Here is a 57,671-nt window from a genome sequence, read left to right as displayed (position 1 = left end):
AGAACGTTCCGAGCACCATGCCGGGCCGCGGCCTCAGCCTGGACAAGCTGCACTTCATGACGGCGCTGCCCCGAGTCGACGGCTCCTCGGAGACGAAGGACCTGTCGGAGGCGACGACGATCCTGGTCCGCGGTGTCAACGACAACTGGCAGGGCGGCCACGCCCCCTCCGTTCGGCTGCTGCCCACCCTCCTGCCGGCGGACCGGCTGCCCCAAGGATTCCAGCACCCGGAGCGCGGGGTCGCCATCGGCATCGACGAGTCGGCCCTCGCGCCGGTCTTCGTGGACTTCGAGACCGACCCGCACTTCATCGTGTTCGGTGAGAGCGAGTCCGGGAAGTCCGCGATGCTCAGGCTGCTCATCAAGCAGATCACCGAGCGCTACAGCCCGGACCGGGCGAAGATCGTCATGGGTGACTACCGGCGCGCCCACCTGGAGGGTGTGCCGGAGTCGCACCTCTCGCGCTACTGCGCGTCGGCGCCCGCCCTGACGGAGACACTGGAGGGCCTGGCCGGCTCCATGCACCGTCGTATGCCAGGCCCGGACGTCACACCCGAGCAGCTGCGCAACCGCAGCTGGTACAGCAGCCCCGACGCGTTCGTCATCGTCGACGACTACGACCTGGTGGCGACGGGCATGAACCCGCTGGCCCCGCTGCTCGAGTACCTTCCCTTCGCGCGGGACATCGGCCTGCGCGTCATCATCGCGCGTTCCTCGGGCGGCGCCAGCCGGTCGCTGTACGAGCCGGTGATGCAGCGCCTGCGTGAGCTGGGCGCCCAGGGCATCGTGCTCTCCGGCGACCGGACGGAGGGCGCGCTGCTCGGCAACATCACACCGTCGCAGCTGCCGCCCGGACGCGGGTACTTCCACACGCGCCGGCGTGGGGGGCAGCTGATCCAGACCGGGTGGCTTCCGGCTCGTTACTGACGTTCTGTCACACTACGTACGGCGACCCGTTCGGAGGGGCGGCACCTGCCGGTGCCGCCCCTCCGGCGTGTGTGGGGTTGGAGGGGATGAGGAGCGGGGGTGGGTCCGACCCCGGTGCGCCCGCTAGGGTTACCCGTCGAGCAAGTGTCGATTTACGGGGGCAGTTGTGAGTAACGACGGGTTGCGCGCCGATCCCGCGGTCCTCAAGGCCGAGGGCTTCAACATGTTCACGGTGGGCCAGAACTTCGGCAAGGCGGTGGAGCGCCTGCAGAAAGGCCTCGGCGCGCTCGAAGGCGGCAGTGGGGCCACCCCGCCGTGGGGCGACGACGACATCGGCGAGAAGTTCGGGGTCGCCTACGAGGGCCTGCGCGACGGCATGTACCAGTCGATGGGAAGCCTGGCGGAACGGCTCGCGGGGATGGGGCTGGCCTTCACCGAGATGGGCGTGCGGCACGAGCGGAACGAGGGCGACGAGGACGCCGCCTGGCAGAAGATCACCACTCAGTACGACGGCCAGGTGGAGATGCCGACGGGGCCGCACCACATACGTCGTCGCCAGGAGGCCTGATCCCTGATCGGTCGCCGTCACCGTCAAGAGACCTGATCCGTCGTCGCACAAGCGGCTTTGTCCGTCCGTCGTCGCACAAGCGGCTTGGTCCGTCCGTCCTCGCCAAGCGGCTTGGTCCATCCACTTCAAGCCGCTTGGCCTGCAACAGATTTGTGACAGCAATCCACTGAAGTTGCCTGCGGGTGAGTACGTAAGCTGTGCGTACGGCTGTTCCATGCGCGATCTCCCTTGATGAGTGAGGGAGTTGGACGCCGGTTGGCGACGGGGGTGTGTGTGCTGTGTCGATGATGCTGCCGGACGAACTCGAATGGGTTCTCGAGATGCTCGGCTACCGCTGGCCGACGGCAGACGAGGACAAGCTCAGAGACTCCGCTGCCCTCTGGCGGAAGTTCGGCGACGACGTCAACGAGCTGCACACCTCGGCGAACGCCAGCGCCAGGACGGTGGTGGCCCACAACGCCGGCGAGTCGATCGACAAGTTCACCAAGACCTACGCCAAGTTCGACGGCGGCAACGGCTCGGACGGCTACCTCGCGAATGCGGCACAGGCCGCCTACACCATCGCAAACGTGATGGAAGCCTGCGCCTACCTCGTCGTATTCGCCAAATGGGCGGTGATCGCCCAGCTGATCGCCCTGGCCTTCGAGATCGCCGCCGCCCAGGCCGCCGCGCCCTTCACCTTCGGCCTGTCCGAAGTCGGCGCGCTCGGCGCCACCCAGGTCACTCGCCTGATCGTGCGCCGCCTTCTCGACGAGCTCAAAGAGGCGCTCATCGAAGCGATCGTCGAGGCGATGAAGGAACCCGCCATCTCGGCCATCGAGGCGATCATCACCGACCTCATCCGGCAGACGGTGAACGTCGGCTTCGGCGCCCAGCAGGGCTACGACCTCGGCCAGACCGTCAAGGCCGGTAAGGACGCCGGCTGGGATGCCATCAAGCAGACCCCGCAGACCCTGGCCGAGGGCGTGCGCGACAGCCTGGGCCAAAAGGCCGGCCACCGCTTCCACCACGCCATCGACAGCCGCATCGACGGCTACCACGGGTCGGGTACGGGGGACGGTGACGGTGGGGACGGCGGACACGAGGGGTCCGACTCCTCGTCGAGGTCGTCGTCGGACTCGGACTCGGATTCGGGGTCCTCGTCCGGCTCCTCGTCGTCGACGTCGTCCGACGACTCCGGCTCGTCGGGATCGGACTCGTCGTCGAGGCACTCGGACACGAATTCGGATTCGGGTTCGGGTTCGCGTTCGGACTCGGACTCGGGCCCAGGGAGGAACATAGGCAGCGGGATATCCGCCGACACCGGGGGCGTCGGCGTTCACACGCCGGATGTGGGCGTGGGCCCGGACTCCCACCCCGGCACCGACTCGGGATCAGATTCCGGGTCCGGCTCCGGGCCGGGGCAGAATCCTTCCTCCTCGGATCTCCCGACCTCGAGGCATACGACGTCGCTGGCGGACTTCGACGACCCCTCACCCGCCGGGGCCTCGCACAACGGCTCGAACACCGACACCTCCTCCGGTGCTCCGAGCACGTCCGGCCCCACCGGCGCCGGCCACTCCTCGGTGTCCGGTATCTCCTCACCGACCCCGCACGCCACACCCACCCACGCGTCGTCCGGCGGCGCGGCGTCCCCGCCGGGTGGCGGCAGAGGCGGCGGGATCGGCACGTCGATCGACAGCCTGGCCGCCAGTGCCCCCACCCAGTCCCATGCCACCCCCGCGCCCACCGCGACCGATCACTCCCCCAGCGGAACCGGCGGGCGTCCGGACGGCAACTCGGGCATGCCGACCTCGCCCACGCCTCCTTCGACGACGAGCGGCGGGCCGGCCCCGCGCGCCGCCGCGAGCACGCCCGGCAGCACCTCCTCCACGCCGGGCCCCACCAGCCCGACCTCCAGCCCGGGTCCGACGAGGAATCCGTCCTCCACCACACCCAGCACCCCCTCGCCGACGGGAACCGGTCCCGCGTCCACCCCCAGCCCCACGTCCTCGACGACGCCCCGGACACCCCAGGCCGCGACGCCGGACGGCCGTACATCCGGCGCGGGGGACGGCCGAATACCCGGCACCAGCGACCGGCGGACCCCCGGCACGCCGGACGGCCGCATCCCGACGCAGCGCACGCCGGGCACCGCCCCGGACGGCCGGACGGCGCCCCGCGGCACGCCTGGCACCACACCGGGCGACCGGACTCCGCCCCGCACCACCCCCGACGACCGCACGGCACCGCGGAACACCCCGGATGACCGCACGGCGCCCCGCGACCGGACCACGCCTCGCACGGACGACCGGACGACACCCCGGGCGGACGACCGGACGACCCCCCGCAACGTCACGGACGACCGCACCGCCCCCCGCAACACCCCCAGCACCACACCCGGCGACCGCACCGCCCCCCGTAACACTCCTGACGCAACCGACACCCGGACAACACCCACCCGAGGCCAGAACCCGAACGCGAACTCGGACCCGAGTTCCAACTCGAACTCGAACCCGAACTCGGGGACGAGCCGCACCCCGAACCCCAGCTCGAACCCCAACTCGAACCCGGCCCAGAACCGAGCCACGAACCAGAGCCCGAGTCAGAGCACCCCGCCCCCCACCTCGTCCAGCACCGGGCCGGAGCGGACCTCGAACCCGAGCAACCAGGCCGCCAATGGATCCGGCACTCCCGGCACGCAGAACCCGCCGGGCACCCGCCCCACCCCCAACAGGTCACCGAACCAGCCGGCGGGCACGGCACCCGGCGCCCCTCCGCACCCGAACGCCCCGCAGCAGCCGGCCTCCCAGCACAACACGTCACAGACGCCGGAATCCGGGACGGACAAAACACACGACCCCCAGCACCACCAGGTGACGCCGGTCCCGATCCACACCGTCGTCCCCGGCGCGACACCGCCGCCACACGCGACAAGTGCCACACCGCAGCCACCGGGCGCGCCCCACGCCGACCCCGGCCCGTCCACTCAGCACCACCCGCACCAGGACAGCCTGGACGACATCCGCAACGACCTGGACCACTACCCCGGTGGCCTGACCGAACCACACCCCGACGACCAGCACGCGCTGGTCAACGCGGTGCCGCACAATCCCGACGGCACCCCGCAGCGCTTCCCGGACCCCTTTGCCCAGTGGTCCCAACTCCAGAACGACGGCGGCAACCAGGTCCCCGGCCGAAGCAACAACTGCGCCGACTGCTCCCGCTCCTTCCTCGAGACCTGGTACGGAAACCCCCAGGTCTCAGCCCCTCGTACCCTCGACCTGGACGAACACGGCAACCCCGACCTCTGGTCACCCGAGAACAACGCCAACGCGAACCAGATCCGGTGGTCGGGCGCGGAACACACATACGCCGGCACCGGCAGCGACCCCGACACCCCCGCCCGCATCGCCTGGGACCTCCACCAGGCCGGCCACGGCGCCGCGGCCATCGTCCAGGTCGACTGGCCGGGCGGAGGCGGCCACGCCTTCAACGCCGTCAACTACCACGGCAACATCATCTGGATCGACACCCAGAGCGGAGAGGTCAGCCACCAGCCCCTCCACATCCCCAACGCGGACCGCGTCTGGCACATCCCCCTCGACGCCAACCGCAACCCGATCCACCCCACCCCGACGGACACCACCACCTCCCACAACGAGTCGGACAACCCCCAAGAGGGAACCGGCACTCACCACCAGGAGTCCGACAACTCCTTCGAGCAGAACGAGAACCACAAGGCCCCCGAACCGCACTCGTCAGACGAGACCTCGAAGCAGACCCCCGACGAGACCGACACCAACCCGGAAGCCACGACCACCCCGAACGAAAACTCCTCTGACGACACCAACAGGCACACTGAGGACAGCTCACCAAAGGCCGAGCAGGGGCCGACTCACGCGGACACACCGAAGCCCGATGGGCCTTCAACACGCCATCCGTCCGAGCCCACACACGAGTCGGGCCCCAGGCCCACGCGCACCACCGCTGAGAGCGGCAACGGATACGAAGGCGACCACGCAACGCCCCCCACACGGCGCGACGAACGGGCGCCGGAAAACGCCACCCGAACCGACGCGGCCGACACGCGCACCACCCCTGGCACCGCCGATCCGACCCGTGAGCATCAGGCGCCTTCGCCGACCGACCGCTCCACCAACACCGACACGCGCCCCGTCACGAACGACACGACACCTCCCGGGCCCCATGCGGCACCGACCGAGCCGACCACCGATCGCGGCCTTCCTCGGCAGTCTCCTGCCCCGGACCTGCGCACAAACGAGACAGCGCCCCACCGGCCGCCCAGTGGAAGCGCAAACAGCCCAGGTCCAGGTGCCACACCCTCAGCAGGTCATCACGCCACACCCAGCCAGCCATCGGCCGCACCCGCCGGCCCGCATCACGGAGCACCGCAAGAACCTGCGGGCGAGGGCTCCTCTAGATTCCATGCAGAAGAAGTGCGCGGGTCAGCCGAGTTCGGCGAGCGCCAAACAGCTACTCACACGCACTTCGATATGCCCCTAGAAGAGTCACAACGAATACTTCGGGAAACTCACCATGTATCACAAACAGACCTCGGGCCAGTCATCGACAACGTCCACCGATGGGCAAGAGACGGCTCACTGGCCCGCGTTGTGGAAGAAGCGCGCAGCAATGGACGCCTAAGCCAGTCGCAACTCAACAAGATTCTTGGCGAGAAGTTCAGGAAACTCAACCCTGAGCAGAAGATGGCCGTTGTCGCGGGTATCGCTCGCATCAGTAACACATTCCATGAAGCTCACGCTGCAGGCAACAGCCCCATAGCCGGCGACCCAGAACGACGCCGACCCAAAGGGGTCAAGAACGAAATAAACCCCCTCCCGGGTGTATCCATGCACGAAAATCACGACGTACGGCGCATGAAGGAGGGCGACAGCAAATCCCCAGCCGACGCGCGAGCTCGCGATTACGCCGTAACTCACGAGGCGGATAGTGCAGACCCTGCAGACAAGGAAAAGAAGGAGAACGAGTTCGAAAAACTCTGGAAACAAAACAAAGACGGCAACATGCGACCAGACATGTCAGGCAAGAACTATGCCGTACTCGAGGTTCACGAACAGGTCGGCGACAGAGTCGAAGTCAACTACGTAATCGACTCTTCGATCCCAGGGAGTGATCGCTACCACCACGATCACTCGGAGCCACATCTGGGAGAATGGATGAGGAGCGTGGAAGCCAGTCACCCTGGCCGGTTCAAGACTGTGGCCTTGTTTACCGAATTCGAGCCGTGCGGTGACAGGACGGGAACCGGCGGGGCCAACTGCTCGGACTATCTCAGCCATGACATGGAGCGCGATCCTGGAGCCCCCCGCGCACGCACAAAGACAGCACGCGAGAACCGCCCCGAAGAAGTGCGAATGAATCCCCCTAAGAGTGATCTACGCATATCGTACGGGATCGGTTATCGAAAAGGGGCTATGGGGCACGAAGCAGCTGCCCAACAGGGCGAGTACGCGAGCCCTGCCGAGAAGCGGGAAGCGGTGAGGCAGGGCAAGGCCCTCGACAACGCCGAGCGTGAGCATGTGAAGGCACTCACCGACGAGCAAATGGTGAAGTATCGCGGCGAGTGGCTGAGGGCCTGGATGAACGCAGTAGGGCCAGTCCAGGGGAGCAGCTGATCTCCTGAAGCCATGAGTTACGTTAGGTAGTTACGAGGGCGCGGCAGGCGGAAGCGAGGACTGAGGGCCAAGTGCATCTGACACCTGAGCGAGCGGTTGAGCGGGTCGAGACCTGGCTGGCCGAGCCGCATCGCTTGTACGAAACCCTTGCAATCCGAGGAGAGGCGGGGGCCGGAAAAACTGGACTCCTGCAAGAGCTGTCCGGCCGTATGCCCGATGCCGTCTATGTGGACTGTCATGGGCTGACCGCAGAAGATGTGGCACGCCGTCTGCTGGTGGCATGGGGCGTCAATGCCGCTCCAACGTCCCTCGTCTCAGGCGCTCAGAGGATCACGAGCGGTGGGGTCGCCCTCCTTGCGAATGTTCAGTGGGCGGACGGGTTCGTCACCTCCAACGAAGCCAGCAGGATCAGTCAGCTCGTGACCCGCACTCTCAAACGGTTCTCGCGGCCACCTGTACAGTTCATCGTAGAACGGTCCTCAGACAGGCCGTGGGTCCTCGCTCCCGGCCGAAATGACATTGTCCTCAGCCCGCCACCCAGCGATGAGGATCGATGCGCCGACCTGGCGAGGCTGCTTGAACTGCATCCTCCGCTCTGGGTACTGGCCGCAGCCGAACTTCGCGCCGTCTCGCTCCCTGTCTGGGCAGAGCTGTGCCGGTGCCTCGGCGTGCAGGCATCAGCTGGCCAACTGGAAGAGCTGACGGAAACACGCACGGAACTCCTGGCCACCTCGGAGGTTGCGGGAGCCGTAAGGGAGGTCGGTTTTCGGGCGGAGTCCGATCGCTACCGACTCAGGCGGCTCCATACCGTCGACCACGGATCGCTGCTCGCATCGCTCTTGCGACGGCTGCATACGCAGGGAGCATCGTCCAACAACGCAGCTGATCCCCTCGCCCGGTATGCAGCCCAAGCAGTGGGCCTCCATGCCGCTCAGGCCGGACTGCTCGAGGATGTCTTGGCGGACGGGTCCGTGCTGGCGAACCTCGAGGCAGCTGGTCTTCTGCAAGGCATAGCCGCAACCTGGCCGAGTGGCGTCCCACAGATGAGCATCGCCACCGACATCCACTACCTGGAGCAGTTGGGGCTCGCCGCCGCACCCCACGAGGAGTGGGTCGCCTGGCTGCATCATTGCGCTCTCAATCGAGACGACGAAAGGCTGGCTCGTGCGATAGCAACTGAGTCAGGGGTCGCGCTCCCATGGAGGACTGTCTGGACCAACTGCCGGCCCTTCGGGACCTTCGGCCGGTTCCGGGAGCCAACGGCAGAGCGGTCCGATGCACCATCGGACCAGAGATTTGGAGCGCAAGAGCTGGTCAGTCTGCTGGCAGAGAGTCATTCCTGGCCTCTTCTCGAGACTGGGCCGCGCGTCCGGCACATCTTCGATGGACGCGAGGACGCCTTCCGTCCCTTCAGAAGCAAGAGGTTGGCAGAGTCAGAATGGTTCGTTGTCGGGCCGTCCGGCCCCTTCGTGGTAAATGTGAACTCCGCCGCCAGTCAACAACCACACCTCACAGCGCTCCCGGCCCCCTTTGTGGGCCCTATCACCCAGGCGGGCCTCTGGAACTGTCCTCCGCAGGCACTGGCCGAGGGCGCTCCTGACCGAGCTTGGCTCGAATCCACTTTTGGGATGGGCACATGCCGCCCGCTGTCACAGGAAGACTTGCCGCCCGGCCTCAGCGACTCAGACAGCCGGAACTTCCTCACCAGCGTCGGTCTGCCCGCATTGTCAGAGCAACTCCCCTTCTTCCGCACTGCTGACCTGGGCAAGACAGGTCTGGTTCAGGTTCAGTGGCCTGCTGACGCAGATCTACCCAATAGCGAAGGTCCCTTCTACTACCTGGGAGAATGGACCGGCGGCCGGGTACTTCTCGACGGATCCACAGGTGCTGTCGTCCAGGACTACAGCACCGGCTATTCGTCTGTGGCCGTTGCGACGGGTCTACGGCAGTTCTGCATCCTCCTCCGTCTGTACCATGAGTTCCTGATCAGTGATTTCAGCACGCCCGACGAACGAAGGGACGCGCGTCACAGTCTGCGGCAGTGGGCGGAGGAGATCGACCCGGTGGTCATAGACGCCGATCATTGGGAACAGGTCTTGGATGGGGACTTGGACAACTGGGGTACCGAGTAGTACCCCGTCGTGTGGCCGACGAAGAATTGCTCGCCAAGTCGGCCGCCGGTGGCGTCCTGTAGTTTGATGGACCCACCGGCCGCATACTGTGCGCCTGCTGATCAGCCCGGACTGCGTCACCATCCCACGGTCGCCGACATGGATACGCGGGGCAGGGGCACTATTCACCTACTTGAGCACCTGTCGGACAGCTCGCTCATTCCTCCCGGCCTGACAGACGAAACCGCACTCCAAGTGCTTGCCGACATCGGCCTCCCCGCCATGAGAGAGAAGGGAACCGAATTTCAGTCAGGCGATGAGCGATTCCTGGAGGAGCTGCCATGGCCCAGCGAGGTCGAGCCACCCGAGGAGACCGGGCCTTTCTTCCGTATCGCTCTGTGGATGGGTGGCGTGGTCGTCATCGACGGCCCCAGCGGGCACGTACTGCGCATCCCTCACGACGCCGAAGAAAGCGGCCTCGACGGCGCCCTTCTCGCCAACGACTTGGACCGCTTTCTGAGAATGCTCACTCACTGGATCACGGGTGCCCGAATCCTGGAGCACTTGGACAACGAGGATGAGGCCCACCTACTGCGCCAGCACATCGACGATGCGCTCTGGGACATCGACGACGAAGGCGCCGACGCCGGCGCCTGGAAGTACGCGCTGTACAACGAATGACGATCGTCCAGGCACGTGGAGGACAGGAGCTCAGAATTCGATTCCGCCAAACCGATATCGTCACGCGGGGCGAGGCGGGGTTCCGCACCGCCCCGGGTGAGCACCTAACGCCGGATAGCCGACACGGCCAACGTCGCCCTATGTGGCACTAGAAGCCATCCACGCCCAGTTCGGTGATGCCCGCGTAGAGCCAGCTCCACAGGATGCCGCCGGGTGTCTGCTGGTCGAGCAGGCCCGGGGCCAGCTCGTCTACCTCGTCCAGGAACACCTGTGCCACTGCCTCCTGGTCCTGCTCCACCGGATAGGGGTGCCAGCAGGCGTTGCTGTAGCGGTAGACGGCCTCAAGGACGCGAGTGAACACATCGAGGTCCGGTGCGAGCGGCACCAGCGTGCGGTTGGTCGGGCCGTCCAGTCGGCTCCAGATGTACACGGAACCGTCGTGGCGGTGCAGATACAGCTCGCCATAGTCGCACGTGCCGAAGGCGATCAGGTCCGCGGCGGCCACACCACCGAGCACGCCGTCCTCGGACAGGGTGCCCTCGGCCGGAGGGCGCATGGCATCGGCCGAATGGGCCGTGAACTCGGCCCCGTGGCACGCCCACCACGCAGGCAGGCCGATGTCCCGCAAGTGCCGTCGGCTCCCGGGGTGTTCGAGCCCGTCGGGCAGAGCGGCCTCGGGCAGGCGAACCACGTGCCGTTCTCCAAAGGCGTCGTCGACCCGGGCCGCGCTGAGCGGACCCGCCGGCCGCCGCCGCGCCGGTTCGGGACCGGGCGGTGAGTCTTCGGACGACGTGGGATCGATCCCCTCACCGCACGGCCAGTCCCGCAGCACCTCCGCGTCGGTCTCAAGCACCGCTATGCCGTGCGCGCTCTCGACGAGATGACGGGTCCTGCCGCCCTCGACGGCGAACGCGACGGCGCCTGCCCAGCTCTCCGGGGCGGTCAGGTCCCAGTTGTGCAGTTCAGGCGCGTCGAGCGCCTTCGGCAACGCGGGCGCTTCCGCCAGCGCTCCTTCGTTCTGGACCTTCACCCTCCGGCCCGTCTCCGCATCGAGCCAGAGCGGCCCGCGCTGATCGACCACTTCGATGAGCTCCCGACCCTCGTACAGGCGGCGGTGGACCTGGTAATAGTCGCCGTTCAGGCTCGGGTGGGCCATGAACCAGTTGGCCGGCCGCCACCACGCCCACACCGTTCGCCAGGGCATCCCCGGCTCGACCGCCGCCGTCCGCTCGGCGTACTCCTCGTGGCCGGTCGCCTTCGCCGCGAAGTGCAGCCATGAGGCGAACTCGGCGGTCGAGACCTCCGAGACGCCGAAGATCGCTTCGGCCTGGAGGAAGACCTCGCGCCCCACGCTCTGGGCGCCATCCGCAGCGACGATGTGGTCGCGCACCGCCGCCCGGTCGGCGGTCAACAGCCGTGCGGGATCTGCCAGTACGTCGTCTAGTTCCTTGCACATGCGGCCATCCTGTCACCCACCGCCGACACCCCACCGGTGGCGGACGGCCTCCGGGTGGATGTGCACTCATCGGCCGGCGACGTCCGCGCTCACGCTGTTGACCGGGTCAGCGGGTAGGAGGAGGCCACTGGGCGTCGGGAATGCATGCTGCTTCCTGGGCGGCCATGACCTCGTCACCGTGCTCGAAGGCCCATGCGCCGACGGCGTCGATGGGCGCCAGCAAGGTCCGGCCCAGAGCGGTGAGCTGGTACTCGACACGTGATGGTGCGTCGGGGTGTGCCTGCCGGTCGACCAGTCCGTTGAACTGCAGTCGCCGCAGAGTCTCGGTGAGGACCTTGGAGCTGATGCCTCCGATGCGCTGCCGTAGATCGACCGGGCGCCTGGGGCCGTCGCGCAGCGCCCAGAGCACCACGGCGTTCCAGGTGTTGGAGAGCAGGTCGAAGGCGAGGCGGGCACGGCAGTCGGCGAGGAAGGCGTCGGTCGTCACGTACCAAATGGTGCCCGAACCGCCTTCTAGCGTCGGTGTGAACCGTCGAAGCAGGCACGGAGAGGGAACGCGTGATGAGAATCGGTGTACTGGGAACGGGCAACTTGGCCGACGCGCTCGCCACCCACTGGGTGCGGGCCGGGCACGAGGTGATCATCGGAGGACGGGACGCACACAAGGCGGCGCGGCTCGCGAAGCGCATCGGAGGCAGCGCGAAGCCTGCCAGTCTGCGCGCGGCGGCCGAGTCCGGTCGGGAGGTGGTGCTGGCCGCGCTGCCGTTCGGGGCGGGAGCAGACGTGGCACGGGACCTGCACGCGGCCCTGGAGGGCAAGGTACTGCTCGACTGCTCCAACCCGCTCGGGCCGGGCTTCCGGCTGCTGACGGAAGGAGGCCCCTCAGCCGCGCAGCAACTCGCCGCGGCGGCACCGGGAGCCCACGTGGTCAAGGCCTTCAACCTCTGCCACGAGGACGTGTGGCGCATGCGGCCGCCCGTCTTCGGCGGGCGACCACTGGCCGTGCCCATCTGCGGGGACGAGGAGACGGCCCTCGTGCGTGTACGCGAGTTGGTGCAGGACGTGGGCTGCGAACCCGTGGCCGGCGGCGGTCTCGAACGTGCGGGACTCCTGGAAGCGACCGCCGCGCTGTTCATCGCCCTGTGGGTCGGCGAGGGAGTGGATGCGCAGGCAATCGCACCTCCGCTGGCATACGCGGCCGGTCCGAGCCACCAGGAAACGGAAGACCCCGCCCACGGCCTCGGCGTGCCGCTCGGCGTCGAGTCGGGATACCGTCCCAAGGACATGCCGCAGGACAGCCGTGCCCAACTACCGTGACGAGGAGAGCAACTCCATGACTCCGGACCACCCGGCTCCCCCGACCACCCCCGAGGAAGCCCTGGCCATCGTCCGCAGCCGCTATGCGCAGCCGAAGCTGGCCGACGGGAGCCCGGCTCCCCTGCACGTCCACGAGTTCGACATCGGTTACCTGGTGTACGCGACGTTCCCGCCCACCACTGACGCCGAAGGCCGGCCGCGGCCCGCGGCGCCGGGCGGCAGCAAGATCGTGGTGGCCAAGGACACCGGTGAGACCGTCACCGTTCCCAACTTCCCGACCGAGTCCGCGATCGCCCTGTACCGCCGGCAGCGCGAGGCGCGTCGACCCGACGCATAGCCGATGAAGGGTCGGACCAGCCGACAGGTGATCCTGTGACAGGTGATCCTGGGGCCCGGGACCCTGGTGCCCGTGACCTTGGTGCCCGTGATCCTGGTCCCCGGCGGACGTTTCTCACAGCGCAGTCGAGCGACAGGGAGGTACCCCCTGATGCCCGGCCGCACGCCGCCGGCCCCTGCGATCGGCACCTAAGATCGATGTCGTACGCACATGCGACCGCAATGGCGGAGGACGGGGAACGGGGACCCATGACCGGCTCGACCGAGGACTACGCACCGCACCCCCACATAGGCGGCCGGACCGCAGCGTTGCGTGCGCTCGCCGCATGGCGCGCGGCCGCGCCCGGTGCACCGCGCGTGGTCGTGCTCACCGGCGGCTCCGGCAGCGGGCGTTCGCGACTGCTCACCGGCTTTCTGATGCTGTGCGAGCCGGAGTTCCGCAAGCGGCTGCCGCTGGATGCGATGGATCCGTCGACCGTGCCACCGGAACTGCCCGCCCCGGCAGTGCCGACCCCCGATGGACTGACCGCCGCGCAGGTGCTGTGGCTGCTCGCCGACCACTACGAACTGGACGCGACCAGCACGAAGGACGTGTTCGCCGAGATGGCCGCGCTCGACGAGCCGGTGACCGTCGTCGTGCCGGATGTCGACCGGGCCGGTCCGGTACGGGCCGCGGATGAGCCCGCCCGGCTCGTACGGGAGGTGCTCGCTCCCCTCGCCGCCACCGCGACGGTCCGGCTCCTGGCCGAGGTGCCGCGTCCGCTGGCCGCCGGGCTGGCCGCCGGTCTGCCGCCCGGCACCGTGCAGGTCATCGACCTCGACGCACCGGAATGGGCCGACCCCGAGGGCCTGGTGCTGCACGCCCAGGCCGCGCTCGACCCGGAGTTCGGTGCGCCTGAGCTGCCGTTCACTGTCGACCCCGCCGCCCGCCTGGCCCTGGCCGCGGCCATCGGCCGGCGAGCGGGAACGAGTCCGCTGGTCGTCCAACTCGCCGTGCAGGGCATCCTGATGGCGCCCGAAGGCTTCGACCCCGCGGATGAGAACCGGCTGCCGACCTCCGTCGGCGAGGCTCTCGATCTGCATGCCGGACGGCTCGGCGCCGACCCGCAGACGCTACGGCTGCTGCTGGCGCCGCTCGCCCTGGCCGAGGCCGACGGCATACCCGTCCACCTGTGGGGGCGGCTGGCGAGTGCGGTCGCCGGGCGGGATATGAGCGGGGCGATTGCGGGCGGGATGCTGCTCGCGGGACCTTTCGTGCAGCCTGTGGAGCAGCGGGAAGGGCGGGACGCGGAGCGTGGTACGGGCACGGGCGGGCGGGAGAACGGTCGGCCTACGCTGCTCCGGCTGCTGCACCCGGCTCTCGGTGACGAGATCCGCGCCGGTCTGCCGAACATCCGCGCCGCTCAGACGCAGATCGCGATGGCGCTGCTGGAGGCCGTGCCGGAGCAGGACTGGAGCAAGGCCGATCCCTACGTGCGCGACCACATCGCGGGTCACACCCTGGAGGCCGGTCTGCTGCCCCAACTCCTCACGGACCCGGGCCTGTTCGTGCACGCCGACCCGGTATCACTGCGCGCCGCCATCGAAGCCGTACCGGTGGAGACGCTCGGCGCACCAGCCCGTACGTATCTGCGTACGGCCCCCCTGCTGACCCGTACCCAGGCGTCCGCCCCGCTGCGCGCCGCCCTGCTGGAGACCGCGTTCGTCGAGGACGGCCTGCCCGAGTACGCCGATGCCCTGCACCGGCTCGCCTTCGAGCTGCCCTGGCGGACGCTGTGGAGTCTGCCCGTCGCCGGCGTGAGCGCCGTGACCGTCGGCAGTCTTCCCAGCCCGGAAGGTCCGGCCACTCCGGTCGCCGTCCTCGCCGTACCCGCCGACACACCCGGCGCTCGCCCGCTCGGAGAGACGGGGGAAACGGGGGAAGCGGATGCGACCGGGGAGGCTGGGGAAACGGCCGCGGAGACGGAACAAACCGGCGAGCCCGGGGACACACGCGGCTCCGCAGTACTGATCCACGGTCTCCTCCGGCCCGCTCCCGATTCCCTCGGCGACGCAGATCCCGCCCAGGTCCTGCGCCCGTCCGAGGACGAGCGGGCGGCCGCCCCGCTGGGGCTCAGCCGGGGCGCCGACTATCTGCGCGTCTGGGACCGGGCGAGCGGGGATGTCGTGGCCGCGCTGATCTCCGACACGCCGTTCACCGCCGCCGATCTCTCCCCCGACGGTGTCCTCCTTGTCGCCACCGAGCACGGGGCGAAGGCCCTCCTCATCCGTGCGGCGGCCTCGGCGATAGCCTCGAAAGCCTCATAGACACACGACGGACGTCCCCTCCCCCCTCCTCACTCCTCCCTCCCCCCTCCTGTCCTCCCCCTCGACCGACCTCGAAGGAGCCACCCCGTGACCAGCCAGGAGCAGGCGCTCGCCATCGCCGACCGTTGGCTCAACCCGGAAGGCTCGGCGGCGCCGCGCCGTGAGGTCGGGATGCAGGAGTTCGACCTGGGCTGGGTCGTGTGGCCCGCGCCCGCGGCCCCCGAGCAGGACCCGGTGACCGGGGAGCGCCGGCCGCCCGCCGAGGTCGGCGACGCGTGCGGGGTCGTCGACCGTCGTACCGGCGAGCTGACGGTCTGGCCGTCGGCGCCCGTCGAGGAGGTCGTACGGATGTACCAGCAGAAGCAGGGCGGCGGCACGCAGGGCGGGGCCCGGAGCGGCGCCCCGGCGGGGGGTGCCCGTCCGGTCACGGGCCCGGGCAACACCGCCGTCTTCACCTACACCGACCCGGCCAACGGGGAGGAGACCACCCTCTTCCGCACCTCGGGGCCGGGCCTGCCTCCCGCCGAGTACCAGGCGTGGGCCGAGCTGCGGCGCATGAACGTCCCCGAGAGCAGTGTCCTCGCGATCCACACCGACCTGCGGCCCAGCCTGCTCCCCGGCGGCTACACCGCCGAACTTCTCAACCAGTTCCGCAACGCACAGATGTCATGCACGCAGAACTACGGAACTCATGCCGAGGATCGCGCGGAGGGCATCGCCGCCCTGGTCGAGCAGGTCGAGGCCATGCACCGGATGGCCGGCCAGCAGCCGCCGCCCCGCCCGCACCGCCTTCCCGTTCCCGCGCAGGTGAGGCTCGCGGAGCCGATGCGTGACGTGGCCCTTGGTCGCCATCTCGTGGAGGTCTTCGGCGAGGAGGGCGTACGTCGCCACGACGCCGACGACGTCGCCGACAGTCCGCTGCCCGAAACCGCCAAGTCGACGCTCACCTGGGCAGGGCTCCCCGCCGACCTTCCGCTCTTCTTCACCGCCGACCGGCCCGACGCCCCTCCGGCCGGCGGCCTGTTCACCGATGTCGCCACCAATCTGCGCGAGCGGCGCAGCCCGGCCGCCGAGGAGAGGATCGGCGCCCTGGCCCACCTGGTGCGGATCGGGTTCGACGGGGTCGCGGTGGTCGCGGTGCAGTGCCTGCCCGGTACGACGGAACCGGACGGACTCGGCGCGGTGTGGGCCGTGGACCCGGTCACCGCCGCCGCCCGCTACATCAACGTGTCGGCGGCCGCCTTCGCCCGCTGCCTGGCGCTGCTCGCCACCACGCGGCAGCGGATGCGTGGCCTGGACCCGGTCGCGGCGGGAGCGGCGGTGGCGGCGTTGCAGGAGCAGCTCGCCGCCATCGATCCCTCCGCGCTGGGAAATCCCGACACATGGTGGTCGCTGATCGTCGAGCAGATGTGGCACGGGCTGTTCTGACCGTGGAGGCGCCGGGTGGGCCACCGCCCGCGCCACCGGTCGCCCTGCTTGCTCAGTACAGCGAGAACCCGCCGCTGTGCCGCCCCTGGCTCTTCTTCCTGGACTGCGCGGCCTCGTCTTCCGAGCTCCTCGGCTCGAAGGCCCCGGACGAGGAGTCACCGCTCGCCGGCGCCTCCCCGTGCCTGATCTGCTCGCGCTCCTCCTCGGAGAGCGTCTCCCACTGCCCACGCAGGGAGGCCATGCCCTCGCCCATGGCGCGTGCCACCGCGGGGTCGTCCAGGGCCTCGCGCAGGGCGAGGCGGCCGGAGAGCAGCCTCTTCGCCGCGTCCTGCATGTCCTTGCCGGCACCCTCGGTCTCGGACAGCCTGCGCAGGGCGGAGTTCAGAGAACGTATCTGCTCCGGTTCGAGCGCCTCGTCCAGTACACCGCGGTCCTGCGAAGAGCCGTGCGGGGTGGGTGAGTTCTCGGGTCGCCTGGTCATGTCGCTTCTCCTCGCTGCCCTCGTCTCTCGGACACCCGAAGTATCTCCCGTCGTGTACGGATGCCATGCTGAGCCCCCACCGGCCGAAGAGGAGAGAAGGACCTCATCGTCATGGCTCAGACGCAGGGCACAGGAAAAGGCGAAGGTGTCGACCGTTCCCTTGCCGGTCTCGTCGGCAGAGCCTTCGGCCGCCTCGGGCGGGCGGGGGGCCTGGTCTTCCTCCTCGCGGGCCTCGCTCTGAGCGGATGGGGCGCGTACGAGGGGGCGTACCTGGCGGGTTGGGCGGGCACGCACGGCACCCTGACCGTGAAGCAGTGCGAGGTGAGCTATCCGAACAACGCCTCCCGCAGCAGCCGCAAGAACCGGCGCCCCATCCGCTGTGAGGGCATCTTCGTGTCCGACGACGGCAAGGGCAAGGACGCGGGCGCCGCGGTGCAGGTCAGGCAGCGGTACACGCCGGGCACCGAACTGTCGGTGCAGCAGACCGACGCGCCCACGGCGGACTCCTCCGCGGACGGCGCCTACGTCCAGAGCGGTATGGACCGAGCCTGGCGCTTCTTCGCCGCCTTCTTCGGCGGCTGGGTCCTCACGGCCCTCGGAGCCTTCTGCCTCGCCACCGGATACGCACCGTTCGGCCAGAGCCGCATCTCGTTCGACGCGGCATGGGAGACGGCAGGGCGGGGAGTGACGCGTCCGATAGTGATCGGGATGCTGGGTGTGGGGCTCGTCGGGGCCGGGGTGTCGTTCCTGGTGGGCTACTTCGTCTGACCTGCCCCGTTGGCGACCCGACCGACGTCGAACGGATAGCCTGCACTGGTCAATTTCCAGTTGACCTCGGTCCGTTCAGTCAGCACGCAGTCAACCACGGGGTTTTTCAGGCATGTCGACGCCGCCACCGCAGCATCCGAATCAACCGCCGTACGGGCAGCCTCAGCAGCCGTACGGATACCAGCAGCATGCTCCGTACGGGAATCCACAGCAGCCGCAACAGCCGCATCCGCAGCCTCAGCGCGCTCCTCAGCGCCCGCTGCCGGGAGGCCGGTTGCGGGTCGTGAAGTCCATCGCCGTCGTCGTAGCGATCTGCGGTGGTCTGGCCTACTACGTCTGGGACTACAACACCAGCCCCACCGGTGGCAAGGCGAAGGCGGAGGCGTCGGCGTCCGCGTACGCCGAGGCTCACGACCCGGAAATCGGCGACTGCGTCAAGATCAAGGACCCCAAGGGCGAGCCGCTTCCGACGGTCGTCGACTGTGACTCTCGCGAGGCCGAGTACAAGTTGGGGGAGATGGTCCCCGGCAAGAACATGGAATGCGGGTCGAAGTACGACTACGGCATTCAGTACCACAACGGGCAGAAGTTCAACTACACGTTGTGCTTCACCAAGGTCTGAGCTTCGGGTCGTCTCTTCTTCCGGCCGCCACTCGCAAGAGCGGGCGGCGGCCGACTCCCGGCCGCCAGCTCACCTGTAGAGCGTTCCGCGCGAGTGCTCGGCGACCGAATCACCGACGACCGCGCTCACGCATACGTGACGCCTCAGACACCGGCCGCGTCACCTCCGGCAAGGGGCACGACTGTGCTGGCGCCCGGCTGAGCCGGCGCCCGGCTGAGCCGGCGCCCGGCCTGCTGGGGCGTCACGACGTTTCCTAGACTTCACCGCATGTCGTTCTCCGGCGAACTCTCCCCCTCCCCCACCGCCACCGTCGTACCCACCGGTCAGCGAGCCGCGCGGCGGATGATCCCCCTCGGCATCGTCCTGACGGTGATCAGTGTCCTCCTCCTGTTCGGCGGCATAGCGGTGACCGCCGGGCTAGGGGATGGTGAGCCGAACCCCAAGGGGATCGGGGGAATCGTCATCGGGCTGTTCATGGGCTTCATCAGCGTCACCAGCCTGATGACCACCTGGGTGGCTCGGCGGTCCAGCGTGAGCGTGGACCGGAGGGGGTTGTGGGTCAGCAACGGCAAGGCTCAGAACGTCATCCCTTGGCAGAGTCTCGCCGGGGTCGGGGTGTACTGGAGCAAGGTGGGCAAGGGCCGTGTGAAGACATACTCCATCGAGCTATGCCCCAACGCTCCCATCGACCGCGACGACCCGATCCTGTGGCCCCTGGTCCGCGACGAGGAGCCACTGCAACCCGCCCTTCCCCGGCTGCGTTACCGCCTGCCGGTCCCCGCGAGTTCCCGGGTGGCGCTGGTCACGGCGATCCAGCGGCAGGTCCCCCGGTTGTGGCTCGGTGAGATCGAGCGTGAGGCCGGCTACATGGGCGTACCGGACCGCAAGGGGCACCGGGAGCGCACACAAGGATCCCCGCGCTGAAGAAGCGAGGCCACCCGACGGGTGCGGGGAGCAACCTCACCACGGCAGCCCCCACCGCACACAGACAGGCAGGACGTAGTCACCTTCGCGTCTCGGCGCCGAGCGGTCGCCCTCCCCTGCCTGAGACGCCGACCGGCGCGTCCCGCTCGGCACGTTCGCGCTCCAGCTCCGCTCGCTGCCGCGCGTCCCAGTCCGCGAACCGGGCCTTGGACTGCCGGCGTTCCGCGTACGTCTGGTCGTCGGCGGCCCGGCGGATCCCATCGAGCCGCTGATAGACGGCCTCGGTATAGCGCGGGTCCTGGAAGGCGTCCTTGACGTCGACGCGGCCGCTCAGCACCGCACGCGCCATGTCGCGCAGGTCGATATCGAGCGATGACGCGTCGGCGATGGCGCGCAGGGAGCGGTGCAGCCGCAGGGCCTGTTCGGGGTCCTGGGCGACGCCCATGAGTTCCTCGTACGGGATCTCCCGGTCCGCGGTCATGGGTCCGGCACGTCCTTCCTGTCGACGGTGAGAGCGGTGAATGCCGTGAAGGCCGTGAAGGCGGGAATAGCGGGAAACGCAGTCAGAGCGGTAGACCCGGTGAGAGGCGGCGGCGTCATCCGAACTCGCTTCGAGCCCACTCCTGCGCGCCCCCCGAGGAGCCGGAGGAACCGGCGGAGCCGGTGTCGGCCGTGGAGGCAGTGGCCGCCGCCCTGTTGGACGCCTGCGCGGTGCGCGAGGAGCCGAAATCCGCCGCGGAGACGGCATCCCCGGCGTCGTCGGACCCGCCCGTCGCACGGTCGCCGTGTCCGGCCAGCGTGTCAACACCCCGCTGTGCGCGATCACCGATCGCCCCGGTGACCTTCTCCGTCGCGCTGCCCACGGCGTTGTCCACGTGCCCCGACACGTCCGTGTAGTCGGCGAATGCCGATCCCTCGCCCCCGGTGACCTCATTCTTGAGGCCGTCCACGTACTCGCCGGCCGCCGTCTTGGCGACGTCCGCCGTCTCCGAGAGGTCAATGCCGGACCGCGCGTCGAAGTAGGTCTCGATGCTCTGCCGGCCCATGTTCTGCGCCATTCCGATGGCGACCTCTTTGGCCTTGTCCTTGGCGGCGTCGACAACCCGCTCCTGGACGAACTGCTTGGCCTGCTCCTTGATCTGGTCTTTGGCGAACTGCTTCACCTTCTCCTTGGTGACCTTCTCGAGCTGCTCCTTGGCGATCTTTTTGAGGGCGTCCATGGAGGCATGCTCCATGGCCTTGGTGATCGCCTCCATGACCTCCTTCTTGAGCTTTTCCAGCAGCTCCCGGACGACCACCCGCGCTGCCTGCGTCGCACCCAGCGCGCCGATCTCGGACAGTCCGAAGGTGAAGGGGGCCGACGCCTGCGCCGCGATGATCTCCACGGCCAGAGCGACGAGCTGCGCGATCACGGCGAGCTTCGCCGTGAGTACGGCCACCGCGGCCGCGTCGAAGGCGAGAGCGATAACTTCGCACGCGGTCCTGGCGTCCGGGATGTATCTGTCCTCGCCGTTCACGCCGGTATAGGCGCCCCAGGCCTTGCTGAAGCCGTCGATGGCCGAGCCGATGTTGCCGGCGATGACGGTGCCGGCGAAGCGTTCGCCCTGCGCCTGGATCTCTTCGAGTTCCGCACCGAAATTCCGCCAGGTCTCGGCGACCTCGTGAAGTGCTTCTTCGTCGACCTCGGGCCAGGAGTAGCCGAGGAGATCGAGCACCCAGACAAGCTCGCTGGGCAGTGTAAGCGACATGCCAATAGCCCCGTTTTTTTACAGTTAGCGGGAAATCCCGTTCATCAGCCCGTTGTTCGACGCGTCCACTCCGTCGTAGTTACGTGCCATGTCCTGCAAGTTGTGCCCGATCTGCTGGAGCCGTTCCGCAAGGCTCCCCATCGACGTCAGGATTCCATCGCGAATCGGCGTGTAGACCTGGCCGAAGACCTCCCCGAAGTCCGCGTCCTCCCATGGCTCCCCAAGCCCCTCGAGAGTGTCCGCAAGCCTCTTGGAGGCGTTCGAGAAATCACCCCCGAGGTCCACGAAGTTTCCGCCCTGCTTGCGGAGCACAGCAGTGTCCACATCGAAGGTTTCGAACTCCATTGCCTTCCCCCGTAGTTCACTCGCCGTAGTTCATATAGGACGACAGACCGATACCCTAGACTCCTCGCGCACGACCCAGCGAATCCGCCGGTCAAGAGATCGTCAAGTCTTCCAGGGGGACGACCAGCAGTGGTGACAGCACAGCCGCGTTACGGCAGCACAGGGAGCCTGTGGGCGGGAAGACTCCTCGGATTGGGACTGCTCCTCCTGGCAGCGGTCGCCGCCGCGGTGACCATTCCGGAACTGCGCAGCGAACTCGCCGGCGAGGGCATCGATGGAACCCTCACGGTTTCTTCATGCGAAACACACACGAAGACCCGCTACGGCACGCACAGGCGCACCACGGAACTGAAGTTCAGCTGCACCGGAACGTGGACCGCACAACACGGTGAGGCCACCTACCAAGACGTCGTGGTGCAAACGTCATCCCGTTTTGAAACCGGGGTGAAGGTCCCCGTGGTGCATGTGGACGATACCTTCGAGCAGCCGCAGGACCGGGACCCCGGACGCGACGCCGGGATTCTCGCGCTCTGCCTCTCCTTGACAGCATTCAGCGTCTACTGCCTCCTCACGGGCTTCGGCGTTCGCAATGGCCCCGGCTTCGCGGTCTCTTGGCAGCGTCTGCCGGCTCCCACCGTCACCGGCCCCCTCCTGGGCGGAATTTTCGTCCTGGGCATCCTGGCAGCGCTCGTTTGCGCACTCGCCCTGTGACGCCCGCATTCCATTCTGAGGAACACTCAATGACCCAAGTACACGGGAACACCGCGGCGAACTCCGCCGCGCCGGGAGGGCAGGCCGGCCTCGGCCGCCTCATCGGCGCAGGCCTGATCCTCGTAAGTATCGTGCTCCTGGCCCTCGGCGCCTTCCTCGGTCCCTATCGCTACGGCTCCTCCACACCGGGCAAGCTCACCGTCCAGACCTGCACCGTCGACTACAAGTACCGCTCCAGCACGTCGAGCAGTTCACGGAAGCGGACCAAGACCAGGTGGTGCTACGGCACCTTCACCGCCGACGACGGCAGCGCCAAGAACCTCAACGCCGAGCTCAGGAGCGACGCCCTGTACCCTCGCGGCCACGTCCTCGAGGCCCGCAAGTCCGGCGACACCTCCTACCAGCAGGACCACGGCTGGGTCGGCGCCATCGCAGTCGGCTGCGCGTGGTGGTTCGCCGCCCTGATCCCTCTCGCCATCGGCCTCCTCGGCACCGCCACCGGCTTCGCCTTCGGCGGCACCTCCGACGTCCACCGTGCCAGGCAGGAGGCGAGCCAGGGCCTGCTCCGCACCGTCTACGTACTCACCGCGGTGGGCGTGATCGGCTTCGCCATCAGCCTGCTGGTGGTGTTCTTCGCATGACGGAAGCCCCGGCGCGTCTTCACGTAAACGAGGGAGCGCCGGGGCCGACGTGCTCGCCACGGCACTGTCGCCGCACGACAGGCTGACCCTGCTACGAGATCTCAAGGGACGCCAGCACGAGAGCTCCAAGCACTTGTGCGTGCAGAGCCAATACTTGCCAAACGGACTGGATGAAGCGACGACGGGGCCCCTGTCAGCTACCCGCGCAGCAGAATCGGCTTCCGCCAATTACGCCTGTTGATGCCTGCCTGCTCCGCTCGCGCGATACGTTCCGGTCCGGCCTCCTCCCGCCTGGGGGCCAGCTTGTCCCAATCCGCAGGATTCAAGAACAGCATCGCATTGCTACCCGGCACGACCATCACCCCACCGAAAGCAAGGTCCCCTGCGACCCACACCCCGTTCTCCGTGCCCTCCGGCCAACGGCGACGACCGGCGGCATTGATCGCTTTCATCAATGGAGCCCCGTGCTCGCCCCGCGTAGAGATCTTGACCTCAAAAACAGTGCCGTACTCGGTCCAGAGCGAACTCTTCTTAACCACGCGTGTATGAAATTGAAGAGGGTAGTGGAGCAGCACCTTCCGACATTGGGCCAGTCGGACGCCGGCCCAAAGACGGTAAGCCGTAAGGATCAGCAAGAACATTGCAGGGATGACGGGCAGCACTAGGAACAAGCTGTTCGGGGCGCCCGCCCCGTAAAGAGCCATCGGCACCGCAATCAGGACCGCGATAACGACTATTCGCACAGCAAGAAGCTTGACCAAGGCGATGTAATTCTGCTTCATCACCTGCTCGACATGCACGGCCTCGGGCGTGGCAGTTCCCGGTGGACTCTCCGACATCTCATCTCCTTCCGGTTCTGGTGTTCAACTAACCGAAGTCATTCCAGATAGCATCGGCAGCCCCAGAATCCGGAATGACGCTGCCGCTGGCTGCGGAATCCATAAGCGCGGGATCGGTGAACGACAGAGTGTGCGCGACGCCGAGCAGTACGTCCCGATAGGAATCAGCGAGATCCACTGCGGATGTCACCAACTGCACCACAGCGATGTCGCGTGTGCCTGGGCCGGTCACCGCAACTGTCCCCTGCCAGACCGTACCCTCCGGGGGCGTGTCACTACCCTCGGGCGGCACGCCCGGTGCGGGCGCGCATCGCCTCTTCTCCGCGAGGAAGCCCGTTCCACACGGCAGCTCCAGCGGCCGCATGCCTTCGTCCGGCCGGTCGGCGGCGGTTCCCGCCAGACTGGCGAGTACGAGCTTGGCGTTGACAGCGGTTACCGGGAAGGTTGAGACGGTAAGCACGGAGGATGTGAATCCCTCACCCTCGGCCGGGTGCAGGCCCATTGCGCACCCCAGCACGTTCTGCGCGTTCAGCAGACCCACGACGCCTGTGTAGAACCGCACGACGCGTTCCGCGCGGTCGCGCAAGTCGTCCGGCAGACTGAGTATCTGCTTGATCAGTTCCACGACCCGTTCGACGGGCGGGTCGAGGTCCAGCTGTAGATAGCCGTGCGGGAGTCCGTACCAGAGGACGGGCTTCGGCTGGGTCCCTGCCTCGGTGAAGACATCAGTCACTGTGCGATCAGCCCTTCAGGCGCTGCGATTTTCTCTACACCCATCCCAACAGCCCCGCAATGTCGTGCAGCGTGGCAGCAGCCTTCGTGCTTTCTGCGGTGTTGTGTTCGGCGCCGTCATCGGAAACCAGTCCCAAGCTCTCCGCAGAGGACACCAGATTCGCCGCGACATTCAGACCGCTGGCGCTGATCGCACCCATCAGCTTGCCCGAACCACCGGCGCTTTCCCCTGCAAGACGCCACGCCTCGGCGGTTTCGTCTGCGGCACTCTTCGAGAAGGCGGGGACAATCTCCCTGGCGAAGGCGCCAACCTTCTCGGTGTTTGACACAGCTACGCCCATTCTGCCCGCCATGCTCACACCCTCGGCCACTTCCCTCGCCGCCATCCCCAGGGCCTGTCCTCCCGGGATCATGCCGACTGTGTCACCGGCAACGGAGGCCCATGCGGAGAACATGTCCATACCGCTCCCGCCGCCGAACAAGTCGCTTCTGAACTTCGGATCGGCCAAGTTCTTGGACATGGACGCCGCACTCGCCACCGCCGCGATGCCGGCCAACAGCGGAGTCAGCGGCGTAGGGAAGAGCGCCAGCAGACCGGCGATGGCACCGATCGTTCCCGCATGTTCCAGCAGGAAATCACCAGTTGCCTTGATGCCTTCCCAAATGGCGTCGACGGCCTTGCTCAGCCAACCCGGCTCCTTCGGTGCCAGTTTGTCCGTGGCATCGTCGAGTGACTTGGCGATCGTCTCGGCGTTGTCGGCGTGTGTGGTCTCCAGCGTCTGTGCCTTGGCAATGATGTCGTCGTACTCGCCGTTCGCCTTGTTCAGCGCGATGGTCGCTTCGTTGAGGCTGCGCTCAGCCGCACGCAGCCGCGCCGTCGCCGCGTCCGCCTCTTCCTGAGTGGGGAACTGCTGGCCGGCGAGCTTGAGGTCCGGGTGCTGCTCGGCCTGAGCGTGACGTTCCTTGGCCGATGCGATCGCGGTCTTCTTCTCGGCCGCCGCATCATCGTACTTCCTTGCCAAGTCGCGATTGGACGTTAGACAGCCGTCCCAGCTACCGAGTTGCGCGGACGCCTTTTCCAGGGAGCGGGCAGCATTCTTGATGTAGGTCGGAAGCTCACCATCGATCGCCTCGCGGAAGGCCTTCGCCGCATCACCTTCCCAGTAGCTGCTCTCGCCGATCAGCTTCTCGAGCTGTGTGTGGCAGCTACGCAGCGCGGTGGCGGCGGAAGCGACCTTTTGCCTCAGCGCGTTGACTTCACTGGGTATGCCGGGTACAGGGTTCCAGCCGAGGTTGGGGTAGGGATTCGCCGCCATTACTTCGCGCTTCCCCCACCTGAAGTGGCCTGATCTGCAATGTGCTTGAAGGCCTTCTCCAAGGCTTCCTCGACCTCTTCGTAGCTCTTCTTGTTGGACTTCACGCCTTCACTGACGGCGTCGATCATCTGCTTGGTCTGCTCGGATCCGTACTTCCAGCGTGCCTGGAATCCGTCGCACGCCTCATCCAGACGCTTGGTGCCGATCTGGTCCGCACGAACATGAGCCAACGCCGAACGTGCCTCATTCAGATCCCTGACGCAGCCCTCCAGAGTTTTGAGGAACTGCCCCAACTGATCCGTATCCGTTTTGAAATGGTCCCCCATGAAGCGGCTCCTATCCTGGTTTCGGGTATGCCGAACAGACCATGCATGGAGGCATACAAGCCTCGGAGAATCTCTCTGACCGACCCAATCCGGACAAGATTCGATCACATAAGTTGATGGCGGCAAGGATGAGTGATGGCGGCCCATGTCAGGGACATCAGAAAGCACACCATTCACATACACTTTGAATAGTCCGCAATACGCGATCGGCCAGATAGTGAATGACTCAGCCCGTCCAACGTGGACTGGGCGCACTGAACAATCTGATCGAGAGCTGGACCAGGTTCCTACTGCCCCTGCTGCGGTGGTTGCTGAGTGTAAGCGCTGGGGTGCTGCTGGGACTGGTACGGCTGTTGGGCAGGCGGGTACGTGGGGTGCTGGGGCGGGTAGCCCGTGCCCTGAGGGGGGATTCCGCCGCCGGAGCCAGAACCGTTGCTACGGCTGTTGCGGCGGCTGCGGATGAGCGCGAAAGCTACGGCTGCGATGACCACGACGGCTGCGATTCCGGCGGTGAGGAAGACGCTTCCGGAAGAGGAACTCTTCTTGTTGCTGGCCTGATTCGCGCTGTCGCTGCCCTTGGAGGCGGTTCCGGAGTTCGTGGACGTTGAGGACGATCCCTGGGCGAGGGGGCCCTCCTTGGGGCCGGCGGGGATGTCCATAGTCAGCGCCTTGTACGGGCGGATGATGCCGTATCCGTACTCCTCGTCGGGTGCCTTCTTGACGTCGTGGTTGAGGAAGGTTGCCGACTTGATCAGACGGTTGATGACCTGGCCTGCGGTGAGGTTGGGGTATTTGGCGCGGATCAGGGCTGCTGTGGCGGAGACGTAAGCGGTTGCGTCTGACGTACCCGTTCCCGCCGAATAGCCACTGGACTCGCTGGGGTCCGCTTCGACAATATTCACACCGGGAGCGGTGAGTGTCACTCCTGTGCCATAGTTCGAATTCTCCCAGACCTTCAAAGACTGGTCAACTGCGCCTACAGCTACGACCCCTGGCAGCTTCGCAGGGTAGGGCAATTGCGCGATTCCGTCATTTCCAGTGCCGGCTACAACAACAACGTCGTGCTGTTGTGCATACTTGATCGCTTCAGCGCCCTCAGAGTCAGGATTGGCAAGAGAATCGATAAATGACAGGTTGATTACGTCTGCACCCTGATCAACTGCGTATCGGATTCCATCCGCCCACTGATCATCGTTGAAATCTTCATCAACGGCAGCCTTGATTGGAAGGATCTTGGCCCTCGGCGCTAGGCCGATCACGCCTGATGAACTGTTCACCCCATGCCCGTGACCCGCGATGAGGCTAGCCATGCCGGTACCATGACCATTGCTGTCATCTTGTGGATTCTCCCCCTTACCGGTGACGTCTTTCCCCCTTAGGACCTGGCCAACCAAATCAGGATGGTTACCGTCCACTCCAGTGTCGACGACCGCAACAGTGACGCCCTGTCCCTTTGACTCCGACCAGACTTTCTCGAAGTTCATAACGTCAATGACCCACTGCTTGTCGCGGATGTAGTCCGCTGAGGCAGTGGGGGCTGAAGTGAGGAGCAAGGCTCCTGTCAGCGCCACGACTCCTGTCGCGGACCAGACTCGCTTGACACGCATTTCCTTGCTCCTCACTCACTAAGGCTGGTTGCGCCAGCCCTCATAGCAGCGGACCGGGCCACCTCGGCCCGGTTCGCCTGCCTGACTACTCGATGGTCCGCGGTACGTTGCGGTTGCGGTCCTCTTCCGAGATCCAGGTCTCTTCGTCCTCGACAAGGTAGTCGGGACGCTCGCCGCGGCTGTTCTCCTCTTCGGAACGTCGGCCGTTGCGGCCGCCCATACCTCCTGCCATGGCACCTCGCTGAGTTCCACCGCGGCTGCCGTGTAGACCCGCACCGCCACCGGCACCCTTGGTGGCTCCCTTAGCCGCGCCGATCACACCGCCACGGGCCCTCGCAAGGGCGCCACGGCCGCCAAGGCCGGCACCACCTCGACCCGCCGCGCCACCTCCAGCGCCCATGCCGCCCATGCCGGACCGACCTCCGGCACCGCGACCTGCTGCCGTGCCGCCGCCAGCCAGGCCACTGCGACCGCCCGGAAGGCCAAGGCCGCCGCGCGGCAGGCTGGATGCTCCGCCAGTACTCAAAATGTCCGGAGTCTGAGTTCCAGCTGCGCGGATACCGCCGCCACCGCCACCGTCGCCGAACCCTCGAGTTCCTGGGCCGGTTCCGGGCGTCGGGAGAGGAGCGATGTCGTCAACCTTCGTCTTAGCGGTCGGAAGCTGCGATCCTCCGTGGATACCGCCGTCTCGAGGAGCCGGGAGGCCTCCCGAGATGCCCCGATTGCTGGGAGCTGTGGGAGCTGGCTTGATGCTGGTCGTCGGGCCAGCACTCCACGGCTTATTGCCCCCACGCGCTGCGCCGGGGCCTCCGCCCGATGCAACGGGGGGTGAGACCGGTGGAGGCATCGTCACGTTGTTGTTCGGAGGTTCGACACCCTCTCTGTCGTTAATCGGCTTGGCGTTCTTGAGGTTCTGCGAATAAACCTTGTAGTTGGCCGCCAGCTCCTCCATAACAGCAACCGCCTGCAGCTGCCGTTCCTTGGTGAGTGACAGGTTCTTCTCGTTCGCCTTGGCGGCCGTGTCCGCGCTGACGCCTGCGGCGAGGTCCTTCCTCATCTGGGAGTCGTCGCGGCCGTCGTCGTTCAGCTTGTCGCTCGCGCGCTCGGCGAGGGAGGGTTCCTTGATCTCCTCCATCTTCGCCTTGGAGGCGTCGAGGTCCTTGCTGATCGCGAGGAGCTGCTCCGCCATGAAGTTGGCGTGCGCGGACCCGTTGCGGATCTGGACGCCGATGTGGTCCGCCTTGCGTCGGAAGGCGTCGGCCGCTTGGCCTTCCCAGTGTTCGAGGACGTTGTCGACCGCCGTCTGGAGCAGCCCGGCAATGCTGCCCTTGGCCGACTGCGTGTCGACGCCACCGGTCTTGCCGTCACCGTCGCCGCCGGAGAGGATCTCGTGGACCTTCTTCCAGTGACCACCGACCTCCGCGATCTTGCCGGGGTGAGAGTCCAGGATCATCTGGCGCAGGCCGTTGATCGAGTAGGACATGAAGTCCGTCTTGAGGCCCGTGGGACGTCCGCCCTGGCCCTGGTGTGCGACCTTGTCGGACTCGATGAGGCGGTCGTGGTCCTTCTTGTGTTCCTCCTTCCTTTCCTTCTCCTGGTGCTCGGCGTACTGCTTGCTGGCCTCGTAGTCCCCTCTAGCGTCGGCCACGGCCAACTCCCCTCGTCAGTGCTATTTCCGGAAAATGACCACTACGCCAGCTGGTTCTTCTTGGAGCCACCCGAGTCGCCCCCCACGCTTCGCTTGATCTCGTGTTCCTTGTCGTTGTACTTGTCTCGGACCTTCGAGGTCTTCGTGCTGAAGTCGTCTATCAACTCGTGAAGCTGCTTGATGATGCCTTCGATCTTGGTCTTCATGTCGCCCTGAGCCCCGTGCAGGTCCCTGGCCTCCGTGAAATAGCAAGACTGGCCGAAGGCGTCCATCGGAATCTCCGTGTCGTACTTCGACGTGGTGCCGGCCTTGTCCATGTCGTCCAGCAGCGCCCAGAGCTTGCGGATGACCTCATCCAGCGCACTCAGATCGACCCGCATTCCGTCGCTCATACCCCGTTGTCCTCTCCCCTGTTTTCCAAGTTCTCGGCACCGGCTCGGTGCTCAAGTCGTCGTCTAGCCCGGCAGTCCGGTCCGTCCGGGCCGTGCGGCCTGTCTGCTTCGCCAGTCCCTCACAGCCATGCCGCTGCCCGCGATCACGAGCACCAGCAGCAGGCCCACGCCCAGGACGTACACGGCGATCCGGCGTTGCCGGTCCGTCTCGCTTTCGCCCATCGTCACGGACATCGGGACGACTCCTCCCGACCTGGCCGCCATGGGCGGGTCCGGTTGGGGCGCGTTGCCCGGCGTGGAGTCGTCCGACAGGGCGGCGACCGGGTCGACGACGCCCCAGCCGATGAAACGGTTGGGGCCGCGGCCCGGGCGCCCGGCGGTTTCCTCGATGCGGGTGGTGAGCTGGGCCGCCGTCCAGTTCGGGTGCTTCTCCTTGAGCAGAGCCGCGATGCCCGCGACGTAGGGGGCCGCGAAGCTCGTGCCGTCGGCCGTGCACTGGCCGCCCTTCGGGACGGTGGAGACCATGTCGACGCCCGGTGCCGCGACGTCCACGAAGTCGCCCGCCTGTGAGAAGTAGGCGCGTTCGTCGTTGCGGTCGGAGGCCGCCACCGCCAGGACGCCCGGGTACGAGGCGGGGTAGGTCTTGGCCGATGCACCGTCGGCTCCGTCGTTGCCGGCCGCCGCCACGATCAGGGCGCCCGACCGTACGGCCGCCGCCACGGCGTTCCGCAGTTCCGTGTTGTCCTGCTTGTTCGCGGTGTCCGAGGAGATGTTGATGATCTTCGCGCCCTTGGCCACCGCGGCGCCGATCGCACGCGACATGGTCCGCGAGTCGCCCTGCTTGTCCTGCCCGCCCGCGTAGCGGAAGGACAGGATCTTGGCGTCGGGTGCGAGGCCCTCGAAACCGGTGCCCTTCAGCGGGCGGGCCGCGATGATGCCCGCGACTCGGGTGCCGTGCCCCTCGAGGTCCTGGGTGCCGTGCGTGGAGCCGACGAAGTCGCCGCCGCCGGGGGCCATGGCGCCCCTGAGCTGGAGGTTGGAGTCGTCGACGCCGGTGTCGATCACCGCGACCGTGACTCCCTTGCCCGTCGCCTGTGCGTGCATCTGGTCCAGGAGGATCCGCTGGAGCGACCAGGGCGTGGGCTTGATGACGCCGCCGCCGAAGACGCACTCGGTGCTGGCCGACAGGCCGAATCCGGGGCGGCCGGAGTCGCTGAGACGCGTCGGCACCCCCGGGTCGGCCAGTGCGGGCGCCGGCGGGGCCGATGCGAGGCAGATTCCCGTGACTGCGAGCACGCCGAAGGCCCACCGCAGTGTGCGGGTTCCACTGTCGCGGCTACGCGTGCGGGCTGTCAGGCCCCCCATGTTCAGGCCCCCAGGGCTTGCTTGCTTCCTACGAAGCTGGGTCATGTCGGTGTGTGAAGATGCGCCAGCACATGTGAGGGTGCGTCAGCGTTTGTGAAGGTTTGCGTTCTCTACTGTGCGCGACCCCGGACACGGGGTCGGCCCAGCGGACGCCGCGGCGTCGGCTGGGCCGATTGTCCTCATGTCGTGTCCCTCGGGCCGCCGACGGCTCAGCCCCAGGTCGAGGCGTTGCTCTTCTCCGTGGCCTGGTAGTTCTCGGCCGCACTCTGGAGCGCCGTGGAGATCTTCAGAAGGGTCGCGTGCAGGTCCGCGGCGGTCGTGTCCCACTCACGCTGCTTGCGCTGGTAGCCCTCCTGCGCCTCACCTTCCCAGGTGCTGGCGACACGCTTGACCGCGGCCTCGAGGTCGTCGAGCTGCTGCTTGATGCGGCCGGCGGTGCTGCGCACATCCGTGGACGCGTTGGTGATGGTTGCGTAATTGACGAGGATCGACATCGCGTTCCTTTTCAGGGAGAGTCGAAGGAAATCGGTGGAAAGCAGTGGGAAGTGCTGAGAACTTGGGTCCGAAGCGGCCGGATCAGCCGAAGTCGGACATGATCTTGCTGATCTCCGAGTTCTGCTGCTCTTCCGACGCGGAGTAGTTGCTCCGCGTGGAGTCCACGGCTTCCTTGATGTCGTTGAGGATGTCGCTCATCCTCTTCGCGTCCGCGTTCCAGCGCTCCTGCAACTGGCGGTAGGACTGGGCCGCCTGGCCCTGCCAGCCGCCCGCGATCTGGTCGATCACACCGTTGAGACGGCGGATCTCTCCCTGGATCTGACCGTTCGCGGTGCTGATGTCGCCGGAGAGCTTGGTCAGTTCGTCTTCTGTTACCCGGAACTGGCCGGCCATGATGAACCTTCCCCCATGTCGTCGTTGATCCGGGAAACCTGCCAGGTGCCCGGAAAAGCTTCGCAGCTTTGAGTGCTGCAAACACTCTATCGTCAGCCTGTCACTCATCCACAGACAAGGCCAATCAGTTACACGGCTCACACACTTGAGCGATGACCCTGTGATGGTACGCCGTCAAGTCGGGTCGCCGAGACGCCTGTTGGGCGCTCACTGGGCCTGCGGCTGTGCCGCGCTGCCGGTGTCCAAAGTGGGTCCCTTGGGGATGAAGGTCGCCCAAGACTGCGGTACTACCGCGGGGTTGGAGACCTTCTCGTAGCCGAGCCGCGTGCGCGCCTTGTCCGTTTCGCTCGGCCCGTCGGACGAGGACGACGACGATGAGGAGGAGGCAGAGGAAGAGGTCGCGGACGATGACGCTGCGGCGCTGTCGTTGTTCGACGGCAGCGAGTAGCGCAGGCCGGTGTCGGTCAGCAGGTACGTGGCACCGCCGCCCTGCGCCGTACCGGTGACCTCCTGGAAGAGCAGTCCGGAGCCGGACGAGACATAGGCGCTCATCGAGTCGGCGATGACCTTCTTGGGGTACGTCGTTCCGGCCCAGGCGGCGAGTTGCGGCTTCCTGTCCCCGCCGATGGCGCCCTTGTAGACGCTGCACGAGGTGGTGCGGGCCTCCTCGCCGCCGGAGGCCGCCGGGTTGGCCTGCCGCGGAACGCTCTGGGGCCAGCCCTTGTCCGCGTAGAAGTTGTCGGCCTGGCCGCCGTTGGCGGCGATGATGTCCGGGGTGCTGACCTTGATGTCGGTGACCCCGCCGGTGCCGTAGGCCAGTCTGGCGGAGGGCGAGCTCTTCAGCAGGTTGGCCACGAAGGGTGTGATGGTGGCCACCCGGTCACGGAGCACGACGTAGTACTGAGTGCCCTGCGCGTCTTCGGCCTTGAGCACCCGGCCCACCGTCTGCGCCTCCTGGGGCAGGCCCTTGACCGATGTCGCCTGGCCGGCGGACGGAACCGTCGGGAAGGTGATGACGCCGCCTTCGTTGAGCGTGTGCAGCCACTGCTGGCTCACCGGCTGCGGCCGGGCCGCGGTGCCGATGACGGCGGCGCGCAGCTGCTCCATGGTGGTGTTGTCCAGGCCCGAGGGCCCGCCCAGCTGGAAGGCGTTGCCCTTGCCGTCCACCAGGTACTCGCGTGAGGTCTTGGAGTCGACCACGTACAGGGCCTCATGGGCGTCGACCTTCCCGCTGTTCTCCAGTGTCTTCGCGTCGCCCGTGTCGAGGACGAAGACGGCGCGGCCGATGGCGCCGTCCGATCCCGGGGCGGGCCGCTCGCACACCGCCCAGGTCTTCGCCTTCTCCGCGTCCTCCTTCGCGGGCAGCCGGTCGGGCGCGTAGGGGATGCCGAGGGTCGCGCCGTGCGGGATCCCGCTCTTGTCGATCTCCTTGCCGGGCACCTCGATGACGTTGCCCTTGCCCTTGTCGAGGAGCAGCTTGGCGGAGGCGTAGTTGAGGACGGGGTGCAGTGTCGCGGTCGCCTTGCCGTTCGCGGCCTTGTCGTTGAGGACGACGTAGCGTGTCGTGGAGTCGCTGTCGACGATGATGTACTCGCCGGGGGTGTCCCAGCCCTTCGGCGCCGACGGCTTGATCACACCCCAGGCGATGAAGCCCACCACCAGCACGACTCCCATCGCCAGGCTGGGCATCACCGTCTGCATGGCGCGCGGTGCGCCTTCGTCGGAGCCTCCCGGCGATGGTGCCAGGAACGCCGCGACGGTGCGCTTGCGAGCGAACGTGTAGGCGGCGAGCTCGTCCCGACGCTTTGCCATGGTCCCCAGGTCTCCCGTTTTGTGATGCTCCGTGTGCTCGAAAGGCCGCTCCGGCCGAGCAGGCCCTTACTATCGCACTGCGCAGTGGTGCGACGGTTCATCAGGTGGAGGGCTGCTGCCGCATCTTCACAGAGCCTCACACAGCGCTCCACCACGCGGGGCCGGTCCATGACAGGCTGGCCACCTGGGGTTCCGGTGTCCCGTGTGTCGCCCGGCGTTCGGCAGCGGGTACCGTGAGGCCCGCGCATGGACGAGGTGGGCCATCGGTGCCCCTGGCCCGTCGCCGGGATCTCCGACAGAGGATCTCGGCCCGACGAACGGCCACAATTTCGCGAAAGGGATGTCCCGGGGGATGACCAGCGCTACGAGCACGCGGCGCAGAGACCGCGCACAGCAGCAACAGGGCGGTCCGGACCGCAGACGCGTGCCGGCTCCGGCCCCCGCCGTCGCGTCGCCGCGTACGCTGCCCAGCCCGGGCGGTATGGGCCCGCTGCGCCTGCCGCAGCTCGTTCTGATGGAGCTCGCGGCGGCGATCATGCTGGTCGCCTGGGCCACCGACGCCGCCTGGCTGCTGGCCCCGGCCGGTGCGGTGGCGGCGCTGCTGCTGCTCCTCGCCGTTCTGCGCCGGGGCCACCGGCCGCTGCCCGAGTGGTACGAGACGACACGCGCGCTGCGGCGCCGCAGGCGTGAGGCCAAGGTGCCCGTCCCGCCCGGGACGGACCCGCTGCTGGCCCCGACCGTGGAGTGCGACCCGGCCCTGCGGACGTACCGCTTCGTGTCCCGTGACGACCGCTCGATCGGCATGATCGGTGACGGCACCTTCCTGACCACCGTGCTCTTCGTGCAGCCGGGAGACCAGCCGCTGCGTCCCGAGTCCGCCGGGCGTGGGCTGCCGCTCCAGCTGATCCACGACGCCCTGGAGGTCGACGGGATCCGTCTGGCGTCCGCTCAGATCGTGCAGCACACGCAGCCGGCACCCGCGCCGCATCTGCCGCCGCAGTCGGTCGCCGTGCGGTCGTACGGCCCACTCCAGGCGCAGGCCGGCTCTCCCGCGCTGCGGCTCACCTGGGTCGCCCTCAAACTCGACCCGGAGCTGTGCCCGGAGGCGGTACAGGCCCGGGGCGACGGCGTTCCCGGGGCGCAGCGCGCCCTGCTGCGCGTGGCGGACCAGTTGGTGAGCCGGCTGGCCGGGGCCGGTTTCAAGGCGACCATCCTGGACGAGAGCGAGCTGGTTCAGGCGCTCGCGACGTCCAGCTGTCTGAACCCGCGGGCCAATGCGCAGCACGCCCAGGACGGGCGTCCGGCCCAGCGGCGTACGGTCGAGTCGGTACGGAGCTGGCGGGTCGACGACCGGTGGCACACCACGTACTGGCTCTCCCGCTGGCCGCAGTTGGGTGACAGCGGTGTGGCGCTGCCCGAACTGGTCACACGGCTCACCTCGCTCCCGGTGCTCGCCACCACGTTCAGTGTGACCCTGGGCAGGGCCGGCAACCGGGGTGTCTCCCTCGCCGGGCACCTTCGTATCACCGCCCGCGGCGACAGCGAACTCGGCCAGGTGGGACGGGAGTTGGAGCGGGCCGCGAGCACCGCGAAGGTCGGGCTGGTACGCCTCGACCGGGAGCAGGTCCCCGGAGCCCTCGCCACTTTGCCGCTCGGAGGTACGTACTGATGTCCCACCCCACCACGGTCACGGACCCGGGGCAGCACGGACGGGCCGCCGGGCGCACGCCGGCGCACGTTGCCTCGCCCACCGACACCGGGATGATTCCCGTCGTCCGGGAGCCGGAGACGCCGCAGGAGCAGCGGCGCATCTTCAGCCCGGGTTTCGGGCTGCGCGGGCCGCGCCGGAACCGGCATGTGGTCACCGTCGACGAGCTCGCGGCGATCAGCATGCCGATCGGTGACGACGGCGTGATCATCGGTACGGACCCGGAATCGCAGCCCGCCGTGCTCGGCCTGTCCCGTCCCACTCCCTTCGACGTCGTCCTCGTGGGCGGTCTCTGGCTCGCCCAGGTGCTGGCGCTGCGCGCCGCCGCGACGGGCGCGCGCGTGGGCGTGGAGACCGGCCGTCCGCAGGCCTGGCAGCAGTTGGCGCAGGCGGCGGGCGGCGGTCAGCAGTGTGTGACGGTCTATCCGGTGGGACGGGTGCCCGCTCAGGGCCCCTCCGTCTCCAGCCCGGTGGTGCTGATCCGGGACTGCGGCGTCCGCCCGCCGCGCGGGCGGGTGACCTCCCTGCCGTGGCAGGCCGTGGTGACGGTGCTGCCCTTCGTCAGCGAGCACGCGCCCCGCTGGCTGGCTCAGGCCCAACTGGTCGGAATTCAGCGCATCTCGCCCCAGGAGACCGAAATCGTTCGCGACACCCTGGGCATCCCGGACGAGCATCTCCAGCTGCTGCCGACTCTTTACGACGGCGTCGCCCTGTGGTGCACCCGCAAGCACCGCAAGTTCGTCATGACCGAACCCACCGACGCGGAGACGGGCCTTCTCGGCGCGGCCCGCCGTATGGACTGACGCCACGTCGTCTCGGGACGCACGGCGCCGGCCGGCGGCCCCCCACGGCCACTTTTCCCTCCCGCGATACGAGTGATTAGTCTTCTGGTGATGCGGTGACGATCGCAGCCGCGTGGGACTCGCCACTCGGTCCGCCCGGCCGCGACGACGACCAACTCAGCAGCAGTGGCTGACCAGGAGGCAAGCAGTGAACAGCGATCGGTCCGAGTACAACGGCGGCAGCCCGTCCTCGGACGGGGACGATCAAGAGGTTGACCTCACCGGCGAATTCGAAATCGTCTACACGCCTCCCGCCTGGTACGCCCAAAGCACGCAGGGTGGCTCCGCGGCCGCCGGACCGCGGGAGGCCGGCCAGGCACCGCCACCGCCACCTCCGGGACCGCACGCAGGGCCGCCCGTCGGGCCGCCGGGCGCTCCCGCCCCCCAGGTCCCCGCACCGCACACTCCGGCAGCCCAGGTCCCCGCACCGCACACTCCCGCGCCCCAGGCCGCCGTGCCCCAGCCGCCGGCATCCCAGGCCGCCGCGCCGCACGCTGCGGCACCCCAGGTGCCCGCGCCGGCGCAGCCGTACGCCCAGAGCGTGCCGCAGCAGCCCGCGCAAGGCACACCCGGCGTACCCGGCGGCGCACCTGGTGCGCCCGGTGCGAACCCGTACGCAACGGACGGCTACGGATTTCCGCAGCAGCACCCCGCGCCGGGCACTGCCCAGCCGACCGCAGGCGCCATGGCCCCCGGCGGCTACGGCTACCCCCAGCAGACGGCCGCGGGCGCACCCCAGCAGACAGCCGCGGGCGCACCCCAGCCGAGCCAGGGGGCACCGGGCGGTTACGGCCTGCCGCCCCAGCAGCAGGTGCCGGCCCAGCCGTCCAGCGCGCCCGGCTTCCCCGTGCTGCGACCGGTCGACGAGGACGCCCAGGCCAACGCGCCGCAGAGCAACCCGCCCCAGGGCAACCCGCCTCCGGCCGGCCCGCTCCCCGCCGACCCGCCCCAGGCCGCTGCCCCGACGGCGAGCGTTCCCTCGGGGACCGTCCCCGAGCAGCCGATGCCCGAACTCAACCACGCCGCCGCCGACGCCGAGGCGGAACGGCTGTTCGGCGATGCCGACGACGAGCAGCCGGAGGAGGAGCGGTTCGAGGAGGCGGAGCCCGGTGACTTTGCCGGGTCCGTGTCCGGTGCGGAGGGCGAGGAGACTGCGGGCGTACGGCCCGATGCTGAGTCCGCCGCTCAGACCGTCCCTGAGACCGTGTCAAGGACGGCTGAAACGGGGCCGGAAGCAGAGCCGGAAGTACAACCGGAGGCAGAGACCGGCGCGGAGGCGGCCACGGCGGCAGCCGCACAGGCACAGGCACAGGCGGGGGCTGAGAGGGAGCCGGCGCCCGCCGCTCCAGGCCCTCTGCCCGCGACGCAGGGGCAGCAGCCACCCGCGCCGCCCGCCGCACAGCCGCCGGCGGCACCCCAGGCGGACCCGGAGCTTCCCCCGCTGCCGGAGGGCTATGTCACCGCGCACCCCGTCCAGGGTGTACCGCAGCAGGCAGGGCAGCCGGGCCAGGCCCCGGCCGCCGCCCAGGGCATCCCCGGGCAGGCCACCGGGTACGGGCATCCTCAGCCCCCCGCCCAGCCAGGACCCGGACAGCCGACGCCTCCGCAGGGCACGTTCGGCCCGCCCCAGCCGTCCGCGTTCCCGGCCCAGCCGCCCGCCTTCCCGACGCAGCCCGGGCAGCCCCAGCCCCAGCCCCCGCAGCCGCAGGCCGCCGGTTACGGCTACCCGCAGCCGCCCGCCCAGCCGCTGCCGCAGCAGCCCGGACCGGTCGCCTACGGTTATCCGCCGCAGCAGCCCGGCTACGGCTACCCGCTGCCCACTCCGCAGCAGCCCGCGCCCCACCAGCAGCCCGCGCAGCCCACGCCCCACCAGCAGCCCACGCCCCACCAGCAGCCTCCGGCCCAGCCTCTGCCCCAGCAACAGGCGCCGCAGCAACAGGTGCCCCAGCAGCAGGCGCCGCAGCAGCAGGCACCCCAGCAGCACCCCGCTGCCCCGCACGACGCCTACGGCAACCAGGGCTGGACGGCCCCGGTCGGTCCCCAGGCCGGGCCCGGTGCCCCACAGCAGCAGGCCGCGCCCGGCACCCCGCTCGGCTACAACGCCGCCGTGGAGCTCTCCTCCGACCGGCTGCTGCGCAACCAGCCCAAGGCCCGCAAGAACAACGCGGGCTCGTCCCGGTTCAAGTTCGGCGCCAAGAAGGAGGAGGCCGAGCGGCAGCGGAAGCTGGGGCTGATCCGTACGCCCGTGATGTCCTGCTACCGGATCGCGGTGATCAGCCTCAAGGGCGGCGTGGGCAAGACCACGACGACCATGTCGCTCGGCGCGACGCTCGCCACCGAGCGCCAGGACAAGATCCTGGCGATCGACGCCAACCCGGACGCCGGCACCCTCGGCCGTCGGGTGCGGCGCGAGACGGGCGCCACCATCCGCGACCTCGTGCAGGCGATCCCGCAGCTGAACAGCTACATGGACATCCGCCGCTTCACCTCGCAGGCCCCCTCGGGTCTGGAGATCATCGCCAACGACGTGGACCCGGCGGTCTCCACCACCTTCAACGACCAGGACTACCGCAGCGCGCTCGAGGTGCTGGGCCGGCAGTATCCGATCATCCTCACGGACTCGGGTACCGGTCTGCTCTACAGCGCGATGCGCGGAGTCCTGGACCTCGCCGACCAGTTGATCATCATCTCCACGCCCTCGGTGGACGGGGCGAGCAGCGCCTCCACCACGCTCGACTGGCTCTCGGCGAACGGGTTCGCCGATCTGGTCCAGCGGTCGATCACCGTGATCTCCGGTGTCCGCGAGACGGGCAAGATGATCAAGGTGGAGGACATCGTCGCGCACTTCGAGACCCGCTGCCGCGGTGTCGTCGTGGTGCCCTTCGACGAGCACCTCTCGGCGGGCGCCGAGGTGGACCTCAACATGATGCGTCCGAAGACCCGCGAGGCCTACTTCGATCTCGCCGCTCTCGTCGCCGAGGACATCGCCCGGACGCAGCAGGGCTTCGGCAACCCGAACCTCCAGTTCCAGCAGCACCCCCAGGGGTACGCGCCTCCGCAGCAGCCCCAGCAGCCCTACGCCCAGCCCGGTGGCGCCCCCCAGCCGGGGCAGGGCTGGCAGCAGCCCGCACCGGGGCAGAGCTGGCAGCAGCAGCCTCCGGCGCCGGGGCAGAGCTGGCAGCAGCCCCCGGCACAGGCCCAGGATCCGCAGCAGAACCAGCCGCAGCAGGGCCCCGTACCGCCCGGCTGGACACAGCAGTAACACAGCAGCAAGGGACTGGGGCCGGTCGCGGACCGGCCGGGCAACGCCAGAGGGCCGGCACCGTCACGGTGCCGGCCCTCTGGCGTCCGTATCACTACCGCAGATCGAACTCCCCGTCGCGCGCCCCGAGGACGAACGCCCGCCACTCCGCCGCGGTGTAGCGGAGCACCGTGTCGGGGTCCGCGGAGTTGCGCATCGCGACGGCGCCGCCTTCCAGATAGGCGATCTCCACCCGCTCGTCCTGGGGACCGTCAGGGGAGCCGACCCACTCGACGTCGCTGATGTCCAGGGCGTACAGCGCTTCCTTCTCCTGCTCAGTCGCCACCGGTTCACTCCGTTCCACCGACCTTACGGACGGTCAGGATTCTACAACCGAGCGCGGCGGCAGGGGGTTTCCCGAAGGAACCGGGCGGGCGAATCCAGCAGATGGGTTCGGCGGGCGGGTTCGGCAGGCGGGTTCAGGCGCGGCCTTCCGCGGCCGCGATCAGCTCACGGCAGCGCTTCACGTCCTCCGCCATCTGCTCCAGCAGGGCGTCGAGCGACTCGAACCTGGCCTGGCCGCGGACGAACGCGAGGAAGTCGACGGCGACATGCAGCCCGTACAGGTCCAGGCCCACCCGGTCGATGGCGTACGCCTCCACGGTCCGCTCGGTGCCGTCGAACTGGGGGTTGGTGCCGACGGAGATCGCGGCCGGCATCGCCTCGCCCTGGACGTGCAGCCACCCGGCGTAGACGCCGTCGGCGGGGATCGCGGTGTGCGGCAGGGTCTCGACGTTGGCGGTCGGGAAGCCGAGGTCGCGGCCGCGCTGGGCACCGCGCACCACCACGCCCTCGACCCGGTGCGGACGCCCGAGGATCTCGCTGGCGCCCTCCACATCGCCCTCGGCGATCAGTCGCCGGGTCAGGGTGGAGGAGAAGGGCTCGCCGCCGCCCGCCTCACCGGTCACGTACAGGTCGACCACCTCGACCTCGAAGTCGTACGTCTTGCCCTGCTCGGCCAGGAACTCCACGTTCCCGGCGGCCTTGTGGCCGAAGCGGAAGTTGGGGCCCTCGACGACGGCCTTGGCGTGCAACTTGTCGACGAGGACCTTCACCACGAAGTCGGCGGGCGAGAGCCGGGAGAACTCGGTGGTGAAGGGCAGGATCAGGACCGCGTCGACGCCCAGTTCGGCGCACAGTTCGGCGCGCCGGTGGTGCGGGGCGAGCAGCGGCGGGTGGCTGCCGGGGCGCACGACCTCGCTGGGGTGCGGGTCGAAGGTGACGAGGACCGAGGGAACGCCCAGCTCACGGGCGCGTTCCACGGCGTGCTTGATGATCAACTGGTGTCCGCGGTGGACTCCGTCATAGGAGCCGATGGTGACGACGCTGCGTCCCCAGTCCTCGGGGATGTCCTCCAAGCCACGCCAGCGCTGCACTGTGACCGCTCCTCGTCGAACCCGTGTCCGTGTCTGCCTCATACGCAGGTCTAAGGGTGCCATGCCAGGCGCCTTCGGCCCGCATCGGCATGGTTGCTGTGACGGGCGGCACGCAAACCGGACGGCCGGGTCCGGTCGGACCACGACCGATCTGGCGGGGGCAGACCGGCCCACGAGCGGTCGGCCGGGACAGACCGACCCACCACCAACCGGCCGGGACACACCCGCCCACCACCACCCGGCCAGGACACCCCCGCCCACCACCACCCGGCCAGGACACCCCCGCCCACGACCGATCGGCCGGGGCAAGTCACGCCGGGACCCGTGCGGACGCGAGGACCTCGATCATGCGGCGGGTGCCCGGGCCGACCAGGACGGCCCACTCCCCCGGGGCCTCGGCCATCCAGCGGGCGGCGAGCTGTGCGAAGGCCGGTGCCTGCCGGGCCGGCTCGAGCAGCCCGCGGTCGAGGCGGGCGGCGCCCTCCCGGGTACGGGCCAGCAGCAGGGCCGCCCGGTGGATCACACGGCGGGCGTGCGCGGCCCCGCCGGGGTCCATGCCGTGGTGCACACCGCCGGCGGCGGCCCGCAGCGGGACGTCGAGGACCGCGGGGTCCCCCTCCCGCGCCAGCAGCAGGTCGAGCAGCTCATGCCGCAGCGGGCGCGACTCCTCGCCGCCGGGCGCGGCCAGGACGGCGGCGAGCACGGACCGCACGCTCGGCGGTCCCCCGTCGAGCAGTCCGGCGACCAGCGGCAGAAGGACGGTACGGCGGCGAGGCCGTGGCCGACGCGCCGGGCGACGTAGGCGGCGATGTGCTGGGCGAGGCTCGGCGCGGCTCCCGGGCCGGAGGTGCTCCCGTCCTCCCGGCGCTGTGCCACGGCCTCGCGGATCAGGGCGGCGACCCGGCGGGCGAGGGCGGGCGTGGTGACGTCGGCGAGGGCGCACAGGGTCTCGCCGGCCTCGGGTCCGGAGTGTCCCAGCCGGGTGCGGAACGCGGAGAGCACCGGTTCCGGATGGGTGGTGAGGGCCGTGGCCAGGGCACTCGGGGACACCTGGGGGTCTCCGGCGGCGAAGCGCGCGAGGGCCCCCGGGAGGTGCCGGGCGCGGGTACGGGGATCGCGGACGAGGAGGGCGAGGGCTCCGCCGTGCACCGCGCAGTCGGCGGGGCGGGCCAGGGCGAGGCCGGCGTACGGCAGGGGCGTCACCGCGTCGGCGTCCACCACGCGGGCGCGTCCGCTCGGCGTGTGCGGCACCAGGCGTGCCAGCCCCTCGACGGCCTCGTGGCTCGTGATCACCGTGCCCCGGTGCTCGACCGCGAACCCGGTGCCGCGGGGGCGGCCCGCCAGGTCGCACACCCGTTCAAGGGCGGGTTCCGGGCCGTGCCCCTGCCCGCCGCGGTCCACTGTCCGAGGGCCTTGAACCGCCATGCTCGAACCTCCCCGCCGTGCCTGGGCTCGACGGTAGGCCGATGGTGATCAACGGAACAGATCTTGCGCCGAACGCGCCCCCTTCTGCCCCCTCCGTTCACTCCGAGCGCCTGCTCGATGGGGTGAATAGGCGCGGGGGGATGGATACACCTCTGGGAGGGGGAACCGAGGGGGGACCGTGGAGCGGCGGCTCGATCCCCGTGACCGCCGCTCCACGGGCACCGGCGTCAGCCGAAGACGGCCAGGCTCTTCGCCTTGCCCTTGAGCTCTTCGACGAGCGCGAGGAAACGGCCCTCGGGGTCGAAGACGGCGACGGGGCCGGCGCCCGTGTACTCGCCGGGCATCTCCAGGCGCACGCCGTTGGTCAGCAGCCGGGCGCGCTTGGCGTCCACGTCCCAGCGGGGGAACGCGGCCGAGGCGGCCTCCGCGATCGGTATCACGGTCAGCTCCTGCTGGAGCTGGTCCAGGGTGCGTGCGGACTCGAGCTTGTACGGTCCGACGCGGGTGCGCCGCAGCGCGGTGAGGTGTCCGCCGACACCGAGTCCGGCGCCCAGGTCGCGGGCGAGGGCCCGGATGTAGGTCCCGGAGGAACAGACGACGGAGACCAGCAGGTCCAGCACCGGGGTGCCGTCCTCGGCGACGGCGTCGCGGACGTCGTACACCGTGAAGGAGGAGACGGTGACCGGCCGGGCGGGGATCTCGAAGTCCTCGCCGTCGCGCGCCCGCTTGTACGAGCGCACGCCGTCGATCTTGATGGCGCTGACCTTGGACGGAACCTGGAGGATGTCGCCGGTCAGCTTGGCGATCCGCGCGTCGATGGCGTCGCGGGTGATCCTGGACGCGTCGGTCGAGGAGGTGACGTCCCCCTCTGCGTCGTCCGTGACGGTGGTCTGCCCGAGCCGGACGGTGCCCAGGTACTCCTTCTCGGTCAGGGCGAGGTGCCCGAGGAGCTTGGTGGCCTTCTCCACACCGAGGACGAGCACGCCGGTCGCCATCGGATCCAGGGTGCCGGCATGTCCCACGCGCCGTGTCCGGGCGATTCCGCGCATCTTGGCGACGACGTCGTGCGAAGTGAAGCCCGACGGCTTGTCGACGATGACGAGGCCGTCGGGCGTGGTGTGCTGCTGGGTCATTCGGCGGTGTCGTCCGTCTCGTCCTCGGAGCCGGGCTTCTTGTACGGGTCGGCGTCACCGGCGTACGCGGCACCCGTGGCCGCCTCGCGCACCTTCGCGTCGGAGGCGCGCGCCTGGTCGAGGAGGTCCTCGATGGTCCGGGCGGTGTCCGGAAGGGCGTCCGCGACGAAGGTGAGGGTGGGCGTGAACTTCACGCCCGCGGCGCGTCCGACCTCGGAGCGCAGGATGCCCTTGGCGCTCTCCAGGCCCGCGGCCGCGGCCTGTCGCTCCTCGTCGTCCCCGTACACCGTGTAGAAGACGGTCGCCTCCCGCAGATCGCCCGTCACCCGGGTGTCCGTGATGGTGACGTTCGAGCCGAGCCGCGGGTCCTTGATCCCGCGCTGCAGCTTCTGGGCCACCACCTCTCGGATGAGGTCCGCCAGCCTCTTAGCCCGCGCGTTGTCGGCCACTGGTCCGTCTCCCGTTCTTTCCTGTCTGTGTTCTTGCTGTTCTTGCTCAGTCGTCGTCGCCGTGGAAGCGCCGTCTCACGGACAGCAGTTCCACCTCGGGGCGGCCGGCGACCAGCCGCTCGCACCGGTCCAGTACGTCGGTCACATGCCCCGCGTCACCGGAGACCACGGCCAGGCCGATACAGGCCCGCCGGTAGAGGTCCAGGTGGTCCACCTCGGCCGCACTCACCGCGTACTTCCGCTGGAGTTCGGCGACGATCGGTCGGACGACGGAGCGCTTCTCCTTCAGCGACCGTACGTCGCCCAGGAGGAGGTCGAAGGACAGCGTCCCCACATACATGTATGCATCCGGATGACCCGCCGGTACGGGATCGATGGCCCCGCCGCCGGGAGGCGCAGGGACACGAAAACCGTACAACGAACACCGGAGGCGACTCGAAGGGGTTTTCTCCGGGCAGGCAGCCCGGACAGACGGCGCGCTGGCCGACGGGACGTGGTCCCGTCGGCCAGCAGCGATCCATCCGTACTCACACCGCTGGGTGGTTACACCCGCGGCTTCTCGCGCATCTCGTACGTCGCGATGACGTCGTCGACCTTGATGTCGTTGAAGTTTCCGAGGTTGATACCACCCTCGAAGCCTTCGCGGATCTCGGTGACGTCGTCCTTGAAGCGACGCAGACCCTCGATGGTGAGGTTCTCCGCGACCACCTTGCCGTCGCGGATGAGGCGGGCCTTGGTGTTGCGTCGGACCTCGCCCGAGCGGATGAGCACACCGGCGATGTTGCCCAGCTTGGACGACTTGAAGACCTCGCGGATCTCCGCCGTACCGAGCTCGACCTCCTCGAACTCCGGCTTCAGCATGCCCTTCAGGGCCGCCTCGATCTCCTCGATCGCCTGGTAGATGACCGAGTAGTACCGGACGTCCACGCCCTCGCGCTCGGCCATCTGCGCCGCGCGGCCTGCCGCACGGACGTTGAAGCCGATCACGATGGCGTCCGAGCCCATCGCCAGGTCGATGTCCGACTCCGTGACCGCACCGACGCCGCGGTGCAGGACGCGGATGTCGACCTCTTCGCCGACGTCGAGCTGGAGCAGAGAGGACTCGAGCGCCTCGACCGAACCGGAAGCGTCACCCTTGATGATCAGGTTCAGCTGCTGGACCTCGCCGGCCTTGAGCACCTTGTCCAGGTCCTCCAGCGACACACGGCGCGTGCGCTTGGCGAACGCGGCGTTCCGCTCGCGGGCGGCACGCTTCTCCGCGATCTGGCGGGCCGTACGGTCCTCCTCGACCACGATGAAGTTGTCTCCGGCACCCGGGACGTTGGTCAGACCCAGGACCTGCACCGGCGTCGACGGGCCGGCCTCGGCCACGTTGTTGCCGTTGTCGTCGAGCATCGCCCGGACGCGGCCGTACGCGTCGCCGACCACCATCGTGTCGCCGACCCGCAGCGTGCCTCGCTGGACGAGGACCGTCGCCACGGCACCGCGGCCGCGGTCGAGACGGGACTCGATCGAGATGCCCTGCGCGTCCTGGTTCGGGTTGGCCCGAAGGTCCAGGGCGGCGTCGGCCGTGAGGACCACGGCCTCCAGCAGGCTGTCGATGTGCAGGCCCTGCTTGGCGGAGATGTCGACGAACATCGTGTCGCCGCCGTACTCCTCGGCCACGAGGCCGTACTCGGTCAGCTGACCGCGCACCTTGGTCGGGTCCGCGCCCTCGACGTCGATCTTGTTGACCGCGACCACGATCGGCACCTCGGCCGCCTTGGCGTGGTTCAGGGCCTCGACCGTCTGCGGCATAACACCGTCGTTGGCCGCGACCACGAGGATCGCGATGTCCGTCGACTTGGCACCACGGGCACGCATGGCGGTGAACGCCTCGTGACCCGGGGTGTCGATGAAGGTGATCGCCCGGTCGTCGCCGTTGACCTGGGTCGCGACCTGGTAGGCACCGATGTGCTGGGTGATGCCACCGGCCTCGCCCGCGATGACGTTCGTCTTGCGGATGGCGTCGAGCAGACGGGTCTTGCCGTGGTCGACGTGACCCATGACGGTCACCACCGGCGGACGGACGACCAGGTCCTCCTCGGAGCCCTCGTCCTCACCGAACTCCAGGTCGAAGGACTCGAGCAGCTCGCGGTCCTCCTCCTCGGGGCTGACGATCTGAACCGTGTAGTTCATCTCGCCGGCGAGGAGCAGCAGGGTCTCGTCGGAGACGGACTGCGTGGCCGTGACCATCTCGCCCAGGTTCATCATGACCGCGACGAGGGACGCCGGGTTGGCGTTGATCTTCTCCGCGAAGTCGGTGAGCGACGCACCGCGCGACAGGCGAATGGCCTCGCCGTTGCCGCGAGGCAGCATCACACCGCCGACCGACGGGGCCTGCATGGCCTCGTACTCCTGACGGCGCTGCCGCTTCGACTTGCGGCCGCGACGCGCCGGACCGCCGGGACGGCCGAACGCACCCTGCGTGCCACCGCGACCACCCGGACCACCGGGACGACCGCCGAAGCCGGGACGGCCACCGCCGCCACCGCCGAAGCCGCCGCCACCGCCGGGAGCGCCGCCACCGGGACGGCCGGCGAAGCCGCCGCCGCCGGGACGACCGGCACCGCCGCCGCCGGGACGACCGGCGAAGCCGCCGCCGCCCGGACGACCGCCGCCGCCGGGACGACCCGCACCGGCCGGACGGCCGCCGGGGCCGCCACCGGGACGCGGGCCGGCAGCGGGACGCTGCGGCATCATGCCGGGGTTCGGACGCGGGCCCGCGGGACCGCCACCGGGACGCGGACCGCCCTGCGGACGGGGCATCGAGCCCGGACTCGGGCGCGGACCGCCCGGAGCCTGCGGACGGGGACCGCCGCCCGCACCCTGCGGACGGGGACCGCCGCCCGCACCCTGCGGACGGGGACCGCCCTGGCCCGCGCCCTGCGGACGCGGGGCGCCGGGGCCACCGGGACCGCCCGGGCGGGGGCCCTGCGGACGCGGCGCCTGCGGGCGCGCCATGCCGGTGGAGCCACCGGAGGTGAAGGGGTTGTTACCCGGACGCGGACCGGCCGGACGGGCACCGGAACGCTGTCCCGGGCCGCCAGGACGCTGAGCGCCCGGACGAGCGGCCTGACCGCCGCCCTGACCCTGACCCTGCCCCTGGCCGTGCGCGGCCGGACGTGCGCCGGGCTTCGGGGCGCCGGGACGGGCTCCCGGACGCGGGGCCGGGGTGGCCGGAGCCGACGGCGGCGCCGTGAACTCGGGCGTACCCGGCGTGGGTGCCGCCGGGGCGGGCCGCGGCGCGGGCTTCGGGCCGGGCGCCGGCCGCGGACCCGGGGCCGCGGGGCGCTCCGCCACGGGGCGCTCGGCCCCGGGACGTTCGGCCGCGGGGCGCTCGGCCGCCGGGGCCTTGGGCGCCGGCGGGCGCGGGGCAGCCGGACGTGCGGCCTGTGCCGGAGAGGGCGCGGCCGGCTTCGCCGGTGCTGCCTTGCGGGGGGCGGCGGCCTTCGCGCCACCGCCGTTGCCCTGCTGCAAGGCGTCGGTCAGCTTACGTACTACGGGCGCCTCGATAGTCGAGGACGCCGAACGGACGAATTCACCGAGTTCCTGGAGCTTGGCCATGACGACCTTGCTCTCCACACCGAACTCCTTGGCGAGTTCGTAGACCCGGACCTTAGCCACTTCGCTCCTTTGAGGTCCGGGTTGCGGCCGGACCGTCGCTAGTTCATGGGCGTACTCATCGCGTACTCATCGAGTGCTCATCGCAATCTCGACCTGCTTTCGACTCGCGAGGTACCAGACCGCACGGAGTTCCGTGCGGCGCTTCTTACAGTGCTGCCTGCTCAGCGAGGCGCTGTCGGCAACCTTCGGTCTGCTCGACGTAGTGGCGCAACGCCTTTACATCGAGCTGTCCCGGGACGCGAAGCGCCCGCGGGAAGGCCCGGCGGCGAACCGCCAGGTCGACACAGGCCGGCACAGGGTGCACATAGGCTCCCCGGCCGGGCAGCGTACCGCGAGGATCGGGGACACAGTCGTCCTCGATCACCACGGTGCGCAGCAGTTCGATCTTGGCCGCTCGCTCCCGGCACCCCACACAGGTGCGTTCAGGGCATACGCGGGCGTGCGTCCGGCCAGACACGGTTAAGTCTACCTCCCCGTACCGACCTCACCCCTTTGGGGCAAGAATCGAACAGTTGCTGCGCAGAAAACTGTCGTGATCTCAGCGACGCCCGGCCGGGATGTATTCCCGGGCCGAGGCCAGCGGCCTCATCCCTGCCCGTCCGCGGGCTGCTCGGTGTCCGGTCGGATGTCGATCCGCCAGCCGGTGAGCCGGGCGGCGAGGCGGGCGTTCTGCCCCTCCTTGCCGATCGCGAGCGACAGCTGGTAGTCGGGGACCGTCACCCGCGCGGAGCGGGCCGCGAAGTCCACGACCTCCACCTTGGACACACGGGCCGGCGAGAGCGCGTTGGCCACCATCTCGGCCGGGTCGTCCGACCAGTCGACGATGTCGATCTTCTCGCCGTTCAGCTCGCCCATGACATTGCGCACCCGGCCGCCCATCGGTCCGATGCAGGCGCCCTTGGCGTTCAGACCCGATCGGGTGGACCGGACGGCGATCTTGGTGCGGTGGCCGGCCTCACGGGCGATCGCGGCGATCTCGACGGACCCGTCGGCGATCTCCGGCACCTCCAGCGCGAACAGCTTTTTCACCAGATTGGGGTGGGTGCGCGAGAGGGTGACGGACGGACCGCGCACACCCTTGGCCACCCGAACGACGTACGAGCGGATCCGCTTGCCGTGCTCGTAGCTCTCCCCCGGCACCTGCTCCTGCACCGGCAGGATGGCCTCGAGCTTGCCGATGTCCACGAGCACGTTCTTCGGGTCGCGGCCCTGCTGGACCACGCCGGTGACGATGTCGCCCTCGCGGCCCGCGTACTCGCCGAGCGTCGCGTCGTCCTCGGCGTCGCGCAGGCGTTGCAGGATGACCTGCTTGGCGGTGGTGGCGGCGATCCGGCCGAAGCCCGAGGGGGTGTCGTCGAACTCGCGGGCCTCCTGCCCCTCCTGAAGGTCCTCAGGGTCCTCCTTCGCCCACACAGTCACATGGCCGGTCTCCCGGTTGAGCTCCACGCGCGCGTGGCGGCGGCTTCCCTCGGTGCGGTGGTAGGCGATGAGGAGGGCCGCCTCGATCGCCTCGACCAGCAGGTCGAAGGAGATCTCCTTCTCCCGTACCAAGCCCCGCAGGGCACTCATGTCGATGTCCACGGCTACGCCTCCTCCTCTTCCTTCATGTCCTTCGTGTCCTTGCGGCTGAACTCGACCTGTACGCGCGCCCTGTCGATGTCCGGGAAGGCGAGTCTGCGGGTGGTGGCCTTGCGGCCCTTCACACCTGGCACCTCGAGGTCGACTCCGTCGTCGTCGACCCGCACAATCCTGGCGACCAGCTCGCCGCCCTCGGCCAGCTGGAACTTCACCAGCCGGCCCGCGGCCCGCACGTAGTGCCGGTGTTCCTTGAGGAGGCGCTCCGCGCCCGGGGTTCCGACCTCGAGGAGGTACTCGCCCTCGCCCATCGCGTCCGTCTCGTCGAGCTTCGCCGAGAGCGCGCGGCTCACATCGGCGATCTGGTCCAGGTCCGCCCCGGTGTCTGAGTCGACGACGACGCGCAGCACCCGCTTGCGTCCGACGGAGTCCACGGCGATCTCTTCGAGATCGAGTCCCTGGGAGCTGACGAGCGGTTCCAGCAGTTCTCGCAGCCTCTCGCTCTGGGTGGTGCTCATCCGGGTGACTCCTCGGCCGCGTGTGCTGTTGTGAGATGGTCGCGTGTCAGGTCAAAGGGTATCCGGTCCCGGGGGGTGTTGCCGTCCACCGGCGCCGTCGGCGGCCCGGGCCGAGCCGATGGCGAGTGGCGGGGCGGGGCGCGGGTACGGTGATCACGGGCAGCCGCCCATCCGTTCGTACGAGGTCTTCGAGGACGTCTGCCGTGCCGTTCCCCCCGCATCCGCGCATCCGCCTGCGCAGAAGGAGCCTGTTCGCCTCGGCCGCGGGCGCCGCGCTGGTCGCCGGCTGCACCGGCGCCCTGGACCCGGCCGGCCCGGGCCGCGGCTCCTCGGCCGCCGACCGGGCACGCGCGCGTGCGGCCCGTGACAGCGAGAAGCTGGCGGAACGGTACGCCGCCGTGATCGCCGCCCACCCGGCGCTCGCGGCCCGGCTGGAGCCGCTGCGAGTCCAAGTCGTCCGGCACGCACACGCGTTCGGCAGCCGCGCGGGGACCTCGGCATCCCCCTCGGCTTCGGCATCCCCCTCGACTTCGGCCTCGCCGGCTGCGCCCGCCGTACCGGCCGACCCCAAGGCGGCCCTCGCCGGTCTGGCGCAGGCCGAGCGCGCCCTGGCCGACCGGCGGACCGACGCGCTGCTGAAGGTGCCGGGCGAGCTGGCGCGGCTGATGGCGTCCGTGGCGGCGGCCGGGGCCGCGCATGTGTATCTGCTGACGGAAGGCGGACAGTGAGCACCAGCGACAGCACGCCGAGGGCCGCCGGCGCCGAGCTGACGGCCCTCCAGGCCGCCCTGCGCGCCGAGCACGCCACGGTCTACGGCTACGGTGTGGTCGGCGGGCGCATCCGGCAGGACCGGCGGGCGGAGGCACACGCCGCCTACGATGCCCACCGCGCCCGGCGGGACGAGCTGGCGCGGGCCGTACGGGACCTGGGCGGCACACCGGAGGCCGCCGCTGCCGCGTATGCGCTGCCCTTCTCCGTCCCCGACCCGGCCGCCGCCGTGCGGCTCGCCGCCGAGCTGGAGGAGCGGCTGGCCGGGGTGTACTCGGACCTGGTCCGGGCCTCGACGGGCGAGCGGCGGCGGTTCGCCGCGCAGGCGCTGCGGGAGGCGGCGGTGCGGGCGGTGCGCTGGAGCGGCGAGAGCGTAGCCTTCCCTGGTCTCGCCGAGCGGGCGGCCGGGGCCACCCCTGCCGCGCCGGTGACACCGCGGGCCTGAGCGGCCCTGCGGGACCTTGGCGTACGCGCACACCGCACGCGTGCGAAGCCGACCTGGAAAGGAACTCCTCGCGCATGGCTTTCGAACCGCCGCAGCGTCTCGTGCGGGCGCTCGGCGAGACGCTGCCGGACGGTGGCGCCGAGTGGCTGGACCGGCTCCCCGAGCTGATCCGGCAGGCCGTCGATCTACGCGGGTTGACCGTGGAGCGGGTGCAGGCGCCGGGCGGGCGCAGCAGCCTTGTGCTGCTGGTGCGGCAGGCGGACGGCACACCCGTCGTGCTGAAGCTGGCGCCGCCCCGGGCGCGGCCGGAGAGCGAGCGGGCGGCTCTCGCGCACTGGAACGGCTCCGGCGCGGTACGGCTCCTGGACGCGGACCCCGAGCGGGGGGTGCTGCTGCTGGAGCGGCTCCATCCGGAGATGTCGGTGCGCTCGCTGCCGGAGGCGAGGGCCCTGCTGGAGGCGGCGGGCACGCTGCGCCGGCTGTGGGTGGCGCCGCCTGCCGGGCACTCCTTCGAGACGGTGGCGGGGCGCACCGGGCGGCAGGCCGAGTCGATGCGGGAGGGGGCCCGGACGGACCCCGAGGCGGCGCCGTTGATCGAGGCGGCGCTCGCGGCCCGCGAGCGGCTGCTGGCCGATCCGCCCGAGGACCGGCTGCTGCACGGCACCTTCCGGCAGAGCAAGATCCTCGCCGGGGAGCGGATGCCGTGGCTGGCCGTGGGTCCCGATCCGGTGGTCGGCGAGTGCGCCTTCGATCTGGCGCGTCTGGTGCGGGATCGGGTGGAGGACCTGATCGCGGCGCCTTCCGGCGCGGCGATCACGCGCCGCCGGGTGAAGCGGCTCGCGGAGTCGCTGGAACTGGACCAGGAGCGGCTGCGCGGCTGGACGCTGTTCCGGGCGGTCGAGTCGGGGGTACGGGCACGCCGCGTGGGCCGCACCCAGGACGCGGAACTCCTGCTCGAGTTCGCGACCTGGCTGTAGCGGGGCGGCCCACCGGTGCCATGGCGGACGGCGACCGGGCGGCAGGGTTCCCGGGGCGGGCGGGCCGTGGCCGACGCGGGCCGCCATCCGCCACGGCCGCAGGCGCAGGACCAGGGCCAAGCACGGCGGCCATGCGCAACCGCGCGTCGAGGGAGGCACGGCGGACCGGCCGACCCCGGCCAGGTGGCACAGAACCCCGCGCGGTCCCGGATCGCCGACGGCCGCCGGTCGGTGACCGGCGGCCGTTGCGGCGCAGGAGGAGCGTCCGTCCGTCAAGGAGTGGACCGGGACCGGGCCGTCAGGCCGTCGGACGCGGACGGCGACCGGGCGGCAGGACTGCGAGGGCGCCGCCCGGCGGCAGGACGACGAGGGCGAGCCGTCAGGCGGTGAGGCGGGCGATGGCCTCGTCCACCGTCAGTTCCTCACGCTCACCCGTCCGGCGGTCCTTGAGCTCCACGATGCCCTCGGCGGAGCGGCGGCCCGCCACCAGGATCTTCGGCACACCGATCAGCTCGGCGTCCGTGAACTTCACGCCCGGCGAGACACCGGCCCGGTCGTCCACCAGGACGCGGGCGCCGGCCTCGGCCAGCTTCCCGGACACCTCGAGGGCCAGCTCGGTCTGGAGCGCCTTGCCGGCCGCCACGACGTGCACGTCGGCCGGGGCGACCTCCGCGGGCCAGCACAGGCCCTGCTCGTCGGCGGTCTGCTCGGCGAGCGCGGCGACCGCACGGGAGACACCGACGCCGTAGGAGCCCATGGTCACGCGGACCGGCTTGCCGTTCTGGCCGAGCACGTCGAGCTTGAGGGCGTCGGCGTACTTGCGGCCCAGCTGGAAGATGTGCCCGATCTCGATCGCGCGGTCGAGCTTGAGCCCGGTGCCGCAGTTGGGGCACGGGTCGCCCTCCTTCACCACCACCACGTCGACGTACGCGTCGACCTCGAAGTCACGTCCGGCGACCACGTTCTTCGCGTGCATGCCCTCCTCGTTGGCACCGGTGATCCAGGAGGTGCCGGGGGCCACGCGCGGGTCGGCGATGTACGTGACCTTGTCCAGGCCCTGCGGGCCGACGTAGCCGCGGACCAGGTCGGGCCGGTTGATGAAGTCCTCGACGCCGACGAGCTCGACGGCGGCCGGGGCGAAGTGCGCCTCGACCTTGTCCATGTCGACCTCCCGGTCGCCGGGGACACCGACGGCGACGATCTCGCCGTCGACCTTGACGAGGAGGTTCTTCAGGGTGGCGGAGGCCGGGACGCCGAGCGAGGCGGCGAGGGTCTCGATGGTCGGGGTGTCGGGGGTCGGGATCTTCTCGAGCGCGGGCACGTCCGTGGCGTCGACCGGCTTCGCCTCGTAGGCGATCGCCTCGGTGTTGGCCGCGAAGTCGCAGTTCGGGCAGTCCGCGAAGGTGTCCTCGCCGGCGCCGGCCGGGGCGAGGAACTCCTCGGACTTGGAGCCGCCCATCGCGCCCGCGGTCGCGGCGACGATGCGGTAGTCGAGGCCGAGGCGCTCGAAGATGCGCTGGTAGGCCTGGCGGTGCAGGGCGTAGGACTGGGCGAGGCCCTCGTCCTCGAGGTCGAAGGAGTACGAGTCCTTCATCTGGAACTCACGGCCGCGCAGGATGCCCGCGCGGGGCCGGGCCTCGTCCCGGAACTTCGTCTGGATCTGGTAGAGGATGACCGGCAGGTCCTTGTACGAGGACGCCTGGTCCTTCACCAACAGGGTGAAGATCTCCTCGTGGGTCGGGCCGAGCAGATAGTCGCCGCCCTTGCGGTCCTTGAGGCGGAACAGCTCGGAGCCGTACTCGTCCCAGCGGCCGGTCGCGTCGTACGGCTCGCGGGGCAGCAGGGCGGGGAGCAGCACCTCCTGCGCGCCGATCGCGTCCATCTCCTCGCGGACGATCCGCTCCACATTGGCGAGGACCTTCTTGCCGAGCGGCAGCCAGGTCCACACGCCGGCGGCGGTGCGGCGGACGTAGCCGGCGCGGACCAGCAGCTTGTGGCTGAGGACCTCGGCGTCCGCCGGGTCGTCGCGCAGCGTCTTCGCCATCAACTGGGACATGCGCTGGACCGGTGCCTTCGCCATCGTTTCTCGTACTCCTGCCGATGAGGGTCCCCCCGCCCGGGCGAGGCCGAGATGGGGGAGGGTGATGGCTAGGAGGTTAGCCGGGCTTGCTGTGCCGGTGGAAATCCGTTATCGGCGACGGAGCGGCAGCGGTGCCCCCATCACGGCGTACGGCTTGGGTGCGCTGGGGAAGACCACCTGCCGCGCCAGATCCACATAGCCCAGCGAGTGGTACAGGCCGCGGGCCGGGCTGTCGGTGTCGATCGCCGAGAGGATCGAGCGGGGCTGCGCGGCGCCGTCGGTGATGGTGGTGATCAGGGCGCGCCCGATGCCGCGGTTCTGGTGGTGGGGGTGGACGTGCAGCTCGGTGATCACGAAGGAGTCGTCGAGCCAGTCGTCATGTCCGTGGGCGCGCAGATACGGTTCGACGACGGTGGACCACCAGTGTGTACGGTCGTTGGGCATGCCGTAGACGAACCCGGCCAGCCGTCCGTCGCCGGTGGTGGCGCCGAGGGCGCGCGCCCCCGGGTAGTTCATGTGCCGCAGCACGATCTGGCGGCGTACGGCGATCTCCTCGGCGCCGAGCCCGAAAGCGAGGGCCTGCACGGCGAGCGCCTCGTCGACGCGTGCGGACAGGTCCAAGGGGCCGATCACTACGTCGTCGGGGGTACGCGGCATGCCTGGAGCCTACCGGGGCGCCGGCCCCCTCTCAGAACAAGATGCTCATGAAAGCGCCGACCTCCTGGAACCCCACCCTGTGGTACGTCCGCCGGGCGGCGGTGTTGAAGTCGTTGACGTACAGGCTCACCACCGGCGCCACGTCCGCGAGCGCGTACCGCAGCACCGCCGCCATGCCGGGCGCCGCGAAGCCCTGGCCGCGGTACTCGGGGGCGACCCAGACACCCTGGATCTGGCAGGCGTGCGGGGTGGCCGCGCCGATCTCCGCCTTGAACACGACCCGGCCCTGGTCGTCGAGCCGGGCGAAGGACCTCCCGGCGCCGACGAGTTCGGCGACCCGCGCCTGGTACAGCAGCCCGCCGTCACCGGCCAGCGGGGAGACGCCGACCTCCTCGGTGAACATCGCCACGCACGCCGGCATGATCATCTCCAGCTCGTCCTTGCGGATGCGGCGGACGTAGGGATCCGGGGCGATGTCGGCGGGCATGCGGTCGGTGATCATGAGCGGCTGGTGGGCGCGGACCTCGCGGGCCGGGCCCCAGCCGGGCTCCAGCAGCCGCCACAGCTGGGCGGTGGGCTCGGCGGGGCCGACGATCGAGGAGCAGCGGCGGCCGGCGCGCCGGGCGCGGTCGGCGAAGGCGCGCACCGCGCGGGGGGTCGCGCAGATCGGTACGAGATTGGCGCCCGCGTAGCAGAGCGACGTGAGCATGCCGTCCTCGTACCAGCCCCACATCTCGCCGCCGAGGCGCCACGGGTCGAGGCCGGCGACCTGGACCCGGGACGTCACGAACGCGTTCGCGACCGGCTCGCGGTCGAGGACCGCGAGCGCGGCGTCCAGGTCACTCGGTTCGAGGACCCGAGTGGTGGTCTGCGTCAACACGTGCGGAAGCCTCACCCTGGGGTCTGCTGATCTCCGCACTGTACCTGCCGTGCCACCGCGTCGCCGCCCGGCGGCAGAGCGTAAGCGTACGGTCACCGAGCGGCAAACCCTGTGAACGCCTCCCAGGTCGCGGGCCGGAGGGTGAGGGTGGGACCGGTGTCCGGGTCGTGCTTGGAGTCGCGTACGTGGATGGCGGTGGGGCAGGGGGCGACTTCTACGCATTCGCCCCCGTCACCACTGCTGTAGGTGGACTTACGCCAGTCGAGGGCAACTTCGAGGCACTCCCCCCCTTCGCCGCTGCTGTGGCTGCTTTTGAACCACACCGGCTCGGACAGCGCTTCGACGTTCATCTCTCCCCCAGCAACTTCTCTACGTGGGCCAGCGATTGGCGCGGCGTTAGAGCTTGGGCTCGCAGGACGCCGTAGCGCTCCTCCATCTCCCTGACCGTTTGGCGATCGGTGTAGAGGCGGCTGCTCGTATGTGCGTCCACGTAAGCGATCCTGCGCCCTTTCACCGTCTCGATCAAGGTGAATCGACCGAAGAGTGCCGCGTGCTCCTCACGGTCATCCGGCATGACCTGGATCTCCACGTTGCGTCGATGGCCGACCAGCAGAATCTGCTCCAACTGCCCCCGCATGACTGGCCATCCGCCTAAGCACTTGCGCAGGACCGCATCCTCCATCACGAAGCTGATGGTGGGCATGGGCTTCCGTGCAAAGATCTCTTGCCGAGCCAGCCGCGCCGCCACGCGCTGCTCGATCGTCTCCTCATCCAGAGCAGGCCGCCACATGGTGAACACCGCCCGCGCATACTCCTCCGTCTGCAACAGCCCGGGGACCGCCTGGACGGCGAACACGTGCAACGCGACCGCCTCCCTCTCCAACTTCGCCGCGTCCTGGAAGAACGGCGGATACTGCGCCCTCTCCATCTCCTCGACCAGCTCCAGCAACACCCCATGCGCGCCCAGCACTTCATCCGCCCGCTCGATGAACTGCCGCGACGGAATCCGTCTCCCCTGCTCGAACGAGGCGATCGTCGACTCCGAATAGCCCGTACGCGCGCCCAGTTCGGCGCGCCCTATCCCCGCCCACGCCCGCAGCCTCTTCAACTGCCGTCCGAAAAGCGCGGCACGCCCGTCCCCGTGGTCTGCTCCTCGCTCATACACCCCTCACCGTTCTCGCGCGGCACCGGTTACGGCTCACCTCGCGTACAGACGCGCCCCGACCACGTACAACACACGACGGTCCCGGCTCAGCCGCTGTTCAACGCTACGCAGCGTGCGCGAGCGTGAGCATCATGAAGTCAGCAACTCCCTCCGACCGGCATATGCAGAAGCGCACCCCGCCCGCGCACGCGTTCGAGATGCGCTTCACGTCCAGTCCCCGGGGCGCCCGGCTCGCCCGGCGTCTGGTCTCACACCGTCTCCACGAGTGGGGGCACCCCTACGACGGCACCCTCAACGAGACCGTCACGCTCATCGCCGCCGAGCTGGCCGCCAACGCCGTACGGCACGGGCATGTGCCGGGGCGGGACTTCCATGTCCGGCTGACCGATACGCCGGACGGAGTACGCCTGGAGGTCTCCGACACCCGCACCGAGCGCCTTCCCGACCCCCGGCCCCCGCAGGACCCGGGGGACGACGAGTCCGGGCGGGGCCTGCTGCTGGTGGAGGCGCTCGCCGACCGGTGGGGCGTGGAGCCGCGCAGTCCGGGGAAATGCGTCTGGGCGGACGTACGACCGAGTCCCGCCACCCACAGGTGACGGGACTCGGGAAAAACGCGGGAAGGAAAGGTCACTCCGCGACGGAGACGGACGGCTCGCCGGAGGTCACGCCGTCCTTCTCCATCTGCTCGGCGAGCTTCATGGCCTCCTCGATCAGGGTCTCCACGATCTTCGACTCGGGCACCGTCTTGATGACCTCGCCCTTGACGAAGATC

General features: G+C 69.3%; 54 protein-coding genes and 1 pseudogene (1 of these 55 running past the window's edge). 21 read left to right on the top strand and 34 right to left on the bottom strand.

The features are described from left to right. The 5 genes from eccCa to ABZ876_RS34765 form a co-directional block, all read left to right on the top strand. Positions 1–926: the 3' end of a type VII secretion protein EccCa gene (eccCa, locus tag ABZ876_RS34785; RefSeq protein ID WP_361789309.1), read on the top strand. The gene continues 3,019 nt to the left of window position 1, outside the view; only the last 926 of its 3,945 coding nucleotides appear in the window; its start codon lies off the left edge, out of view; its stop codon occupies positions 924–926. 166 nt (positions 927–1,092) lie between these two features. After that, positions 1,093–1,494, top strand: a complete 402-nt coding sequence (locus ABZ876_RS34780; RefSeq protein WP_361789307.1) for a hypothetical protein — start codon at positions 1,093–1,095, stop codon at positions 1,492–1,494. A 284-nt stretch (positions 1,495–1,778) separates the two neighbouring features. Then, the gene (locus tag ABZ876_RS34775; RefSeq protein WP_361789329.1) at positions 1,779–7,133 is read left to right on the top strand and encodes a toxin glutamine deamidase domain-containing protein; all 5,355 of its coding nucleotides are present in this window, start codon (positions 1,779–1,781) and stop codon (positions 7,131–7,133) included. Positions 7,134–7,552: 419 nt separating this feature from the next. Continuing rightward, entirely contained in the window at positions 7,553–9,265 is a 1,713-nt protein-coding gene (locus tag ABZ876_RS34770) for an SUKH-4 family immunity protein (protein ID WP_361789305.1), read from the top strand. A 138-nt stretch (positions 9,266–9,403) separates the two neighbouring features. Next, entirely contained in the window at positions 9,404–9,925 is a 522-nt protein-coding gene (locus tag ABZ876_RS34765; RefSeq protein WP_361789303.1) for an SUKH-4 family immunity protein, read from the top strand. Between the two features lie 148 nt (positions 9,926–10,073). Here ABZ876_RS34765 and ABZ876_RS34760 read toward each other — a convergent pair whose 3' ends face one another. Continuing rightward, positions 10,074–11,381: an SUKH-4 family immunity protein gene (locus ABZ876_RS34760; protein ID WP_361789301.1), complete on the bottom strand. Its 1,308-nt coding sequence runs from the start codon at positions 11,379–11,381 to the stop codon at positions 10,074–10,076. 106 nt (positions 11,382–11,487) lie between these two features. Further along, positions 11,488–11,868 carry a helix-turn-helix domain-containing protein gene (locus tag ABZ876_RS34755; RefSeq protein WP_361789299.1) on the bottom strand — a complete coding sequence of 127 codons (381 nt, stop codon included), beginning with the start codon at positions 11,866–11,868 and terminating at the stop codon, positions 11,488–11,490. Positions 11,869–11,942: 74 nt separating this feature from the next. On the opposite strand from ABZ876_RS34755, the gene ABZ876_RS34750 reads away from it, so the two are divergent. The 4 genes from ABZ876_RS34750 (at position 11,943) to ABZ876_RS34735 (ending at position 16,769) form a co-directional block, all read left to right on the top strand. Further along, positions 11,943–12,698 (top strand): NAD(P)-binding domain-containing protein, encoded by a 756-nt coding sequence (locus tag ABZ876_RS34750; RefSeq protein WP_361789297.1) that lies wholly within the window; start codon positions 11,943–11,945, stop codon positions 12,696–12,698. Continuing rightward, positions 12,682–13,035 (top strand): hypothetical protein, encoded by a 354-nt coding sequence (locus ABZ876_RS34745; RefSeq protein WP_361789295.1) that lies wholly within the window; start codon positions 12,682–12,684, stop codon positions 13,033–13,035. The genes ABZ876_RS34750 and ABZ876_RS34745 overlap by 17 nt, the downstream gene beginning before the upstream one ends. 248 nt (positions 13,036–13,283) lie before the next feature. Further along, positions 13,284–15,341 carry an ATP-binding protein gene (locus tag ABZ876_RS34740; RefSeq protein ID WP_361789293.1) on the top strand — a complete coding sequence of 686 codons (2,058 nt, stop codon included), beginning with the start codon at positions 13,284–13,286 and terminating at the stop codon, positions 15,339–15,341. An 87-nt stretch (positions 15,342–15,428) separates the two neighbouring features. Further along, positions 15,429–16,769, top strand: a complete 1,341-nt coding sequence (locus tag ABZ876_RS34735; protein ID WP_361789292.1) for an SUKH-4 family immunity protein — start codon at positions 15,429–15,431, stop codon at positions 16,767–16,769. Between the two features lie 52 nt (positions 16,770–16,821). On the opposite strand, the gene ABZ876_RS34730 is transcribed toward ABZ876_RS34735, so the two are convergent. Then, entirely contained in the window at positions 16,822–17,250 is a 429-nt protein-coding gene (locus ABZ876_RS34730) for a hypothetical protein (protein ID WP_361789290.1), read from the bottom strand. A gap of 111 nt (positions 17,251–17,361) precedes the next feature. Between ABZ876_RS34730 and ABZ876_RS34725 the strand changes: the two genes are divergently transcribed. The 3 genes from ABZ876_RS34725 (at position 17,362) to ABZ876_RS34715 (ending at position 19,564) form a co-directional block, all read left to right on the top strand. Continuing rightward, the gene (locus ABZ876_RS34725; RefSeq protein ID WP_361789288.1) at positions 17,362–18,018 is read left to right on the top strand and encodes a hypothetical protein; all 657 of its coding nucleotides are present in this window, start codon (positions 17,362–17,364) and stop codon (positions 18,016–18,018) included. A 283-nt stretch (positions 18,019–18,301) separates the two neighbouring features. After that, a complete protein-coding gene (locus tag ABZ876_RS34720) occupies positions 18,302–18,640 on the top strand; it encodes a hypothetical protein (protein WP_361789286.1) in 339 nt (112 codons plus the stop codon). 267 nt (positions 18,641–18,907) lie between these two features. After that, a complete protein-coding gene (locus ABZ876_RS34715; protein WP_361789284.1) occupies positions 18,908–19,564 on the top strand; it encodes a hypothetical protein in 657 nt (218 codons plus the stop codon). A 79-nt stretch (positions 19,565–19,643) separates the two neighbouring features. Here the strand turns inward: ABZ876_RS34715 and ABZ876_RS34710 are convergent, their stop codons facing one another. The 3 genes from ABZ876_RS34710 to ABZ876_RS34700 all read right to left on the bottom strand — a co-directional run bounded on the left by ABZ876_RS34710 (position 19,644) and on the right by ABZ876_RS34700 (position 21,657). Continuing rightward, positions 19,644–20,045, bottom strand: coding sequence for a hypothetical protein (locus tag ABZ876_RS34710; protein ID WP_361789283.1), 402 nt, complete (start codon positions 20,043–20,045; stop codon positions 19,644–19,646). A 115-nt stretch (positions 20,046–20,160) separates the two neighbouring features. Further along, complete coding sequence (locus tag ABZ876_RS34705) at positions 20,161–21,312, bottom strand: PE-PGRS family protein (RefSeq protein WP_361789281.1); 1,152 nt, start codon at positions 21,310–21,312, stop codon at positions 20,161–20,163. A gap of 24 nt (positions 21,313–21,336) precedes the next feature. Further along, the gene (locus ABZ876_RS34700) at positions 21,337–21,657 is read right to left on the bottom strand and encodes a hypothetical protein (protein ID WP_361789279.1); all 321 of its coding nucleotides are present in this window, start codon (positions 21,655–21,657) and stop codon (positions 21,337–21,339) included. Between the two features lie 192 nt (positions 21,658–21,849). Here ABZ876_RS34700 and ABZ876_RS34695 point away from each other — a divergent pair, with 192 nt between their 5' ends. Together ABZ876_RS34695 and ABZ876_RS34690 are read left to right on the top strand one after the other, a co-directional pair. Then, entirely contained in the window at positions 21,850–22,368 is a 519-nt protein-coding gene (locus ABZ876_RS34695) for a hypothetical protein (RefSeq protein ID WP_361789277.1), read from the top strand. 29 nt (positions 22,369–22,397) lie between these two features. Then, complete coding sequence (locus ABZ876_RS34690; protein WP_361789275.1) at positions 22,398–23,009, top strand: hypothetical protein; 612 nt, start codon at positions 22,398–22,400, stop codon at positions 23,007–23,009. A gap of 197 nt (positions 23,010–23,206) precedes the next feature. Here ABZ876_RS34690 and ABZ876_RS34685 read toward each other — a convergent pair whose 3' ends face one another. From ABZ876_RS34685 to eccB, 11 genes are all read right to left on the bottom strand, one after another. Continuing rightward, the gene (locus tag ABZ876_RS34685) at positions 23,207–23,848 is read right to left on the bottom strand and encodes a hypothetical protein (RefSeq protein WP_361789273.1); all 642 of its coding nucleotides are present in this window, start codon (positions 23,846–23,848) and stop codon (positions 23,207–23,209) included. 28 nt (positions 23,849–23,876) lie between these two features. Beyond that, positions 23,877–24,581 (bottom strand): hypothetical protein, encoded by a 705-nt coding sequence (locus tag ABZ876_RS34680; RefSeq protein WP_361789271.1) that lies wholly within the window; start codon positions 24,579–24,581, stop codon positions 23,877–23,879. Positions 24,582–24,615: 34 nt separating this feature from the next. Beyond that, positions 24,616–25,896: a putative T7SS-secreted protein gene (locus ABZ876_RS34675; protein WP_361789269.1), complete on the bottom strand. Its 1,281-nt coding sequence runs from the start codon at positions 25,894–25,896 to the stop codon at positions 24,616–24,618. Then, positions 25,896–26,222: a hypothetical protein gene (locus tag ABZ876_RS34670; protein WP_361789267.1), complete on the bottom strand. Its 327-nt coding sequence runs from the start codon at positions 26,220–26,222 to the stop codon at positions 25,896–25,898. The genes ABZ876_RS34675 and ABZ876_RS34670 overlap by 1 nt, the downstream gene beginning before the upstream one ends. A 287-nt stretch (positions 26,223–26,509) precedes the next feature. Beyond that, the gene (gene mycP, locus ABZ876_RS34665) at positions 26,510–27,793 is read right to left on the bottom strand and encodes a type VII secretion-associated serine protease mycosin (RefSeq protein ID WP_361789265.1); all 1,284 of its coding nucleotides are present in this window, start codon (positions 27,791–27,793) and stop codon (positions 26,510–26,512) included. Between the two features lie 121 nt (positions 27,794–27,914). Continuing rightward, complete coding sequence (locus ABZ876_RS34660) at positions 27,915–29,477, bottom strand: hypothetical protein (RefSeq protein ID WP_361789263.1); 1,563 nt, start codon at positions 29,475–29,477, stop codon at positions 27,915–27,917. Positions 29,478–29,518: 41 nt separating this feature from the next. After that, entirely contained in the window at positions 29,519–29,869 is a 351-nt protein-coding gene (locus ABZ876_RS34655) for a hypothetical protein (RefSeq protein WP_361789261.1), read from the bottom strand. 63 nt (positions 29,870–29,932) lie between these two features. Next, complete coding sequence (gene mycP / locus ABZ876_RS34650) at positions 29,933–31,165, bottom strand: type VII secretion-associated serine protease mycosin (protein ID WP_361789259.1); 1,233 nt, start codon at positions 31,163–31,165, stop codon at positions 29,933–29,935. Positions 31,166–31,443: 278 nt separating this feature from the next. Beyond that, positions 31,444–31,728 (bottom strand): WXG100 family type VII secretion target, encoded by a 285-nt coding sequence (locus ABZ876_RS34645; protein ID WP_361789257.1) that lies wholly within the window; start codon positions 31,726–31,728, stop codon positions 31,444–31,446. Positions 31,729–31,810: 82 nt separating this feature from the next. Continuing rightward, positions 31,811–32,122 (bottom strand): WXG100 family type VII secretion target, encoded by a 312-nt coding sequence (locus tag ABZ876_RS34640; protein ID WP_361665786.1) that lies wholly within the window; start codon positions 32,120–32,122, stop codon positions 31,811–31,813. A gap of 207 nt (positions 32,123–32,329) precedes the next feature. Continuing rightward, positions 32,330–33,934 carry a type VII secretion protein EccB gene (gene eccB, locus ABZ876_RS34635; RefSeq protein ID WP_361789255.1) on the bottom strand — a complete coding sequence of 535 codons (1,605 nt, stop codon included), beginning with the start codon at positions 33,932–33,934 and terminating at the stop codon, positions 32,330–32,332. 352 nt (positions 33,935–34,286) lie between these two features. Here eccB and eccE point away from each other — a divergent pair, with 352 nt between their 5' ends. The 3 genes from eccE to ABZ876_RS34620 all read left to right on the top strand — a co-directional run bounded on the left by eccE (position 34,287) and on the right by ABZ876_RS34620 (position 39,746). Further along, positions 34,287–35,603: a type VII secretion protein EccE gene (eccE, locus tag ABZ876_RS34630; RefSeq protein ID WP_361789253.1), complete on the top strand. Its 1,317-nt coding sequence runs from the start codon at positions 34,287–34,289 to the stop codon at positions 35,601–35,603. Continuing rightward, positions 35,603–36,445 carry a hypothetical protein gene (locus ABZ876_RS34625; RefSeq protein WP_361789251.1) on the top strand — a complete coding sequence of 281 codons (843 nt, stop codon included), beginning with the start codon at positions 35,603–35,605 and terminating at the stop codon, positions 36,443–36,445. The genes eccE and ABZ876_RS34625 overlap by 1 nt, the downstream gene beginning before the upstream one ends. A gap of 187 nt (positions 36,446–36,632) precedes the next feature. Continuing rightward, positions 36,633–39,746, top strand: a complete 3,114-nt coding sequence (locus ABZ876_RS34620) for an SCO5717 family growth-regulating ATPase (RefSeq protein ID WP_361789249.1) — start codon at positions 36,633–36,635, stop codon at positions 39,744–39,746. A gap of 94 nt (positions 39,747–39,840) precedes the next feature. Here ABZ876_RS34620 and ABZ876_RS34615 read toward each other — a convergent pair whose 3' ends face one another. The 11 genes from ABZ876_RS34615 to rimP all read right to left on the bottom strand — a co-directional run bounded on the left by ABZ876_RS34615 (position 39,841) and on the right by rimP (position 49,927). Further along, positions 39,841–40,071, bottom strand: coding sequence for a DUF397 domain-containing protein (locus tag ABZ876_RS34615; protein WP_234518597.1), 231 nt, complete (start codon positions 40,069–40,071; stop codon positions 39,841–39,843). 133 nt (positions 40,072–40,204) lie between these two features. Then, a complete protein-coding gene (locus tag ABZ876_RS34610) occupies positions 40,205–41,161 on the bottom strand; it encodes a bifunctional riboflavin kinase/FAD synthetase (RefSeq protein WP_361789247.1) in 957 nt (318 codons plus the stop codon). 310 nt (positions 41,162–41,471) lie between these two features. After that, a complete protein-coding gene (locus ABZ876_RS34605) occupies positions 41,472–41,684 on the bottom strand; it encodes a hypothetical protein (protein WP_361789245.1) in 213 nt (70 codons plus the stop codon). Further along, positions 41,681–42,586, bottom strand: a complete 906-nt coding sequence (locus ABZ876_RS34600; protein WP_361789244.1) for a hypothetical protein — start codon at positions 42,584–42,586, stop codon at positions 41,681–41,683. The genes ABZ876_RS34605 and ABZ876_RS34600 overlap by 4 nt, the downstream gene beginning before the upstream one ends. 227 nt (positions 42,587–42,813) lie before the next feature. After that, complete coding sequence (gene truB, locus ABZ876_RS34595) at positions 42,814–43,719, bottom strand: tRNA pseudouridine(55) synthase TruB (protein WP_361789242.1); 906 nt, start codon at positions 43,717–43,719, stop codon at positions 42,814–42,816. Continuing rightward, positions 43,716–44,168, bottom strand: a complete 453-nt coding sequence (gene rbfA / locus ABZ876_RS34590) for a 30S ribosome-binding factor RbfA (protein ID WP_361789240.1) — start codon at positions 44,166–44,168, stop codon at positions 43,716–43,718. Before rbfA ends, truB begins: the two co-directional genes overlap by 4 nt. A 46-nt stretch (positions 44,169–44,214) precedes the next feature. After that, positions 44,215–44,508: a DUF503 domain-containing protein gene (locus ABZ876_RS34585; protein WP_361789238.1), complete on the bottom strand. Its 294-nt coding sequence runs from the start codon at positions 44,506–44,508 to the stop codon at positions 44,215–44,217. Positions 44,509–44,711: 203 nt separating this feature from the next. Then, positions 44,712–47,834 (bottom strand): translation initiation factor IF-2, encoded by a 3,123-nt coding sequence (gene infB, locus ABZ876_RS34580; RefSeq protein ID WP_361789236.1) that lies wholly within the window; start codon positions 47,832–47,834, stop codon positions 44,712–44,714. A 145-nt stretch (positions 47,835–47,979) separates the two neighbouring features. Beyond that, positions 47,980–48,291 carry a YlxR family RNase P modulator gene (locus ABZ876_RS34575; protein WP_361789234.1) on the bottom strand — a complete coding sequence of 104 codons (312 nt, stop codon included), beginning with the start codon at positions 48,289–48,291 and terminating at the stop codon, positions 47,980–47,982. Positions 48,292–48,419: 128 nt separating this feature from the next. After that, positions 48,420–49,415, bottom strand: a complete 996-nt coding sequence (nusA, locus tag ABZ876_RS34570; RefSeq protein WP_361789232.1) for a transcription termination factor NusA — start codon at positions 49,413–49,415, stop codon at positions 48,420–48,422. 2 nt (positions 49,416–49,417) lie between these two features. Continuing rightward, positions 49,418–49,927: a ribosome maturation factor RimP gene (gene rimP / locus ABZ876_RS34565; protein ID WP_361789230.1), complete on the bottom strand. Its 510-nt coding sequence runs from the start codon at positions 49,925–49,927 to the stop codon at positions 49,418–49,420. Positions 49,928–50,130: 203 nt separating this feature from the next. Here rimP and ABZ876_RS34560 point away from each other — a divergent pair, with 203 nt between their 5' ends. From ABZ876_RS34560 to ABZ876_RS34550, 3 genes are all read left to right on the top strand, one after another. Continuing rightward, complete coding sequence (locus ABZ876_RS34560; RefSeq protein WP_361789228.1) at positions 50,131–50,655, top strand: hypothetical protein; 525 nt, start codon at positions 50,131–50,133, stop codon at positions 50,653–50,655. Continuing rightward, positions 50,652–51,140, top strand: a complete 489-nt coding sequence (locus tag ABZ876_RS34555) for a ferritin-like domain-containing protein (RefSeq protein ID WP_361789226.1) — start codon at positions 50,652–50,654, stop codon at positions 51,138–51,140. The genes ABZ876_RS34560 and ABZ876_RS34555 overlap by 4 nt, the downstream gene beginning before the upstream one ends. A gap of 74 nt (positions 51,141–51,214) precedes the next feature. Beyond that, entirely contained in the window at positions 51,215–52,117 is a 903-nt protein-coding gene (locus tag ABZ876_RS34550) for an aminoglycoside phosphotransferase family protein (RefSeq protein ID WP_361789224.1), read from the top strand. A gap of 379 nt (positions 52,118–52,496) precedes the next feature. On the opposite strand, the gene ABZ876_RS34545 is transcribed toward ABZ876_RS34550, so the two are convergent. The 5 genes from ABZ876_RS34545 to ABZ876_RS34525 all read right to left on the bottom strand — a co-directional run bounded on the left by ABZ876_RS34545 (position 52,497) and on the right by ABZ876_RS34525 (position 56,899). Next, positions 52,497–54,197: a proline--tRNA ligase gene (locus ABZ876_RS34545; protein WP_361789223.1), complete on the bottom strand. Its 1,701-nt coding sequence runs from the start codon at positions 54,195–54,197 to the stop codon at positions 52,497–52,499. 108 nt (positions 54,198–54,305) lie between these two features. Next, the gene (locus ABZ876_RS34540) at positions 54,306–54,854 is read right to left on the bottom strand and encodes a GNAT family N-acetyltransferase (protein ID WP_361789221.1); all 549 of its coding nucleotides are present in this window, start codon (positions 54,852–54,854) and stop codon (positions 54,306–54,308) included. A gap of 31 nt (positions 54,855–54,885) precedes the next feature. Beyond that, the gene (locus tag ABZ876_RS34535; protein WP_361789219.1) at positions 54,886–55,734 is read right to left on the bottom strand and encodes a GNAT family N-acetyltransferase; all 849 of its coding nucleotides are present in this window, start codon (positions 55,732–55,734) and stop codon (positions 54,886–54,888) included. Between the two features lie 92 nt (positions 55,735–55,826). Further along, complete coding sequence (locus ABZ876_RS34530) at positions 55,827–56,084, bottom strand: DUF397 domain-containing protein (RefSeq protein ID WP_361789217.1); 258 nt, start codon at positions 56,082–56,084, stop codon at positions 55,827–55,829. Further along, positions 56,081–56,899, bottom strand: coding sequence for a helix-turn-helix transcriptional regulator (locus ABZ876_RS34525; RefSeq protein WP_361789215.1), 819 nt, complete (start codon positions 56,897–56,899; stop codon positions 56,081–56,083). The genes ABZ876_RS34530 and ABZ876_RS34525 overlap by 4 nt, the downstream gene beginning before the upstream one ends. 131 nt (positions 56,900–57,030) lie before the next feature. Between ABZ876_RS34525 and ABZ876_RS34520 the strand changes: the two genes are divergently transcribed. Then, complete coding sequence (locus ABZ876_RS34520; RefSeq protein ID WP_361789213.1) at positions 57,031–57,495, top strand: ATP-binding protein; 465 nt, start codon at positions 57,031–57,033, stop codon at positions 57,493–57,495. Between the two features lie 31 nt (positions 57,496–57,526). On the opposite strand, the pseudogene ABZ876_RS34515 reads toward ABZ876_RS34520, so the two are convergent. Further along, positions 57,527–57,671: pseudogene (locus tag ABZ876_RS34515) on the bottom strand (4-hydroxy-3-methylbut-2-en-1-yl diphosphate synthase); the annotation flags it as partial.

The organism is Streptomyces sp. NPDC046931 (assembly GCF_040644655.1).
Lineage (GTDB): Bacteria > Actinomycetota > Actinomycetes > Streptomycetales > Streptomycetaceae > Streptomyces.
This window is presented reverse-complemented; position numbering and strand designations above follow the sequence as displayed.

Bases quoted from the DNA above. Each gene is read 5' to 3' on its own strand.
- ABZ876_RS34700 (WP_361789279.1), bottom strand. From the start codon at position 21,657: ATGGAGTTCGAAACCTTCGATGTGGACACTGCTGTGCTCCGCAAGCAG.
- ABZ876_RS34775 (WP_361789329.1), top strand. From the start codon at position 1,779: ATGATGCTGCCGGACGAACTCGAATGGGTTCTCGAGATGCTCGGCTAC.
- ABZ876_RS34625 (WP_361789251.1), top strand. From the start codon at position 35,603: ATGTCCCACCCCACCACGGTCACGGACCCGGGGCAGCACGGACGGGCC.
- ABZ876_RS34540 (WP_361789221.1), bottom strand. From the start codon at position 54,854: ATGCCGCGTACCCCCGACGACGTAGTGATCGGCCCCTTGGACCTGTCC.
- ABZ876_RS34545 (WP_361789223.1), bottom strand. From the start codon at position 54,197: ATGGCGAAGGCACCGGTCCAGCGCATGTCCCAGTTGATGGCGAAGACG.
- truB (WP_361789242.1), bottom strand. From the start codon at position 43,719: ATGACCCAGCAGCACACCACGCCCGACGGCCTCGTCATCGTCGACAAG.
- ABZ876_RS34730 (WP_361789290.1), bottom strand. From the start codon at position 17,250: ATGACCAGGCGACCCGAGAACTCACCCACCCCGCACGGCTCTTCGCAG.
- ABZ876_RS34740 (WP_361789293.1), top strand. From the start codon at position 13,284: ATGACCGGCTCGACCGAGGACTACGCACCGCACCCCCACATAGGCGGC.
- ABZ876_RS34705 (WP_361789281.1), bottom strand. From the start codon at position 21,312: ATGTCGCTTACACTGCCCAGCGAGCTTGTCTGGGTGCTCGATCTCCTC.
- ABZ876_RS34670 (WP_361789267.1), bottom strand. From the start codon at position 26,222: ATGGGGGACCATTTCAAAACGGATACGGATCAGTTGGGGCAGTTCCTC.
- ABZ876_RS34675 (WP_361789269.1), bottom strand. From the start codon at position 25,896: ATGGCGGCGAATCCCTACCCCAACCTCGGCTGGAACCCTGTACCCGGC.
- ABZ876_RS34715 (WP_361789284.1), top strand. From the start codon at position 18,908: ATGTCGTTCTCCGGCGAACTCTCCCCCTCCCCCACCGCCACCGTCGTA.
- ABZ876_RS34685 (WP_361789273.1), bottom strand. From the start codon at position 23,848: ATGTCGGAGAGTCCACCGGGAACTGCCACGCCCGAGGCCGTGCATGTC.
- ABZ876_RS34645 (WP_361789257.1), bottom strand. From the start codon at position 31,728: ATGTCGATCCTCGTCAATTACGCAACCATCACCAACGCGTCCACGGAT.
- ABZ876_RS34520 (WP_361789213.1), top strand. From the start codon at position 57,031: ATGAAGTCAGCAACTCCCTCCGACCGGCATATGCAGAAGCGCACCCCG.
- ABZ876_RS34600 (WP_361789244.1), bottom strand. From the start codon at position 42,586: ATGGCGGTTCAAGGCCCTCGGACAGTGGACCGCGGCGGGCAGGGGCAC.
- ABZ876_RS34690 (WP_361789275.1), top strand. From the start codon at position 22,398: ATGACCCAAGTACACGGGAACACCGCGGCGAACTCCGCCGCGCCGGGA.
- ABZ876_RS34585 (WP_361789238.1), bottom strand. From the start codon at position 44,508: ATGTATGTGGGGACGCTGTCCTTCGACCTCCTCCTGGGCGACGTACGG.
- ABZ876_RS34725 (WP_361789288.1), top strand. From the start codon at position 17,362: ATGGCTCAGACGCAGGGCACAGGAAAAGGCGAAGGTGTCGACCGTTCC.
- ABZ876_RS34750 (WP_361789297.1), top strand. From the start codon at position 11,943: ATGAGAATCGGTGTACTGGGAACGGGCAACTTGGCCGACGCGCTCGCC.
- rimP (WP_361789230.1), bottom strand. From the start codon at position 49,927: ATGAGCACCACCCAGAGCGAGAGGCTGCGAGAACTGCTGGAACCGCTC.
- ABZ876_RS34550 (WP_361789224.1), top strand. From the start codon at position 51,215: ATGGCTTTCGAACCGCCGCAGCGTCTCGTGCGGGCGCTCGGCGAGACG.
- ABZ876_RS34655 (WP_361789261.1), bottom strand. From the start codon at position 29,869: ATGAGCGACGGAATGCGGGTCGATCTGAGTGCGCTGGATGAGGTCATC.
- ABZ876_RS34710 (WP_361789283.1), bottom strand. From the start codon at position 20,045: ATGACCGCGGACCGGGAGATCCCGTACGAGGAACTCATGGGCGTCGCC.
- eccB (WP_361789255.1), bottom strand. From the start codon at position 33,934: ATGGCAAAGCGTCGGGACGAGCTCGCCGCCTACACGTTCGCTCGCAAG.
- ABZ876_RS34530 (WP_361789217.1), bottom strand. From the start codon at position 56,084: ATGAACGTCGAAGCGCTGTCCGAGCCGGTGTGGTTCAAAAGCAGCCAC.
- ABZ876_RS34765 (WP_361789303.1), top strand. From the start codon at position 9,404: ATGGATACGCGGGGCAGGGGCACTATTCACCTACTTGAGCACCTGTCG.
- ABZ876_RS34760 (WP_361789301.1), bottom strand. From the start codon at position 11,381: ATGTGCAAGGAACTAGACGACGTACTGGCAGATCCCGCACGGCTGTTG.
- ABZ876_RS34640 (WP_361665786.1), bottom strand. From the start codon at position 32,122: ATGGCCGGCCAGTTCCGGGTAACAGAAGACGAACTGACCAAGCTCTCC.
- eccE (WP_361789253.1), top strand. From the start codon at position 34,287: ATGACCAGCGCTACGAGCACGCGGCGCAGAGACCGCGCACAGCAGCAA.